At 54.1% G+C, this 56,603-nt stretch carries 55 protein-coding genes (2 of these 55 running past the window's edge); 20 read left to right on the top strand and 35 right to left on the bottom strand.

Features of this window, described 5'->3' with window-relative positions; all coding sequences use genetic code 11:
- The 3 genes in view from fdnI to fdnG are tightly spaced (at most 10 nt apart) and all read right to left on the bottom strand, a layout consistent with a single transcriptional unit that may run on beyond the window.
- Window positions 1-44: the start of a formate dehydrogenase-N subunit gamma gene (gene fdnI, locus G163CM_RS05905; protein ID WP_231827224.1), read on the bottom strand. Its footprint begins 610 nt before the window's first position; the window shows 44 of its 654 coding nt (coding positions 1-44); the start codon lies at window positions 42-44; the stop codon falls past the left edge of the window.
- On the bottom strand, window positions 37-924 hold the full coding sequence (fdxH, locus tag G163CM_RS05900) for a formate dehydrogenase subunit beta (protein ID WP_015964366.1): 888 nt from the start codon (window positions 922-924) through the stop codon (window positions 37-39). The genes fdnI and fdxH overlap by 8 nt, the downstream gene beginning before the upstream one ends.
- A gap of 10 nt (window positions 925-934) precedes the next feature.
- Window positions 935-3,982: a formate dehydrogenase-N subunit alpha gene (gene fdnG / locus G163CM_RS05895; protein ID WP_231827223.1), complete on the bottom strand. Its 3,048-nt coding sequence runs from the start codon at window positions 3,980-3,982 to the stop codon at window positions 935-937.
- A gap of 221 nt (window positions 3,983-4,203) precedes the next feature.
- Here fdnG and yddG point away from each other — a divergent pair, with 221 nt between their 5' ends.
- Window positions 4,204-5,082 (top strand): aromatic amino acid DMT transporter YddG, encoded by an 879-nt coding sequence (gene yddG, locus G163CM_RS05890; RefSeq protein WP_231827222.1) that lies wholly within the window; start codon window positions 4,204-4,206, stop codon window positions 5,080-5,082.
- Here the strand turns inward: yddG and benD are convergent.
- The 7 genes from benD to G163CM_RS05855 all read right to left on the bottom strand — a co-directional run bounded on the left by benD (window position 5,079) and on the right by G163CM_RS05855 (window position 11,237).
- Window positions 5,079-5,852, bottom strand: a complete 774-nt coding sequence (benD, locus tag G163CM_RS05885) for a benzoate diol dehydrogenase BenD (protein ID WP_231827221.1) — start codon at window positions 5,850-5,852, stop codon at window positions 5,079-5,081. The genes yddG and benD overlap by 4 nt on opposite strands.
- A 9-nt stretch (window positions 5,853-5,861) precedes the next feature.
- Window positions 5,862-6,878: a benzoate 1,2-dioxygenase electron transfer component BenC gene (benC, locus tag G163CM_RS05880; RefSeq protein WP_231827220.1), complete on the bottom strand. Its 1,017-nt coding sequence runs from the start codon at window positions 6,876-6,878 to the stop codon at window positions 5,862-5,864.
- A gap of 9 nt (window positions 6,879-6,887) precedes the next feature.
- Window positions 6,888-7,373 (bottom strand): benzoate 1,2-dioxygenase small subunit, encoded by a 486-nt coding sequence (benB, locus tag G163CM_RS05875; protein WP_231827219.1) that lies wholly within the window; start codon window positions 7,371-7,373, stop codon window positions 6,888-6,890.
- Window positions 7,360-8,754 (bottom strand): Rieske 2Fe-2S domain-containing protein, encoded by a 1,395-nt coding sequence (locus tag G163CM_RS05870; RefSeq protein WP_231827218.1) that lies wholly within the window; start codon window positions 8,752-8,754, stop codon window positions 7,360-7,362. Before G163CM_RS05870 ends, benB begins: the two co-directional genes overlap by 14 nt.
- Window positions 8,755-8,815: 61 nt before the next feature.
- On the bottom strand, window positions 8,816-9,745 hold the full coding sequence (gene catA, locus G163CM_RS05865; RefSeq protein ID WP_231827217.1) for a catechol 1,2-dioxygenase: 930 nt from the start codon (window positions 9,743-9,745) through the stop codon (window positions 8,816-8,818).
- A gap of 74 nt (window positions 9,746-9,819) precedes the next feature.
- The gene (gene catC / locus G163CM_RS05860) at window positions 9,820-10,110 is read right to left on the bottom strand and encodes a muconolactone Delta-isomerase (protein ID WP_015964357.1); all 291 of its coding nucleotides are present in this window, start codon (window positions 10,108-10,110) and stop codon (window positions 9,820-9,822) included.
- Window positions 10,111-10,118: 8 nt separating this feature from the next.
- Complete coding sequence (locus tag G163CM_RS05855; protein ID WP_231827216.1) at window positions 10,119-11,237, bottom strand: muconate cycloisomerase family protein; 1,119 nt, start codon at window positions 11,235-11,237, stop codon at window positions 10,119-10,121.
- 255 nt (window positions 11,238-11,492) lie between these two features.
- On the opposite strand from G163CM_RS05855, the gene G163CM_RS05850 reads away from it, so the two are divergent.
- From G163CM_RS05850 to narI, 6 genes are all read left to right on the top strand, one after another.
- On the top strand, window positions 11,493-12,290 hold the full coding sequence (locus G163CM_RS05850; RefSeq protein ID WP_231827215.1) for an IclR family transcriptional regulator domain-containing protein: 798 nt from the start codon (window positions 11,493-11,495) through the stop codon (window positions 12,288-12,290).
- 308 nt (window positions 12,291-12,598) lie between these two features.
- Window positions 12,599-13,987 (top strand): NarK family nitrate/nitrite MFS transporter, encoded by a 1,389-nt coding sequence (locus G163CM_RS05845; RefSeq protein ID WP_231827214.1) that lies wholly within the window; start codon window positions 12,599-12,601, stop codon window positions 13,985-13,987.
- Window positions 13,988-14,047: 60 nt separating this feature from the next.
- Complete coding sequence (locus G163CM_RS05840) at window positions 14,048-17,788, top strand: nitrate reductase subunit alpha (protein WP_231827213.1); 3,741 nt, start codon at window positions 14,048-14,050, stop codon at window positions 17,786-17,788.
- Window positions 17,785-19,329: a nitrate reductase subunit beta gene (narH, locus tag G163CM_RS05835; RefSeq protein WP_231827212.1), complete on the top strand. Its 1,545-nt coding sequence runs from the start codon at window positions 17,785-17,787 to the stop codon at window positions 19,327-19,329. The genes G163CM_RS05840 and narH overlap by 4 nt, the downstream gene beginning before the upstream one ends.
- Window positions 19,329-20,024, top strand: a complete 696-nt coding sequence (narW, locus tag G163CM_RS05830; protein ID WP_231827211.1) for a nitrate reductase molybdenum cofactor assembly chaperone — start codon at window positions 19,329-19,331, stop codon at window positions 20,022-20,024. The genes narH and narW overlap by 1 nt, the downstream gene beginning before the upstream one ends.
- The gene (narI, locus tag G163CM_RS05825; protein WP_231827210.1) at window positions 20,021-20,701 is read left to right on the top strand and encodes a respiratory nitrate reductase subunit gamma; all 681 of its coding nucleotides are present in this window, start codon (window positions 20,021-20,023) and stop codon (window positions 20,699-20,701) included. Before narW ends, narI begins: the two co-directional genes overlap by 4 nt.
- A gap of 59 nt (window positions 20,702-20,760) precedes the next feature.
- Here narI and G163CM_RS05820 read toward each other — a convergent pair whose 3' ends face one another.
- Window positions 20,761-21,954, bottom strand: coding sequence for an MFS transporter (locus tag G163CM_RS05820; RefSeq protein ID WP_231827209.1), 1,194 nt, complete (start codon window positions 21,952-21,954; stop codon window positions 20,761-20,763).
- A 111-nt stretch (window positions 21,955-22,065) separates the two neighbouring features.
- On the opposite strand from G163CM_RS05820, the gene G163CM_RS05815 reads away from it, so the two are divergent.
- A complete protein-coding gene (locus tag G163CM_RS05815) occupies window positions 22,066-23,022 on the top strand; it encodes an AraC family transcriptional regulator (protein ID WP_231827208.1) in 957 nt (318 codons plus the stop codon).
- A 3-nt stretch (window positions 23,023-23,025) separates the two neighbouring features.
- Here the strand turns inward: G163CM_RS05815 and nhoA are convergent, their stop codons facing one another.
- Both nhoA and G163CM_RS05805 read right to left on the bottom strand, forming a co-directional pair.
- The gene (nhoA, locus tag G163CM_RS05810; protein WP_015964347.1) at window positions 23,026-23,871 is read right to left on the bottom strand and encodes an N-hydroxyarylamine O-acetyltransferase; all 846 of its coding nucleotides are present in this window, start codon (window positions 23,869-23,871) and stop codon (window positions 23,026-23,028) included.
- A gap of 84 nt (window positions 23,872-23,955) precedes the next feature.
- Window positions 23,956-24,732, bottom strand: coding sequence for an MBL fold metallo-hydrolase (locus G163CM_RS05805; RefSeq protein WP_231827207.1), 777 nt, complete (start codon window positions 24,730-24,732; stop codon window positions 23,956-23,958).
- A gap of 193 nt (window positions 24,733-24,925) precedes the next feature.
- Here G163CM_RS05805 and G163CM_RS05800 point away from each other — a divergent pair, with 193 nt between their 5' ends.
- Window positions 24,926-25,498: a flavin reductase family protein gene (locus tag G163CM_RS05800; protein WP_231827206.1), complete on the top strand. Its 573-nt coding sequence runs from the start codon at window positions 24,926-24,928 to the stop codon at window positions 25,496-25,498.
- A gap of 45 nt (window positions 25,499-25,543) precedes the next feature.
- Here G163CM_RS05800 and pptA read toward each other — a convergent pair whose 3' ends face one another.
- The 6 genes from pptA to G163CM_RS05770 all read right to left on the bottom strand — a co-directional run bounded on the left by pptA (window position 25,544) and on the right by G163CM_RS05770 (window position 28,745).
- On the bottom strand, window positions 25,544-25,771 hold the full coding sequence (gene pptA, locus G163CM_RS05795; RefSeq protein ID WP_015964345.1) for a tautomerase PptA: 228 nt from the start codon (window positions 25,769-25,771) through the stop codon (window positions 25,544-25,546).
- A gap of 68 nt (window positions 25,772-25,839) precedes the next feature.
- A complete protein-coding gene (locus tag G163CM_RS05790; protein ID WP_231827205.1) occupies window positions 25,840-26,319 on the bottom strand; it encodes a GNAT family N-acetyltransferase in 480 nt (159 codons plus the stop codon).
- A complete protein-coding gene (locus G163CM_RS05785; RefSeq protein ID WP_015964343.1) occupies window positions 26,313-26,582 on the bottom strand; it encodes a type II toxin-antitoxin system TacA family antitoxin in 270 nt (89 codons plus the stop codon). Before G163CM_RS05785 ends, G163CM_RS05790 begins: the two co-directional genes overlap by 7 nt.
- Before the next feature lie 92 nt (window positions 26,583-26,674).
- The gene (locus G163CM_RS05780) at window positions 26,675-26,962 is read right to left on the bottom strand and encodes a hypothetical protein (protein WP_231827204.1); all 288 of its coding nucleotides are present in this window, start codon (window positions 26,960-26,962) and stop codon (window positions 26,675-26,677) included.
- A 94-nt stretch (window positions 26,963-27,056) separates the two neighbouring features.
- Window positions 27,057-27,674, bottom strand: a complete 618-nt coding sequence (locus tag G163CM_RS05775) for a glutathione S-transferase family protein (RefSeq protein ID WP_231827203.1) — start codon at window positions 27,672-27,674, stop codon at window positions 27,057-27,059.
- Window positions 27,675-27,740: 66 nt separating this feature from the next.
- Window positions 27,741-28,745, bottom strand: a complete 1,005-nt coding sequence (locus G163CM_RS05770) for a LacI family DNA-binding transcriptional regulator (RefSeq protein WP_231827202.1) — start codon at window positions 28,743-28,745, stop codon at window positions 27,741-27,743.
- 315 nt (window positions 28,746-29,060) lie between these two features.
- Between G163CM_RS05770 and G163CM_RS05765 the strand changes: the two genes are divergently transcribed.
- Window positions 29,061-30,257 (top strand): L-talarate/galactarate dehydratase, encoded by a 1,197-nt coding sequence (locus G163CM_RS05765; RefSeq protein ID WP_231827201.1) that lies wholly within the window; start codon window positions 29,061-29,063, stop codon window positions 30,255-30,257.
- Between the two features lie 69 nt (window positions 30,258-30,326).
- Entirely contained in the window at window positions 30,327-31,637 is a 1,311-nt protein-coding gene (locus G163CM_RS05760) for an MFS transporter (protein ID WP_231827200.1), read from the top strand.
- Window positions 31,638-31,892: 255 nt separating this feature from the next.
- Here the strand turns inward: G163CM_RS05760 and G163CM_RS05755 are convergent, their stop codons facing one another.
- The 3 genes from G163CM_RS05755 to G163CM_RS05745 all read right to left on the bottom strand — a co-directional run bounded on the left by G163CM_RS05755 (window position 31,893) and on the right by G163CM_RS05745 (window position 33,415).
- On the bottom strand, window positions 31,893-32,357 hold the full coding sequence (locus G163CM_RS05755; protein WP_231827199.1) for an adhesin: 465 nt from the start codon (window positions 32,355-32,357) through the stop codon (window positions 31,893-31,895).
- Between the two features lie 11 nt (window positions 32,358-32,368).
- Entirely contained in the window at window positions 32,369-32,782 is a 414-nt protein-coding gene (locus tag G163CM_RS05750; protein ID WP_231827198.1) for a hypothetical protein, read from the bottom strand.
- Window positions 32,783-33,016: 234 nt separating this feature from the next.
- Complete coding sequence (locus G163CM_RS05745) at window positions 33,017-33,415, bottom strand: (R)-mandelonitrile lyase (protein ID WP_231827197.1); 399 nt, start codon at window positions 33,413-33,415, stop codon at window positions 33,017-33,019.
- Between the two features lie 329 nt (window positions 33,416-33,744).
- On the opposite strand from G163CM_RS05745, the gene ansP reads away from it, so the two are divergent.
- The gene (gene ansP, locus G163CM_RS05740; protein WP_231827196.1) at window positions 33,745-35,187 is read left to right on the top strand and encodes an L-asparagine permease; all 1,443 of its coding nucleotides are present in this window, start codon (window positions 33,745-33,747) and stop codon (window positions 35,185-35,187) included.
- Between the two features lie 47 nt (window positions 35,188-35,234).
- Here the strand turns inward: ansP and yncE are convergent, their stop codons facing one another.
- Window positions 35,235-36,296 (bottom strand): 7-bladed beta-propeller protein YncE, encoded by a 1,062-nt coding sequence (yncE, locus tag G163CM_RS05735; RefSeq protein ID WP_231827195.1) that lies wholly within the window; start codon window positions 36,294-36,296, stop codon window positions 35,235-35,237.
- A gap of 259 nt (window positions 36,297-36,555) precedes the next feature.
- Here yncE and pqqU point away from each other — a divergent pair, with 259 nt between their 5' ends.
- Window positions 36,556-38,667, top strand: coding sequence for a TonB-dependent receptor PqqU (gene pqqU, locus G163CM_RS05730; protein ID WP_231827194.1), 2,112 nt, complete (start codon window positions 36,556-36,558; stop codon window positions 38,665-38,667).
- Between the two features lie 106 nt (window positions 38,668-38,773).
- Here the strand turns inward: pqqU and G163CM_RS05725 are convergent, their stop codons facing one another.
- From G163CM_RS05725 to G163CM_RS05715, 3 genes are all read right to left on the bottom strand, one after another.
- Complete coding sequence (locus G163CM_RS05725) at window positions 38,774-39,433, bottom strand: GntR family transcriptional regulator (RefSeq protein WP_231827193.1); 660 nt, start codon at window positions 39,431-39,433, stop codon at window positions 38,774-38,776.
- A gap of 229 nt (window positions 39,434-39,662) precedes the next feature.
- Entirely contained in the window at window positions 39,663-40,700 is a 1,038-nt protein-coding gene (locus tag G163CM_RS05720; protein ID WP_231827192.1) for an NADP-dependent oxidoreductase, read from the bottom strand.
- 76 nt (window positions 40,701-40,776) lie between these two features.
- A complete protein-coding gene (locus tag G163CM_RS05715) occupies window positions 40,777-41,352 on the bottom strand; it encodes a helix-turn-helix domain-containing protein (RefSeq protein WP_015964332.1) in 576 nt (191 codons plus the stop codon).
- Window positions 41,353-41,391: 39 nt separating this feature from the next.
- Between G163CM_RS05715 and G163CM_RS05710 the strand changes: the two genes are divergently transcribed.
- Window positions 41,392-41,910 (top strand): GNAT family N-acetyltransferase, encoded by a 519-nt coding sequence (locus G163CM_RS05710; RefSeq protein WP_231827191.1) that lies wholly within the window; start codon window positions 41,392-41,394, stop codon window positions 41,908-41,910.
- Entirely contained in the window at window positions 41,907-42,356 is a 450-nt protein-coding gene (locus G163CM_RS05705) for a DMT family transporter (protein WP_231827190.1), read from the top strand. Before G163CM_RS05710 ends, G163CM_RS05705 begins: the two co-directional genes overlap by 4 nt.
- Window positions 42,357-42,359: 3 nt before the next feature.
- On the opposite strand, the gene G163CM_RS05700 is transcribed toward G163CM_RS05705, so the two are convergent.
- Together G163CM_RS05700 and G163CM_RS05695 are read right to left on the bottom strand one after the other, a co-directional pair.
- Entirely contained in the window at window positions 42,360-42,593 is a 234-nt protein-coding gene (locus tag G163CM_RS05700) for a YdcY family protein (RefSeq protein WP_015964329.1), read from the bottom strand.
- Window positions 42,594-42,602: 9 nt separating this feature from the next.
- Complete coding sequence (locus tag G163CM_RS05695) at window positions 42,603-44,201, bottom strand: ABC transporter substrate-binding protein (protein WP_231827189.1); 1,599 nt, start codon at window positions 44,199-44,201, stop codon at window positions 42,603-42,605.
- 241 nt (window positions 44,202-44,442) lie between these two features.
- On the opposite strand from G163CM_RS05695, the gene G163CM_RS05690 reads away from it, so the two are divergent.
- The 4 genes from G163CM_RS05690 (at window position 44,443) to G163CM_RS05675 (ending at window position 52,280) form a co-directional block, all read left to right on the top strand.
- Window positions 44,443-45,660, top strand: a complete 1,218-nt coding sequence (locus tag G163CM_RS05690) for an SrfA family protein (protein WP_231827188.1) — start codon at window positions 44,443-44,445, stop codon at window positions 45,658-45,660.
- A gap of 2 nt (window positions 45,661-45,662) precedes the next feature.
- Complete coding sequence (locus tag G163CM_RS05685) at window positions 45,663-48,632, top strand: virulence factor SrfB (RefSeq protein ID WP_231827187.1); 2,970 nt, start codon at window positions 45,663-45,665, stop codon at window positions 48,630-48,632.
- Window positions 48,629-50,740 (top strand): virulence factor SrfC family protein, encoded by a 2,112-nt coding sequence (locus G163CM_RS05680; RefSeq protein WP_231827186.1) that lies wholly within the window; start codon window positions 48,629-48,631, stop codon window positions 50,738-50,740. The genes G163CM_RS05685 and G163CM_RS05680 overlap by 4 nt, the downstream gene beginning before the upstream one ends.
- Before the next feature lie 106 nt (window positions 50,741-50,846).
- Window positions 50,847-52,280 (top strand): aldehyde dehydrogenase, encoded by a 1,434-nt coding sequence (locus tag G163CM_RS05675; protein WP_231827185.1) that lies wholly within the window; start codon window positions 50,847-50,849, stop codon window positions 52,278-52,280.
- A gap of 6 nt (window positions 52,281-52,286) precedes the next feature.
- Here the strand turns inward: G163CM_RS05675 and G163CM_RS05670 are convergent, their stop codons facing one another.
- Complete coding sequence (locus G163CM_RS05670) at window positions 52,287-53,078, bottom strand: alpha/beta fold hydrolase (protein ID WP_231827184.1); 792 nt, start codon at window positions 53,076-53,078, stop codon at window positions 52,287-52,289.
- Between the two features lie 72 nt (window positions 53,079-53,150).
- The gene (locus G163CM_RS05665) at window positions 53,151-53,324 is read right to left on the bottom strand and encodes a GhoT/OrtT family toxin (protein WP_071843511.1); all 174 of its coding nucleotides are present in this window, start codon (window positions 53,322-53,324) and stop codon (window positions 53,151-53,153) included.
- 201 nt (window positions 53,325-53,525) lie between these two features.
- Between G163CM_RS05665 and yncL the strand changes: the two genes are divergently transcribed.
- Window positions 53,526-53,621, top strand: coding sequence for a stress response membrane protein YncL (yncL, locus tag G163CM_RS05660; protein ID WP_015964321.1), 96 nt, complete (start codon window positions 53,526-53,528; stop codon window positions 53,619-53,621).
- 56 nt (window positions 53,622-53,677) lie between these two features.
- Here the strand turns inward: yncL and G163CM_RS05655 are convergent, their stop codons facing one another.
- The 5 genes from G163CM_RS05655 to G163CM_RS05635 all read right to left on the bottom strand — a co-directional run.
- Window positions 53,678-53,911, bottom strand: coding sequence for a hypothetical protein (locus G163CM_RS05655; protein ID WP_231827183.1), 234 nt, complete (start codon window positions 53,909-53,911; stop codon window positions 53,678-53,680).
- A 79-nt stretch (window positions 53,912-53,990) separates the two neighbouring features.
- Window positions 53,991-54,164, bottom strand: a complete 174-nt coding sequence (locus G163CM_RS05650) for a GhoT/OrtT family toxin (protein ID WP_231827182.1) — start codon at window positions 54,162-54,164, stop codon at window positions 53,991-53,993.
- Between the two features lie 560 nt (window positions 54,165-54,724).
- Window positions 54,725-55,114, bottom strand: a complete 390-nt coding sequence (pcaC, locus tag G163CM_RS05645; protein WP_231827181.1) for a 4-carboxymuconolactone decarboxylase — start codon at window positions 55,112-55,114, stop codon at window positions 54,725-54,727.
- A complete protein-coding gene (gene pcaD / locus G163CM_RS05640) occupies window positions 55,104-55,868 on the bottom strand; it encodes a 3-oxoadipate enol-lactonase (protein ID WP_231827180.1) in 765 nt (254 codons plus the stop codon). The genes pcaC and pcaD overlap by 11 nt, the downstream gene beginning before the upstream one ends.
- Window positions 55,846-56,603, bottom strand: partial view of a 3-carboxy-cis,cis-muconate cycloisomerase gene (locus tag G163CM_RS05635; RefSeq protein ID WP_231827179.1) — the 3' portion only. It continues 607 nt past the right edge of the window; only the last 758 of its 1,365 coding nucleotides appear in the window; the start codon falls outside the window, past its right edge — the gene reads right to left on this strand; its stop codon occupies window positions 55,846-55,848. The genes pcaD and G163CM_RS05635 overlap by 23 nt, the downstream gene beginning before the upstream one ends.

Raw genomic sequence — 56,603 nt, 5'->3', positions numbered from 1 at the left:
CGGTCAATAAATTTGGTGCGCACAATCATTTTCGACTTACTCATGGCTGTCATCCTCTTCGTCGTCATCCACTTCTTTATTCGGGCCAATACCGATGTAGTGATAAATCAGCCCGGCGAAGGTGGCGATGAACCCGGCGGCGGAGAGCGGCTTCAGCGCCCCTTTCCACAGGTTGATGCTGGTATCGATGCTCGGATCTTTTGGCAGCTTATGATACAGCTCCGGCTGATCCGCATGATGCAGAACATACATCACGTGCGTACCGCCCACGCCCTGCGGGTTATAAATGCCCGCATTGGCGTAGCCGCGTGCTTTTAGCTTATCGACACGTTCCTGCGCCACATCCAGCATCTCTTTCTTGGTGCCGAAGTGAATCGCCCCGGTTGGGCAGGTTTTCACACAGGCTGGCTCCTGGCCCACGCTGACGCGGTCCACACAGAGAGTGCATTTGTATACCCGGTTATCCTCTTTATTGAGGCGCGGAATATTAAACGGACACCCGGCGATGCAGTAGCCGCAGCCAATGCAGTTATCCTGCTGGAAGTCGACGATCCCGTTGGCGTACTGGATGATTGCCCCGGCAGACGGGCACGCCTTCAGGCAGCCCGGATCTTCACAGTGCATGCAGCCATCTTTACGAATCAGCCACTCCAGTTTGCCGTTCTGTTCAGTCTCGCTAAAACGCATCACCGTCCAGGACTTGGCGCTTAAATCCGCAGGGTTATCATAGACACCCACACAGTGGCCCACCTCATCGCGGATATCATTCCACTCTGAGCAGGCCACCTGGCAGGCTTTACAGCCCACGCAGGAGGAGACATCAATCAGCTTTGCCACTTCCTCTTTATAATCCCGCGCACGCGGCGCGGGAGTAATCGGGTTCGTCGCAGAGCGTTTGATAATATCCTGAGATTGCATATCCATCGTTCGCTCCTTAAGCCTTCTCGATGTTCACCAGAAACGCCTTATATTCCGGCGTTTGCGAGTTCGAATCGCCGACATTAGGCGTCAGGGTATTAGCGATATAGCCTTTACGGGCCACGCCTTCATAACCCCAGTGCAGCGGGATGCCTACCGTTTCCACCTGTTGCCCATGAACGTTCAGGGTCTGCAGACGACGCGTCACCACCGCCACGGCGCGGATAAAGCCACGCTTGCTGCTGACGGTCACCCGATCGCCATTAGCAATCCCTTTGGCTTTGGCCAGGTTTTCACTAATTTCGACGAACTGTTCCGGCTGCGCAATGGCGTTCAGGCGCGCATGCTTGGTCCAGGTGTGGAAATGCTCGGTCAGGCGATAGGTCGTTCCCACATACGGGAATTTATCTTTTTTACCCATCCGCAGCGCATCGTCTTCGTACAGTCGAACCACCGGGCTCGAAATAACGTTCGGGTGCAGCGGGTTGGTGCCCAGCGGCGTTTCCATCGGCTCGTAGTGTTCCGGGAACGGACCTTCAGCCAGCTTATCGATAGCAAACAGACGGCCCAGCCCTTCCGGCTGCATGATAAACGGCCCGGTATCGCTACCCGGTGCGGCGGTGTTGAAGTCCGGAATATCGTTCCCGACCCATTTCGCGCCATTCCATTTAATCAGCATCCGTTTCGGATCCCACGGTTTACCCTGCGGATCGGCAGAGGCGCGGTTGTACAGCACACGGCGGTTCAGCGGCCACGCCCATGCCCAGCCGAGGGTATTCCCCAGGCCAGACGGATCGGCGTTATCGCGGTTCGCCATCTGGTTACCCTGCTCTGTCCAGCTACCGGTGTAAATCCAGCAGGAAGAGGCTGTCGAACCGTCGTCGCGCAGCAGCGCGAAGCTGTTGAGCAACTGGCCTTTTTTCGCCACCAGCTGACCGTTAGCATCATAGAGATCTTCCAGCGCGTAGCCGTTGTTCTCTTTCGCCACTTCTTCCGATTCCGGGCGATCCGGCTGCTTGTAGTTCCAGCTCATTTTCAGCAGCGGTTCAGCGCCTTTTCCGCCTTCGGTGCTGTACATCTCACGCAGGCGATGATAAATACCGGCCAGAATTTCGCCGTCGTTCAGCGCTTCTCCCGGCGGCTCTGCGCCTTTCCAGTGCCATTGCAACCAGCGGCCAGAGTTGGCGATAGAGCCATCCTCTTCCGCAAAGCAGGTTGACGGCAGACGGAAGACTTCGGTCTGAATCGTTGACGGATCAACATCGTTCGATTCGCCGTGGTTCTGCCAGAACGTCGAAGTTTCGGTAACTAATGGATCGATAACCACCATGTATTTCAACTTGCTCAGTGCGCGGACGGTTTTGTTTTTGTCCGGGAAGCTGGCGACCGGGTTAAAGCCCTGGCAGATATAGCCATTCACTTTGCCGTGGTCCATCATGTTGAAATACTTAATCACGTCATAGGCCTGGTCCCACTTCGGCAACCAGTCGAAGCCCCAGCCGTTCTCTTTCTGCGCCGCATCACCGTAGAACGCTTTCATCAGGCTGACGTAGAACTTCGGATAGTTACCCCAGTAGTTCACCTGGTCTGCGCGCGTGGCTTTCGGCGTGTTGGCCGTCAGATACGTTTGCAGGTCAGTCTGTTTATCCGACGGCAGCGTCAGATAACCCGGCAGGCTGGTAGAAAGCAGCCCAAGGTCCGTTAAGCCCTGAATGTTGGAGTGACCGCGCAGGGCGTTCACGCCGCCGCCTGCCATCCCCATGTTGCCGAGCAGCAACTGAATCATCGCCATGGTACGAATGTTCTGCGCACCGACGGTGTGCTGCGTCCAGCCGAGCGCGTACAGGAACGTGGTCGTCCGGTCAGCCGCGCTGGTTGATGCCAGCACTTCACAGACCTTCAGGAAGTCCGCTTTCGGCGTACCGCAGATGTTTTCCACCACGTCCGGCGTATAGCGAGAAACGTGATGCTTCAGCAGATTCCATACACAACGAGGATGCGTCAGCGTGTCGTCGCGTTTGGCATAGCCGTTTTCATCGAACTGATAGTTCCAGGACGTTTTATCATACTGACGTTTGCTTTCGTCGTAGCCGCTGAACAGGCCGTCTTCGAAGCCAAAATCATCCCGCACCAGCAGGCTGGCGTTGGTGTAGCTCTTAACGTATTCGGCGTTAATTTTGTTGTTTTCGATCAGATACAGCAGTACGCCAGACAGGAACGTGATGTCCGTACCGGAACGAATTGGCGCGTAGATATCCGCCACCGAGGCGGTACGCGTAAAGCGTGGATCGACGACGATAAGCGTCGCATCGTTATTGTTTTTGGCTTCCATCGCCCAGCGGAAACCCACCGGATGCGCTTCAGCGGCGTTGCCGCCCATTACCATTACAACGTTGGCGTTTTTGATATCAACCCAGTGGTTGGTCATCGCACCGCGACCAAATGTTGGAGCAAGACTTGCTACCGTTGGTCCGTGTCAGACGCGCGCCTGGTTGTCTACCGCCAGCATGCCGAGAGAGCGCACAAACTTCTGCGTCAGCATACCGGTCTCATTACTTGCCGCCGATGCACAGAGCATCCCGGTCGACAACCAACGGTTTACGGCCACGCCCTGATCGTTTTTCTCGATAAAGTTGGCGTCGCGGTCCGCTTTCATCAGCTTCGCGATGCGTTCAAACGCTTCGTTCCAGCTGATGCGCTGCCATTTGTTGGAGCCTGGCGCACGGTATTCCGGGTAACGCAGGCGGTTTTCACTGTGGATGTAATCCAGCAGGCCCGCCCCTTTTGGGCATAACGCCCCACGGCTGACCGGATGATCCGGGTCACCTTCAATATGATAGATGGCTTCGCGGGTATTTTTTGCCCCATCGCCCAGGCTATACATTAATAGCCCACAACCCACAGAGCAGTAAGTACAGGTATTACGGACTTCTTTGGCTTTCAGCAGTTTGAAATTACGTGCCTGAGCCAGCGCCATTTTAGGCATAAAGCCCAGCGCCGCTGCCGTTGTACCCGCCATACCGCCCGCGCAGATTTTAAAAAATTTCCTGCGGCTGACGTCCATTGCTTTCCTCGTTATTGGAATGTAACGTAGGCAGGCAAATTAACAGCTATACCCCTGCGTTTTTTGCGTCAAATCAAACTCAAATAGATCTGCCCCCTTAATAGTCAGGGTCATTGATTTTCATTAACTCTTTAGTAGTACATTCCCCGGAAATTATTCTCCGTCAACCTGTAAAAAGTGCTATAAACGAGGTTTGCTCAATTTAAGCACCTCAATTTGTGATGAATAAAAAGAAAGCAACGCTGATTGGCCTGCTAGCCATTCTGTTATGGAGTACGATGGTCGGGCTGATTCGCGGCGTCAGCGAAGGTCTTGGCCCGGTTGGCGGCGCGGCCATGATCTATACTCTGAGCGGTCTACTGTTGATGTTTACCGTCGGCTTTCCTGACCTTCGCCAGTTTTCACGCCGTTATCTGCTGGCGGGCTGCGTGCTGTTTGTGAGCTATGAAATATGTCTGGCGCTGTCGCTCGGATTTGCCGGTACGCGCCAGCAGGCCATTGAAGTGGGGATGGTCAATTATTTATGGCCGAGCCTGACGATTCTGTTCGCCATTATTTTCAACGGGCAGAAAAGTAACTTTTTGATTATTCCCGGCCTGGGATTATCACTGCTAGGCGTCAGTTGGGTACTGGGCGGCGATCGCGGGCTAAATATTGATGAAATTATCAGCAACGTTATTTCCAGCCCGCTAAGCTATATTCTCGCCTTTACCGGGGCTTTCATCTGGGCGGCCTACTGTACGGTGACGGCGAAATATGCCAATGGCAAAAATGGCATTACGCTGTTTATTCTGCTGACTGCCGTTACGCTATGGATAAAGGTTTTCTTCAGCACGCAGCCCGATATGGCCTTCAGCCTGCCGGTGGTGATTAAGCTTGGCATGTGCGCGATCGCACTGGGCTTTGGCTATGCGGCCTGGAACGTGGGGATCCTGCACGGTAACGTCAGCCTGCTGGCGACGGCCTCGTATCTGACGCCGGTGCTTTCCGCTGCGCTGGCGGCAATGTTACTGAGCGAATCCCTCTCATGGGCATTCTGGCAAGGGGCCTGCATGGTTTGCGCAGGCTCCCTGCTCTGCTGGTACGCTACCCGGCGTTAACCGAGGTCGCCACCTGCCACCGGCAATACCACGCCGGTGATGTAGCTGGCTTCATCGCTGGCGAGGAACAGAATGGCATGCGCCTGTTCATCCAGCGTGCCGTAACGGTGCAGTAAACTACTCTGCACCGTTTGATCCACCACCTGCTGATACCACGCTTTTTCCTGCTCGCTCGGCTGCTCCGTGTTACGCGGGGTTAACCGCGCCGGGGCCTCTGTTCCACCGGGCGCAACGGCATTAATACGAATGCCAGCCTCGCTATACTCCATCGCAATGGAGCGCGTCAGGGCATTAACACCGCCTTTCGCCGCCGAATACGGCACGCGATTCACGCCGCCAGTCGCCACCGAAGAGATATTGACGATACTGCCTTTGCCCTGCGCCAGCATATACGGCAGCACGGCACGGCACCCCCATAGCGTCGGGAAAAGCGAGCGTCGTACTTCCGCTTCAATCTGCGCGGGCTGATACTCGGCAAACGGGCGCGCCCAGATGGTGCCACCGACGTTGTTCACCAGCGCATCAATTCGGCCAAAGTGCGCGACGCCTGCGGCAAATACCTGTTCCGTGCTTTCCCACTGCTCAAGATCGGCTTCCAGCGCCAGCACGTGGTGCCCGGCAGCAGACAATTCCGCCGCCAGTTCATGAACGTATTGCGAGCGGTCGATAAGCAGCAGCGCCGCGCCCTGTTCCGCCGCCAGCTCCGCCGTGCGGCGGCCAATACCCTGCGCCGCGCCGGTAATTGCCATCACTTTATTGCTAAATCGCATGATTACTCCTTATGCCGCCGCACTCTGGCTGGCGATAAATTTCTCATACCAGAATCCAGCCGGGTTAACGCCCAGCGCCTGCAACGTAGAGGTGACGGCGTTCACCATCGGCGGCGGCCCGCAGAGGTAAATATCAACATCGCCTTCATTGAGCATCTTGCTGGTAAAGTGTTCCGTCACGTAGCCTTTTTGCGGGCAGGCGCTTTCGCTGGCAGCCACCACCGGCAGCCAGCTAAACCCCGGCAACTGCGTGGCAAAACTCTCGAGCAACTCACCCAGCACCAGGTCGTCGTCGCTATTCACACCGTAAAGCAAGGTAATGTCGCGCGTGCTTTGCTGCTGTACCAGGGTATGCAGCATCGCCAGCATCGGCGCCAGCCCGGTGCCACCTGCCAGCATCAGTAGCGGGCGTTCGCCGTCACGCAGATAAAAACTGCCCATCGGCCCGGTCAGGCTCAGAGGTGCACCCGCCACCGCTTTATGGCTTAACCACTGGCTCATCAGGCCGCCCGGTACGTTACGAATCAGGAAACTGCCTTCGTTACTGCCCGGTAATGAGCTAAAGGAGTAAGCACGCACCTGCGGCGTACCCGGTACCTGAATATTGATGTACTGACCAGGCAGGAAATTGAGGCTTCCGTCGGTTTCCACCACCAGTTCAATGGCGCTCTCAGACAACGCCGTGACGCGTTTCACCGTGGCATTAAACGAGGAGATCCCCGTTTTGCACGCCGCTGCGGCGACGGGCACATCAAGCACGCAATCGCTGTCCGGGATCATCTGGCAGGTCAGCACCTGACGCGCCTGCGCTTCGTCTTCATCCAGCGCCTCTTCCAGATAATCCTCGCCCAGCGAGTAGTTGCCGCTTGGACAATGACACTTACAGGTGCCGCACACACCGTCGGAGCAATCCATCGGCAGGTTAACTTTCTGGCGATACGCGGCGTCGAGCACCTTCTCCCCGGCGTTACATTGAATAAACCGGGTGACGCCGTCTTCAAAATTGAGCGCTATGGTATAGCTCATAAGCACCTCTTAAACATGGTAAACATCAATAACCTGACGAATGTAGTCGTTGTTCAGACGGATCGTTTTGCGCACAATTTGCGGCAGGCCTTCCCCCGCAATCAGCGTGCAGAACGTGGTGCCAAAGTAGCAATCCGTTTGTTGATAACGGTGGCTGTAGGTCACCCAGTTGTAGCGCACGTCCACGCCCTGTTCACTCTGCCCGGTGATTTCGATATTACTGATCATATGGGTGGTGCGCGGCTCCGGCGTGCTGGCGCCAGAACGCTCAGTTTTGATGCGGTAAACCCTGTCCTCCAGCCCCTCGCGGTTCGGATAGTAAATCAGTGAAATTTCGCGCTGCGGGTCGGTGGTCAGCTTGTCATCATCCCCCCAGGCGGGCATCCAGTAGACCACTTTTGGGCTGTAGCATGCGATCCACTCATCCCATTGACGGTCGTCCAGCAGCCTGGCCTCGTGATACAAAAATTCTTTAACCTGATCACACGTCAGCATCGGCCACCTCCACACGCTGGGTAATTGACGCATCGTAGCGCTGCTGTTCTTTCTCCAGCGCGGCCAGCATCACCGTCTGCCAGTGATGGTGATGGGCGATGTACAGCGCTTCATCTTCCGATTTCACGCCGCTCAAAATGGGTTTAAAACCGGACTCATTGGCATGCTCATCGGGGCCATCGACCCAGTGCAGCGCACCGCGACTGAGGTCGCTCCATGCCAGATTTTCCCCGAGGTACCCGCGCTGGCAGGCGCTGAACTCTTCGAGATCGTCTGGCGTGCCCATACCGCTGACGTTGAAGAAATCTTCGTACTGCCGAATACGCAGCGCGCGCGCCTTGTCCGGCTCGCCCTTCGGGCCAAAGCACCAGATGGTGACTTCCGTTTTATCGACGGAAATGGGGCGAATCACGCGGATCTGCGTGGAGAACTGATCCATCAGATAGACGTTCGGATAAATGCACAGATTGCGCGTCTCATTGACCATCTGCCCGGCGCGGTTGTCACCGAATTCCGCTTTAAGACGATCGTAGTGGGCGAAAACCGGACGCACTTCCGGGTTCAGAGCACGCGTCCACAGCAGCATATGGCCGTTTTCAAAGCCGTAGCCGCCGCCCACGCTTTTCGACCAGCCGTTCGCATCCACCGCGTGCGTGCCTTCCGCTTCATAGTTTCGGCGTGACATGGTAGAGGCGTAGTTCCAGTGCACGACGCTCACGTGATAACCATCAGCGCCGTTTTCTGCGCCCAGTTTCCAGTTACCTTCGTACACGTAGCTGGAAGAGCCTTTCAGCACTTCCAGACCTTCCGGCGCCTGGTCAACAATCAGGTCGATAATTTTCAGCGTTTCACCCAGGTAATCGGACAGCGGCTGAACATCATCACTCAAGCTGCCGAACAGGAAGCCGCGATACGACTCAAAACGCGGCAGTTTTTTCAGGTCGTGCGAACCTTCATGCTTGAACGTTTCTGGATACCCGCCGGTACTCTCATCTTTCGCTTTCAGCAGCTTGCCGTTGTTGCTGAAGGTCCAGCCGTGGAACGGGCAGGTAAAAGAACTCTTGTTGCCTGTTTTACGCCGGCACAGCATCGCGCCACGGTGAGCGCAGCTGTTAATCATCGCGTGCAGCTCGTTTTTCTTATCACGGGTAATAATCACCGGCTGACGGCCCAGGGTTAAGGTGTAATAATCACCCGGCTCCGGGATCTGGCTTTCATGCGCCAGAAAAACCCAGTTACCTTCAAAGATATGTTTCATTTCAAAATCGAACATCGCCTGGTCGGTAAATATTGACCGGTGGCAACGATAAATATGATTTTCACGATCGACAATCAGTGCATTGCTGATTTTACTTTTTAGCGATGTCAGTGTTTTTTGCATAACGGTTTCTCCCGTAATTGCAAGGATAAAAATAGTGCAGGTGAACAGCGAGTGTTAAATATTATTCTTTTGCACGCGAGCGTGTAATTCGACCTTCTTCATCGACAGATAACGCTTTGCAGAGAGTAAAATCAAAGCGAATTTCCGTATGCGGACCTTCGAGGTCACGCTCACGAATTTTCTGTTCATCATTAACTTTAATCGGGTCCGCAATTAAGCCATCGCGCGTGGCGAAAGCAAAGTCATCCCACAAATATTCATCACCATTAAAGTTAATCTGGCTGGTTAAATGTTTATGACCCGGTGCGGATACAAAGAAGTGAATGTGTGCAGGACGGTTGCCGTGGCGACCTAACAGATCCAGCAGTTTTTGGGTAGGGCCATCTGGTGGGCAGCCATAGCCGGAAGGCATAATGGTACGCACGCTGTAGCGCCCGTCCGCGCCGGTTTGAATACGACGACGCAGGTTGTATTCGCTCTGACTCTGATCGAAGAAGGAGTAGTTGCCCAGCGTATTGGCGTGCCAGATATCCACAATGGCATTGGCGACTGGCTGGCCTTTGGTGTCGGTGACCACGCCGTGCAGCCACAGCGTTTCACCGGGATCTTTACCATCGTCCATTCGAGCGTGCCCCTGCGCCAGCGGCGCGTTAGCCACATACAGCGGCCCTTCAATGGTGCGTGGCGTGCCGCCAGTTTCACGCTGCTGTGCAGCATCAATGGCGTCCTGGCGTAAATCGAGGAAATGCTCCAGCCCAAGGCCCGCCGCTAATAACGCAGCTTCCTGACGACCGCCCAGTTCATGCAGATAATTAATGGCGTGCCAGAATTCTTCCTGGGTCACATTATAATCATCAATTAAACCACAAATATTTTCCAGCAGACGGTGGGTTATCGCTTTAAAACGTTCATTGCCCTCAGGGGAATTTAAACCGGCGCTTTCACGTAATAAAGCCTGTACTTCGTCTTGTTGTACGAATGAGTTAGTCATATTGTTATCTCACTTGTTATTGCTTGCAGGGAACAGAGAATGTCGGGGAGCACCCCCGACATGAGGTTATTATTTTATTTATCGTCGTCGCGAATGGATGAAGGATGACGGCACAGCGCATCGACCTGAATATCCATAAACGGATACAGCGGTAAACCCATTAAAATTTGATGCAGTTCATCCGCATCCTGAACATCGAAAATGCTGACGTTGGAATATAAACCGGCTACGCGCCAGATATGACGCCATTTTCCATCACGCTGTAATTGCTGCGAATAGGCTTTTTCTTTTTTCTTAATTTCATCCGCCTGCTCTACCGGAAAATCCAGCGGAATATTAACGGTCATTTCAACTTTAAATAACATGTTCTACCTCATCCTTTACGCGTATAAAAACGCAACTTATCTTCATCCAGTTCAATGCCCAACCCAGGCGTCTGCGGCAGCGTAACGTGCCCATCGGCAAAGGTCAGCGGTACGCTGATGACATCGTCTTTCAGCAGCAGTGGGCCAAACATTTCGCTACCCCAGGCCAGCGGAAGCGTTGACCAGGCATGCAGCGAGGCTACCGTCCCGACGCTGCCTTCCAGCATCGTTCCGCCATACAGGCCAATGCCCGCCGCCTGCGCCACGTGCGCCAGTTTTAGAACACTTTGCGGCCCGCCCGCTTTGGCAATTTTCAGCGCATAGGCGCCGGTAAAACCCTGCTGCGCCAGCTGATAACCATCGAAATGCGTGGAGACCGCTTCATCGGCCAGAATCGCCGTCTCGATAGTCTGGCTCAAACGCACCAGCGCGGCGTTATCGCGCGCCGAAACGGGCTGTTCAATCAGGTCAACGCCCATCGCCGCCAGTTCACGGCAGCCTTTCGCTCCGGTTGTCGCATCCCAGGCCTGGTTTACATCGACGCGGATACTGGCGCGATCGCCCAGTGCTTCGACGATCGCCGCCGTATGTTTGAGATCGGTTGCCAGCTCACGCGCGCCGATTTTCAACTTGAACGCCTGATGACGGCGAGACGCCAGCAGATTTTCCCCTTCGGCAATGTCTTTTGCCGTATCACCGCTCGCCAGCGTCCACAGCACCGGAATAGGCGTTTGCAATGCGCCGCCCAACAAGGCCGACACCGGCACGCCCAGTGATTTGCCCTGCGCATCCAGCAGCGCGGTTTCAATCGCTGATTTGGCAAAGGTATTGCCCTTCACGCTCTTTTCAATGCGATACAACAGCGCCTGTAAATTGTCCGCTGGCTGCCCCTGTAATAAGGGTGCCAGGTAACCGTCGATGGTAAGTTTGATAGCCTCAGGGCTTTCTACCCCGTAGCTCAGCCCACCAATGGTGGTCGCTTCACCAATCCCGGTGATGCCGTCTGAGCGGGTAATGCGAATGATCACCAGCGTCTGGCAGCCCATAGTAGTCATCGATAATTTGTGCGGGCGGATGGTCGGAACATCCACCAGCCAGCTTTCAATATGTTCTATCGTGGCGCTCATCTCTCTTCCTTTTACTTCTTATTGTTTTGGTCTTATCTCCACAGGGTGGCGATAACCTTGCTTTTGACAATAGATTTTCACAACAGGGGTGGTCAACGACGATAATCGAAATGTTGTGCGATTATCGACACGTTTGTTATAAGACAGTTAATAATGTGATCTTCGTGGGATATTGGGGAGATTCCTGCCTGCCGTTGCACCCGCGAGGTATAGTGACGCAGTGGGCATCGTTACCCCTGAATGGAGCGGGTTAAAATGAGCAATGAAATCAACGACTCCCTGGCGGCCAGGCAGGCTGAGCGGGACCCCAACTTTATGTTGTCTCTGGCCCGTGGCCTGGAGGTGCTGAGTGCCTTCACCCCACAACGTCAGCGATTAACAATCTCACAACTTAGTCAGAAAACCCAGATCTCCCGTGCGGCCGTTCGTCGCTGTTTGTACACCCTTGCGGCGCTGGGCATGGTGCATACGCCAGATGGCCGAACCTACGAGCTTTTGCCCCGCGTGCTGGCGGTGGGTCATGCCTATCTCGCCGGAACACCGCTGGCGAAAGCGGCGCAGCACTCCCTCGATATTCTTGGTCAGCAGTTGAATGAATCCTGTTCAGCCGCAACGCTTGATGGCGATAATGTACTGTACATCGCACGTACCGCCGTGAATAACTTGCTGAGTATTGATTTAGGACGCGGCAGTCGTTTGCCCGCCTGGGCGACCTCCATGGGCCGCGTGCTACTCAGTGCGCTGCCGGAAGAGCAACTAGAAGTGACACTGTCACGCGCCACGTTAATTCGCTACACGCCGCATACGCTGTGCGACAAAGAGTCCCTGCGTACGGAGATTGCCAAAGTGCGTATTCAGGGTTACGCCCTTGCTGACCGGCAGATAGAGGTAGGTCTTTGCTCGCTGGCAGTTCCGCTATTGTCTCGCAACGGTCAAATCGTGGCGGCGATGAATGTTGGTGTCCCGGCCTCCAGCATGGACGCCCAGGCGCTGAAGGAGAAAGCACTGGCTCCGCTAAGGCGAGCGGCGATGGAATTGTCGTTGCAGTTGTGAGAAGAACTGCCCCTCACCCCGGCCCTCTCCCGCAGGGAGAGGGAGTCCTACCCCATACTTCAGCTTCCCTGATATTTCCAGCATCTCCATTAAAACCGCACGCAAGCAACCAAACACTAACCTTTGAGTTACAATTAGTAACAATTGTTATCCCCCATAATACCCATGTCCTTCTCGTGGCGAGCTTTTCTTATCTATCCTTCATTCGAGACTCCAATAATACCGATTATTTGACGGCAAGCTGATTTGTACATATCAGCCGCCGTTATTGCTTGTTTTTCATTAATTACTGGCGCGTCGAGGGTGATATGTCACAACAAAATGAGAAAAATAATCATTATCTTTTAACCACGTGGAAACCGGAAAATGCGGCATTTTGGGAGAATAAAGGGCATAAAATCGCGCGAAAAAACCTTATTATTTCAGTAAGTTGTTTATTGCTTGCCTTCTGTGTCTGGATGCTCTTCAGTGCCGTTGCGGTCAATCTCAATAAAGTCGGCTTTAATTTCACCACCGATCAGCTCTTTTTATTAACTGCGTTACCTTCTCTCTCCGGCGCTATTTTACGCGTGCCCTACTCCTTTATGGTACCTATATTTGGCGGGCGATACTGGACGGTATTAAGCACCGTTATTCTGATTATTCCCTGCATCTGGCTGGGCATTGCCATTCAAAATACCCATACTCCTTTCGAAGTATTCATCGTCATTTCATTGCTGTGCGGTTTTGCCGGGGCGAACTTCGCTTCCAGCATGGGAAACATTAGCTTCTTTTATCCAAAAGCGAAGCAAGGCAGTGCGCTGGGCATCAATGGCGGGCTGGGTAACCTTGGCGTTAGCGTCATGCAGTTGGCCGCGCCGCTGGTGATTTTCCTGCCGATTTTTACCTTCCTGGGTGTTCATGGCGTCACCCAGGAAGACGGTTCTTCAATGTGGCTTACCAACGCCGCGTGGATCTGGGCCCCCCTGTTATTCATCGCGACCGTTGCCGCCTGGTTTGGCATGAATGACATTGCAAGCTCGAAGGCCTCGATAGCCGAGCAACTGCCCGTGCTGAAAAGCGGGCATATGTGGCTGTTAAGTCTGCTGTACCTCGCCACCTTCGGTTCGTTCATCGGCTTCTCGGCAGGCTTTGCGATGCTGGCGAAAACTCAGTTCCCGGATGTGAACATCCTGAAGCTCGCCTTCTTCGGGCCATTTATCGGCGCGCTGGCGCGTTCCTTTGGTGGCGTTATCTCCGACCGTCTCGGCGGCGTGCGCGTCACGCTGGTGAATTTTATCCTCATGGCCCTGTTCAGCGCCCTGTTGTTCCTTACCCTTCCCGGCTCCGGGCAGGGTAGCTTCCTGGCGTTTTATGTGGTCTTTATGGGACTGTTCCTGACCGCCGGATTAGGCAGCGGATCAACTTTCCAGATGATCGCCGTTCTCTTCCGTCAACTGACGATCGAAAAAATCAAAAAACGCGGCGGCAGCGATGAAGAAGCACAACATGCTGCGGTTACCGACACCGCCGCTGCGCTGGGCTTTATCTCTGCCATTGGTGCTGTAGGTGGTTTCTTCATACCGAAAGCCTTCGGCACCTCGCTGGCCCTCACCGGTTCCCCGGTCGGCGCGATGAAAATATTCCTCATCTTTTACATCGTTTGTGTGCTGGTGACCTGGCTGGTTTATGGTCGCCGTAAAGCGTCATCTCAATAATCAAAAATACCTGAGCAGTGTAACCACGGGGAAGCGGCTTTCCCCGTCAGGAGAAATGTCATGAGTAAGTTGCTGGATCGCTTTCGTTATTTCAAACAAAAAGGCGAAACCTTCGCCAATGGCCACGGCCAGGAGTTCCATACCAACCGTGACTGGGAAGACAGCTATCGCCAGCGTTGGCAATTCGACAAAATTGTGCGGTCTACCCACGGCGTCAACTGTACCGGCTCCTGTAGCTGGAAAATCTATGTGAAGAATGGCCTGGTCACCTGGGAGACCCAACAGACAGACTATCCGCGTACCCGCCCTGACCTGCCGAATCATGAGCCGCGCGGCTGCCCGCGTGGCGCGAGTTACTCCTGGTATCTCTACAGCGCTAACCGCCTGAAATATCCGCTGGCACGCAAAAAGCTGATTGAACTATGGCGCGAGTCGTTAAACCAGCACGGTGACCCGGTCGTGGCCTGGGATGCCATCATGTCTGATAAGCAAAAATGCCTGAGCTACAAGCAGGCGCGCGGCAAAGGCGGTTTTGTTCGCTCGTCGTGGAAAGAGTTAAACCAGCTTATCGCCGCCGCCAACGTGTGGACCATCAAAAACTACGGCCCGGATCGCGTGGCGGGCTTCTCGCCGATCCCGGCGATGTCGATGGTCTCTTACGCTGCGGGGACGCGTTATCTCTCGCTGATTGGCGGCACCTGCCTGAGTTTCTATGACTGGTACTGCGACCTTCCCCCGGCATCGCCAATGACCTGGGGTGAACAAACGGATGTGCCGGAATCCGCTGACTGGTACAACTCCAGCTATATCATCGCCTGGGGCTCTAACGTGCCGCAGACGCGTACACCTGACGCCCACTTCTTCACTGAGGTGCGCTATAAGGGTACCAAAACCATCGCTATTACCCCGGACTATTCGGAAGTTGCCAAACTCTGCGACCACTGGCTGGCACCAAAACAGGGCACCGATAGCGCCCTGGCGATGGCGATGGGCCATGTGATCCTCAAAGAGTTCCACCTCGATAACCCAAGCCAATATTTCCTCAACTACTGCCGTCGCTACAGTGATATGCCGATGCTGGTAATGCTCGACGCGCGTGAAGATGGTTCGTACAGCGCAGGCCGCATGCTGCGCGCCTCCGACCTCGTGGATGGTCTGGGTGAAAGCAATAATCCGGAATGGAAAACCGTGGCCTACAACACCACAGGCGAACTGGTGGTGCCGAACGGCTCGATTGGCTTTCGCTGGGGCGAGAAAGGCAAATGGAATCTGGAATCACTGGCAGCCGGTCAGGAGACCGAACTGACGCTGTCGCTGATGGACACCCGTGATACGGTGGCAGGCGTGGCATTCCCCTACTTTGGCGGCAATGAAAACCCGCATTTCCGCAGCGTCAAACAGGAACCGATTCTGGTGCGCCAGCTTCCGGCGAAACAGTTGACCTTCGCCGATGGTCACAGTGGCCTGGTGGTGAGCGTCTATGACCTGATCCTGGCAAACTATGGCCTCGATCGCGGTCTGAACGACGAGCACGCCGCCACCGACTATGATGATGTCAAAGCCTACAGCCCGGCCTGGGCCGAGCAGATCACCGGTGTACCGCGCAGAAACATTGAGCTGATTGCTCGCGAGTTTGCCGACACCGCCAACAAAACGCACGGTCGTTCAATGATTATTCTCGGTGCCGGGGTCAACCACTGGTACCACATGGATATGAACTACCGCGGGATGATCAACATGCTGGTGTTCTGCGGCTGTGTCGGTCAAAGCGGCGGCGGCTGGGCCCACTATGTCGGCCAGGAGAAACTGCGTCCGCAAACCGGTTGGCTGCCGCTGGCCTTCGCGCTGGACTGGAACCGTCCGCCGCGCCACATGAACAGCACCTCGTACTTCTACAACCACGCCAGCCAGTGGCGCTACGAGAAACTCACCGCCCAGGAGTTACTCTCACCGCTGGCCGATCCGGGCAAATACACGGGTCATCTGGTTGACTTTAACGTCCGCGCTGAACGAATGGGCTGGCTGCCGTCTGCCCCGCAGCTCAATCTGAATCCACTGCACATCAAAGGGATGGCGGAAGCCGCAGGCGTATCGCCAACGGACTTCACCGCGCAGTCGCTGAAATCCGGTGATATTCGCATGGCCTGCGAACAGCCGGACAGCGGTAAAAACCACCCGCGTAACCTGTTTATCTGGCGTTCTAACCTGTTGGGATCTTCCGGTAAGGGGCATGAGTATATGCTTAAGTATTTACTGGGCACGGATAGCGGTATTCAGGGTGAAGAACTGGGTTCCACCGATGATGTGAAACCTGAAGAAGTGGAGTGGCAAACCACCGCTATTGAGGGCAAGCTGGATCTGCTGGTCACGCTCGATTTCCGTATGTCCAGCACCTGTCTGTTCTCCGATATCGTTCTGCCGACCGCCACCTGGTATGAAAAAGACGATATGAACACCTCGGATATGCACCCGTTTATCCACCCGCTCTCCGCCGCCGTCGACCCGGCCTGGGAGTCGAAAAGCGACTGGGAGATCTACAAAGGCATTGCCAAATCCTTCTCTGAAGTATGCCAGGGGCATCTGGGCCAGGAAACGGATATCGTGCTGCTGCCGCTTCAGCATGATTCACCGGCGGAGTTGTCTCAGCCGTTTGACATTAAAGACTGGCGCAAAGGCGAATGTGACCTGATTCCAGGGAAAACCGCGCCAAACATTATTGCCGTTGAGCGTGACTACCCGGCCACCTATGAACGTTTCACGTCCCTCGGCCCGTTGATGGATAAACTGGGCAACGGCGGGAAAGGCATTAGCTGGAAAACGCAGCAGGAAGTCGATTTCCTCGGCAAGCTGAACTACGTCAAGCTGGATGGCCCGGCCAAAGGCCGCCCGAAAATCGAAACCGCGCTGGACGCCTCAGAAGTGATTCTTTCGCTGGCCCCGGAAACCAACGGCCAGGTGGCGGTAAAAGCCTGGGAAGCGCTGGGCGAATTTACCGGGCGCGATCACACCCACCTGGCGCTGAACAAAGAAGATGAAAAGATCCGCTTTCGCGATATTCAGGCCCAGCCGCGCAAAATCATCTCCAGCCCGACCTGGTCAGGTCTTGAGAGCGAACATGTTTCCTATAACGCCGGTTACACCAACGTGCATGAGCTGATCCCATGGCGCACGGTGTCCGGGCGACAACAGCTGTACCAGGACCACGCCTGGATGCGCGATTTTGGCGAGGCGTTAGTCGCCTATCGGCCGCCGATCGATACCCGCAGCGTCACGCACATGAAGGAAATACCGCCCAACGGCTTCCCGGAGAAAGCGCTTAACTTCCTGACGCCGCACCAGAAATGGGGCATCCACTCCACCTACAGTGAGAACCTGCTGATGCTGACTATGTCACGCGGCGGGCCGATTGTGTGGATAAGCGAAACCGATGCCAAAGAGCTCGGCATCGCCGATAACGACTGGATTGAAGCCTTCAACGCCAACGGTGCGCTTACCGCTCGCGCAGTGGTCAGCCAGCGAATTCCACCGGGCATGACCATGATGTATCACGCCCAAGAACGCATCATGAATATTCCGGGCTCAGAAGTTACCGGACGGCGCGGCGGGATCCATAACTCGGTCACACGCGTCTGCCCGAAACCGACGCACATGATTGGCGGCTATGCGCAGCTGGCTTACGGCTTTAACTACTACGGAACGGTCGGTTCAAACCGCGATGAGTTCATCATGATCCGCAAAATGAAAAACATTAACTGGCTGGATGGCGAAGGTCAGGATCAGGTACAGGAGGCGAAAAAATGAAAATACGTTCGCAAGTTGGAATGGTACTGAATCTTGATAAATGCATCGGCTGCCACACCTGCTCGGTGACCTGTAAAAACGTCTGGAGCAGCCGCGAAGGCATGGAGTACGCGTGGTTTAACAACGTGGAAACCAAGCCCGGTATTGGCTATCCGAAAAACTGGGAAGATCAGGATAAATGGCAAGGCGGCTGGGTGCGCGGTATCAGCGGTAAGCTCACGCCGCGCCTGGGCGGTAAGCTCGGCCTGTTATCGAAAATCTTCGCCAACCCGGTGCTGCCGGCTATTGATGAGTATTACGAGCCCTTCACCTATGATTATCAGACGCTGCACAATGCGCCGGAAGGGAAAGATTTGCCAACCGCGCGTCCGCGTTCGCTGATCAGCGGCAAGCGCATGAATAAGATCGAATGGGGCCCGAACTGGGAAGAGCTGCTGGGCGGTGAATTCGATAAGCGCGCCCACGACCGCAACTTCGAGTCGATGCAGAAAGAGATGTACGGCGCGTTTGAAAATACCTTCATGATGTATCTGCCGCGCCTGTGTGAACACTGCCTGAACCCCAGCTGCGTGGCGACCTGCCCGAGCGGCGCGATTTACAAGCGTGAAGAAGATGGCATCGTGCTTATCGACCAGGATAAATGTCGCGGCTGGAGGATGTGCATCAGCGGCTGCCCGTACAAAAAAATCTACTTCAACTGGAAGAGCGGCAAATCAGAAAAATGCATTTTCTGTTACCCGCGCATTGAGTCCGGCCAGCCGACCGTCTGTTCGGAAACCTGCGTCGGGCGCATCCGCTACCTGGGCGTGCTGCTCTATGATGCGGACCGTATCGAAGAAGCGGCGAGCACCGAACATGAAACGGATCTCTATGAGCGTCAGTGCGAGGTGTTTCTGAACCCGAACGACCCGGCGGTCATTGAAGAAGCGCTGAAACAGGGTATTCCGCAAAACGTTATCGACGCCGCCCAGCGCTCGCCGGTCTATAAAATGGCGATGGACTGGAAGCTGGCCCTGCCGCTGCATCCGGAATATCGCACCCTGCCGATGGTCTGGTACGTGCCGCCGCTGTCACCGATTCAGTCCGTTGCCGACGCTGGTGGCCTGCCGCGTAATGGCGGCGTGTTGCCTGCCGTGGAAACCCTGCGTATTCCGGTGCAATACCTCGCCAATATGCTGAGCGCGGGCGATACCGGCCCGGTGCTGCGCGCCCTGAAACGCATGATGGCGATGCGCCACTATAAACGCTCACAAACCGTCGAAGGCGTTACCGATACCCGCGCGATTGAAGAAGTGGGGCTCAGCGTGGAACAGGTTGAAGAGATGTACCGTTATCTGGCGATCGCTAACTACGAGGATCGCTTTGTGATCCCGACCAGCCACCGCGAACTGGCGGAAGATGCCTTCCCGGAACGCAACGGCTGCGGCTTTACCTTTGGCGACGGCTGTCACGGTTCAGACACTAAATTCAACCTCTTCAACAGCCAGCGAATCGATGCCATCAACATCACGGAAGTGCGCGAAAAAGCGGAGGGAGAGTGATGCAAATATTGAAGGTGATCGGCCTGCTGCTGGAGTATCCGGATGAGGTGTGCTGGGAGAATCGCGACGAGCTGATTAACCTGGTAGAACGCGATGCGCCGATGCTGCTGCCCTTTGTGGTGAAGCATCTCAGCGTACCGCTGCTCGATAAACAGGCGGAATGGTGCGAGTTTTTTGAACGCGGTCGCGCCACCTCGCTGCTGCTGTTTGAGCACGTGCATGCGGAATCGCGCGATCGCGGTCAGGCGATGGTCGATTTAATGGCTCAGTATGAAAAAGCCGGGCTGCAGATCGATTGTCGCGAACTACCCGATTATCTGCCGCTGTATCTGGAATATCTCAGCGTTCTTCCGCCTCACGAGGCGCAGGATGGATTACAGAACGTCGCGCCGATTCTGGCGCTGCTGGGCGGGCGACTAAAACAGCGCGAGGCACCGTGGTATCAGATTTTTGATGCCCTGCTGATTATCGCCAATACCTCACTTTCAAGTGACAGTGTCACAAAACAGGTGGCGGGTGAAACGCGTGACGACACCCGACAGGCGCTTGATGCAGTCTGGGAAGAGGAGCAGGTGAAATTTATCGAAGATAATGCCACCAGCTGTGACAGTTCCCCGCTGCAAAGCTATCAACGACGCTTTAGCCAGGACGTTGCCCCGCAGTACGTCGACGTCCGTGCCGGAGGCCCGAAATGATCCAGTTTCTCAACGTCTTCTTTTATGACATCTACCCCTATATTTGCGGCACAGTATTTTTACTCGGCAGTTGGGTGCGTTATGACTACGGTCAGTATACGTGGCGCGCCTCGTCCAGCCAGATGCTCGACAAACGCGGGATGGTGTTGTGGTCGAATCTCTTCCACGTCGGCATTCTGGGGATCTTCTTCGGTCACCTGTTCGGCATGCTAACGCCCCACTGGATGTACGCCTGGTTTCTGCCGATTGCGGTAAAACAGCAAATGGCCATGATCCTCGGCGGCGTGTGCGGTGTGCTCACGCTGGTGGGCGGCGCAGGCCTTCTGGTGCGTCGTCTGACCAACCCACGCGTGCGCGCCACCTCGAGCACCGCCGATATCCTGATCCTCAGCATTTTGCTGATTCAGTGTATTCTCGGGCTGACCACCATTCCGTTCTCGGCGCAGCATCCGGACGGCAGCGAAATGCTGAAGCTGGTCGGCTGGGCGCAGAGCGTGGTGACCTTCCAGGGCGGTGCGTCCACGTATCTGGACGGAGTAGCGATCATCTACCGCGTTCATCTGGTGCTGGGGATGACTATCTTCCTGCTCTTCCCGTTCACCCGTCTGGTACACGTATGGAGTGCGCCAATTGAGTATGTAACGCGGCGCTATCAGGTAGTGCGGTCACGTCGCTAAACGTTAAAAATGCCCGGTGGCGCTTGCGCTTACCGGGCATGGTATCGTTCATCACATGCTTATTGCGCCACTGGCTTCACTCTTACCCGCGCGAAGACAATCACCATCGCACTCAACAGTAGAATCCCACTCCCCATGAATACGCCGCTGGCACCGTTGAGATCAAACACCAGGCCACCGCCCGCAGCGCCCGCGCTAATCGCCAGTTGGATGGATGCCACCAGTAATCCCCCTGCGCTCTCCGCTTCATCCGGTACGGTAGTGGCAAGCCACGTCGACCAGCCTACCGGCACCAGGCCAAAGGCAAAGCCCCACATCGCTACCAGCAGTGCATCAAGTAACACCATATGACCAAATATCACCATCAGCAGCGCCAGGAAGCTCATCACAAACGGCACCAGCGCCAGCGTTAAATGTAAGTTGCGGCTCAACAGATAACCCGCAACGGACGTACCGATAAAATTCGCCACGCCGAAGCCAAGTAATATCAACGAAACGCCCTCCACGCTGGTTTGCGCTACGGTTTCCAGAAATGGTCGTAAATAAGTGAAAAAGGCAAAATGACCGCTAAAAATTAAAATGGTGGCGAACATCCCCCCTAACATGCCGGGGCGAGCCAGCACCTTAAACAGCGTGGCAAAGCTGCCCACGCTTTGCGGACGCATGGATGGCAACACCCAAAGTTGCCAGAACAGCGCCACAACGCTCGGGGCCGCACAGAGGATAAAGACATTACGCCAGCCAATCAGTCCGCCAAGGTAGCTGCCGAGCGGTGCTGCCACGACGGTGGCGATAGAGACCGCGCTGAAAATGATCGCCAGTGCCTTCGGCACCATCGCAGCGGGTACCAGCCGCATCGCGGTCGCCGTCGACATTGACCAGAAGCCGCCAATCGCAATACCCAGCAGTAAACGGCCTACTAACAAAACATTCAGCGATGGCGCAAAGGCCACCAGCAGGCTGGAGAGTATCTGTAAAACAGAGAAGAACATTAACACCCAGCGGCGATCGATATTTTTGGTCGCAGGCGTAATCAATAAGCCCGTTACCAGCGCAATTAAGGCCGTCGCCGTCACCGCTTGCCCGGCCATCCCCTCGCTCACGTTCAGGCTTGCCGCCATGGGCGTCAACAGACTGGCAGGTAGAAATTCCGCCACGATCAAGCCAAAGACCCCCAGCGCCAGTGCATAGACCGCCCGCCAGGCCGGTTTGGTTTTATCCAGACTGGCTTCCGCTGCAATGCATGTGCTCATAAACATCTCTCCAGAATAATTAACAAATTTTCGACAAGATTAGGAAATCCTCATCAGACGATCTATGATGGAAACCCCTTTACTCTTGATAATTCGTCCGGGAGTGGTGTTATGGCGCTTCAGCATCTCGATCTCACCAGCGAACTGTTGGCAGGCATGCGTCTCTCTGGCGTCAGCTACCGCCGTATTGAGAGCGGCCGACCGTTTGGCGTAGAGTTCAGCGCCGTCGCGGGTAAAGCCCAATTTCATTTCATTAGTCGTGGGCCAGTGCTGCTACGCACTGCAAGCGGGCAACAGTTCAATCTCGAAAGCGGCGATGCGCTGTTTATTCCGAATGGCTCCGGTCATTTCCTGCTCTCAGATGAGCGCGCCACATCAATGAATGTTCTGGACCTACCGACAACGCCCGTCTGCCCCACCGTATGCTGTGTCAAAAATGGCTGCGAAACGGCGGCGGATGAAAGCGCGATTATCTTCAGCGGATGCATGGATTTTGAACTTGGCGGCATGCAACCGCTGGTAAAAGCCATGCCGGAAGTAATGCTGGTAAGCCGCCTGCTGACGACATGGCCGGAAATTCACCCCTTGCTTACCGCTATGGAGCGCGAATCCCTCACGCGTCAGGCGGGATACGCCGGCATCCTTGCACGCCTTGCGGACGTCGTGGCCGCGCTTATCGTACGCGGTTGGGTGGAAAGCGGCTGCGGAAGTGCAACGGGATGGGTGCAGGTGCTTCGCGATCCAAAGCTGGGGCGCGCGATCCATGCGATGCATACGCAGCCGGGTAACAACTGGAAAGTAGAAGATTTGGCGCGGGAAGCGGGCATTTCACGCTCAATTTTTGCCGAACGCTTTCTGGCCGCAACCGGGACAACGCCCGCCCGCTATCTGACAGAACTGCGAATGCGCCTGGCGATGCAGTATATCGCTGATGAGGGATCCGCCCTGGAACAGGTTGCTTTTCGGCTTGGCTACAGTTCACTCGCCGCGTTCAGCCGCGCATTCAAACGTATTACCGGTAAAGCGCCGGGCGCAGTACGCCAGACGCCGCGAGGTGAAGTCGCATAGCGCTTACTTCCCCGCCTCCGGATGCGTATCAAACGCCGCCATCACCGCCGCCAGCTCGGCTTCGCTGAATCCATGACGCGGGTCATCCACACCTAATCCAAAACGCGTTTGCAGTGTTTCATAAAGCGCGGAGACGTCGGCAAGCCGCGTCTTCTCGACCGCATGGCCCTTCTCCCAATGGGTAAAGCTAAAGTTGGTTAAGGTGAGCTTTCCACCCTCGGGCAGGTGGCGACACATCAGCAGATGGTGACGGAAATGCGACTGCGGCCAGTGCGCGGACCAGAAATTGCCCATCACATGATCGGCGAAATACTGCTTATCGAGCGTGAAAATATACATCGACTGCCAGTGTTCATGATGGCGGAACTGGAGTGTCCAGTTCACACCTTCGCGCAACAAACGGTAATCGCCGTGCGGCGTGACTTGCTCAATGTCGGCCTGCAGACGAATCGGCGCGGTTAGGGTCTGGCCACCGAAACCGACGTCGGCTATCCAGCGCTCACCTTCCACATCCACCAGCAATAAGCGATGCGTTCTCGGGGGAAGTTGCGGCGGGTTTGCCAGTACGACTCGTCCAAGCAGGCTGCGAACAGTAAAGCCGAGTTCATGCAGCGCACGCTCCAGCAGGCCATTCTGCTCAAAGCAATACCCGCCACGGCGGGCGGTGATCAATTTGTCCTGCAAGGATTGATCGTCCAGCTGCATTTCACGCGGCAGTAAAACATCAATGTTTTCAAAAGGAATGGCACAGTTGTGCAGCAGATGCAGTTTACGCAGCGTCTCGACGGTGGTTTCAGGGGTTCCTTCCCAGCCAAGTCGGGAAAAATAAGCGTGCAAAAATGGCGTCATAAGTCATTCCTTATCATTCAGTGCAGTACTTATAACCCATTTTTGCCCTTCTATTGGCGTTTTTGTGCGGTGCTATGCGTCATATCAGAATGCAATCGTTTCACCGTCATCCGGTGCGCTGACAAATGCATCGATTTCATTGATACGCGCATATTCCAGTAGTTCTTTACGGGTTAACAGGCAGTGATTAATCGCTTCCATATGGGTAGCAACAATCTGTGCTTCCGGCACAATAAGATGCGCGCGAATAAGATCTTCAGCACCAAAAATAATCGGGCCGTATTTTAAAATATGCGCCCAGCCGGTATTCATAATGACGACGCCGGGCTGGTAGCGATGCAGGTTATCCGCAACGGGTTGAACCCAAATAGTATCGCCAATGAGATAGAGCGTTTTCTCTGACGGATGGCGGAAGACTACCCCGCAGGCGTCGCCCATTCGCTCACCCACCGCCGCATCCGCATAAGCGGCGTCCGAACCGTGTTGCCCCTCGGTTTTAATCAGCTCAATTTCACCGAACATTGAATGTTCAGATAATAGCGACAAATGTGTAAAACCCTGCGAGGTTAGTAATGCGCGGTCGCGTTCATTCTGCACATAAATAAGCTTATCTTTGGGAATCAGCTTAACCGCCGCGTCGTCCCAGTGATCCGGATGCGTATGGGTCACAATAATGGCATCCACCGCTAACAGCGTGTCGATATCAAAAGGTAATTCGACCATCGGCACGTGAATATGCGATCGGACGCAGCCTGCGTAGCCGGGATAAGCGTCTTTCTTTGCCAGCAGCGGGTCGATAAGGAACGATTTACCGGCAAAATGGATAATCTGGGTTGCGTTGCGCACCTGGGTAATTTTCATCTCAGTACTCCTGACGTGTTCAGATGGCGCCAGTATGGCGGCTGTTGCCATCCTGAAAAATAGGCCTGATTGACAAACATCGATGGAATTGAGCCACTTTTTATCGACAGTGGCGATTCACCCGGTACGCACTTGCTTTATGCGAGAGATACGACATTACTAGTATGATGTATAAACTTTTATTGGACACCCTATGAGCCATTTCCGCCCTGTTGAGTTAAGACATGCCAGCCGTTTACTGAATCATGGCCCGACGATCCTTATCACCAGTAAGGACGAAAAAAGTGGCCGCCGCAATGTGATGGCAGCAGCGTGGTCGATGCCCGTGGAGTTTGATCCGCCGCGCATTGCGATCGTGGTGGATAAAAGCGCCTGGTCGCGCGAACTTATCGAGCGTAACGGCACCTTCGGCATCGTGGTGCCGGGGGTGGCGGCCATCAACTGGACGTATGCCGTTGGCAGCACCTCCGGTCGCGATGAGGATAAATTTAACAGCTACGGCATCCCAACCGTTAACGGCCCGGTCCTGGGGTTGCCGATGATTGAGGAAAAGTGTCTGGCGTGGATGGAGTGTCGCCTGCTGCCCGAAATCAATGCCGCCGAAAGATACGACACCTTATTTGGCGAAGTGGTCTCTGCTGCCGCTGATGGCAACGCGTTTATTGAGGGGCGCTGGCTGTTTGATGATGATAAGCGTAATACGCTGCATCACCTTGGGGCGGGGGCGTTCGTCACCAGCGGGAAGCTGGTGCGCGCGCTGGATTAACAAGCCGAACATTGCGCCGGGTAGCCGCTGCCACCCGGCGAAGCATTACATGCTGTAACCCGGCTTTTTAATAAGCTCATTCATGTGCGGACCAATCTGGCTATCCCAGACTTCTTTCCATGCTTCCGGCTGAACCTGCGTCCAGGCGACACTCACGGAACTATTTTTGCTGTGCAGATGACGGATGATCACCTCGGTAATATCCGCAGCCAGCGCTTCGGTCTCTTCGGCGTTCAGTTCATGAGGAAAACTTTTGATATCAACGTGTGGCATAGCAAGCTCCTTGTTATAAGAGGTTTAAAGCTACCACAGGTACGGCGGGCAGGTTGTTAAATTGTGCGTTAACGAAGGGCAAGAACCAGCGTGTGGGGTTGGATCGGGGATACAACAAAACCGAAGCGCAGATAAAACGCCTTGGCGGCATCATTAAGCGCATGCACGACGAGGCCACGCACGCCTACCGTTTCCGCGATTAACATCGCACGCATTACCGCTTCGCGCAGAAGTTTCCCTCCCCAGCGCTGCTTTTGAAACGCGCTATCTACGGCGAACCGTGCAATTAAAACAACGGGAATAGGTTCTGGCATGTTTCGACGAAAAGCACCGGGTACCGCTTCACGCTGGATAGCGCCTGTAGACAAAGAGTAATATCCGATTACCTGCTGGCTGCCTTTTGGACATAAAACAAATGTTCTTGTCGCGCCACTCTCTTCATTACTTAATGCCCGACTGCGAAGCCAGTTATCCAGCACTGGCTCACCGCAGCTAAACTCATCCACATTGTGGGAATAAGTTAATCTCTCCGTGAGATCTTTTACCATGAATATTTATCACTCATCAGTTCCTGAAAGCCTTTGTTCTCAGACAAGGGTGTATCCAGGATGCGTTGGAATTCGGCAAATTGCTGGTCATCTACGATAAAAAGCCGTTGATCTAACAGCACTTCTTGTGCCTTTTCACAGGCAGCATTAAGCATAAAATCAGTGCGAGAAAGCGAGATGAGCTGTGCCGCCAGATCAATCAGATCACGCTGTCGTTGATTCGCTCTAAGGTTGATGGGCGCTTCTTTATTTCTGCTTGTCATAATGGAATCCGTATATACAATGGATATACAAATTATAGTATCTTTTTTCAGCAGTCCGCAACCGGTAATACAGCTCCTTACGCCAGACTCACTTACAACGAATACCCCGAAATCATCGCCAGAATATCCTGTTCTTCACTGTATTTACCGCGTAATGCCGGAAGTTGTTTCTCCGCCTTTGCGCAGTGTTCATCGACACCGGCTTTTATCTCTTGCTGCTGTTGTTCCGGGAGTGACGGATCCCATTCTCCGGCCAGATGCTGGCAAATTTCGGCCTCATCGATAAAACGCTGAACATCCTGAGGAACAGTCGTTTCACTTTGCGCACTGAAGGCGGCAAAAAGCAAGGCGGCAAGATTAAGAGAACGATATGATTTCATTGTTGTGACATCCTGTCCTGAATGAATGGGATACGCTGCGACGCGTTCCTGCGAGCACTTACCTTAACCGCACTTCCCCTTACGCGTTTATGATTTAGATTAATTTATTATCACGCAGCACCTGCTGGAGATCGCCTCGCTGGGAGACGGCGTCGGCCACCGACACTAACCCAGGCGTATTCACCTCAAACCACGGGCGTCGCGGGCCCCAGGTCACCATCACCGCGATATAGCAATCGAGCAATGTGATCTCGCGACCCAGCGCGTACGGTTGAGCACTTAGCTGTGTTTCCAGCCAGAGATAAAGCGACTTACGGTATTCAATGCAGTTTTCTTTTAGCTGTTCCGGAGCTTCTGCTGCCCAACGTTCGGGATAATCAGCATAGGTGAAAGTGGGATAGACATTGGCAACCAGCCAGATAAGCAGACGTTGAAACTGTTGCCTTTCCGCTCGCCCTATCGGCGGCGCAAGGTCGGGGCAACGGTCGAGCACCATCAGGGCGATGGCCGCCGTCTCGGTCATGATTTCGCCATTTTCCAGTTCCAGCGTCGGCACCTGGCAAAGCGGATTGCGCGCTTTCAGTAATTCGCGCTTTGGCCCCGGCTGGTCAAAACCATCAACATCAATAAACGTATAAGGTATTTTCGCGAGCGTTAACATCAGTTCGCTGATGGCGGAACCCCAGCCCGGTACACCGTAGAGCGTTATCATGCTGCCTCCACTTTTGGGGAAAGGGATAAGTGTAGTGCAACAGGTGAAAATGAGGATGAACGGAGTCTACGCCGACTCCCGCTCAATGAGTTCAAACCCTAAATCCAGAATCGTTTCATTGCACGTAACATGCTCGATACGATCGGCCAGCAGTACCGCTGCACGTTCACCGATCCCGCGTCGGTCGACGCTTACCGTGGTGATTGCCGGGCGATTAAACGCAGCAAAATCAAGATTCCCGAACCCGATCACCGCGAGATCCTGAGGAACACGTAACCCGCGAGATTCCGCTTCCATGATAGCTCCCTGCGCCAGAGTGTCAGAACTGCAAACGATAATATCGAACTGACTTTCAGCCAAAAGCTGACTCAAGCCGGTGCGGCCAAGCGCCAATGAGGCAGGAAGCGGCACATCAATTTGTGGCGGTTCGCCGATGTCATAACGTTTCAGAACATCACATAAACCGTGCTTACGTTGGGCTGCACGACGATCGGCGGTCCACAGCAATCCTGGGCGTCGATAGCCTTTACTTACCAGGTACTCTCCGGTCGCCTGACCGACTTTTTCATGGGAAAAACCCACCAGCATATCCAGCGGTGTTGGTGTGAGATCCCAGATCTCCACCACCGGAATTGCGGCATTAAGAATGACTTTTTTGAGTTCTGTGGTGTGATGGATACCGGTGAGCACCACCCCATCCGGGCGACGAGAAAGGAGCGTTGCCACCAGTTCTGCTTCCGTTTGCTGTGTATAACCCGCCACGCACAGCAGAATGTGATAGCCGCGCTGGGCCAGGGTGTCGCTTAACGATTGAATGGTATCAACAAACATATTGTTGTTAATTTGCGGCACCACAACGGCAATGAGTTTGCTACGCCTGGATGCAAGCCCGCCAGCAAGTGCATTCGGGATATACCCCGTGGCACGCACTGCCTGCATCACTTTTTCGACCGTTTTTGGCCTCACCAGCTGAGGCGTATTGAGCGCCCGACTGACCGTCATGGAGGATAATCCGGCAGCACGCGCCACGTCTTCGAGCGTTGGCGCACGGGGTGTTTCGGGACGCTTCACTGTCGTTAGCCCTGCCTCAGATGATGATGTTGAATATGCATTATTCATGATGTTCCTCGCTATTACCAGACGAGCTCTACGCTATCTCAGTAAAAACAACTGCTTAAGTTACTGTGCCAGCAATCAAATGTTAGCGATATCATTATTCATTGTGCAGATTGCCAAATTTACCTGGAACGAGACCAGGGTTACGTAATTTTCCCTTTTTCACTGCGCTATTGTGATCGTTTGTTCAAATTTAATCCATCCCGCTGGCCTGTTAAATAAGACCAGGATACAAATGTTAGCGCAAACATTTTATATCTGGAGCTTATTATGACCTTTAGCGCAAATTCCGACGCCGTGACCTACGCCAAAGCGGCCAACAGTAAAACCGCTGCAGAAACCGGCGACCGTATTGAATGGGTGAAGCTTTCACTCGCCTTCCTGCCACTTGCCACCCCAGTAAGTGACGCAAAAGTACTCACCGGACGCCAGAAACCACTGACCGAGGTGGCGATAATCATCGCCGAAATTCGCAGCCGCGATGGTTTCGAAGGTGTTGGTTTTAGCTATTCCAAACGCGCAGGCGGCCAGGGTATCTACGCGCATGCCAAAGAAATAGCCGACAACCTGCTGGGTGAAGATCCCAACGATATCGACAAGATTTACACCAAACTATTGTGGGCCGGGGCATCCGTTGGCCGAAGTGGCATGGCCGTGCAGGCCATCTCCCCTATCGATATCGCGCTGTGGGATATGAAAGCAAAACGAGCAGGCTTACCGCTGGCAAAACTTTTGGGTGCTCATCGCGATTCCGTGCAGTGCTACAACACTTCAGGTGGTTTCCTGCATACGCCGCTGGATCAGGTACTTAAAAACGTGGTGATATCGCGTGAAAACGGCATTGGCGGCATTAAGCTGAAAGTCGGCCAGCCAAACTGCGCAGAGGACATCCGCCGCCTGACCGCCGTACGTGAAGCGCTGGGCGATGATTTCCCGCTAATGGTCGATGCCAATCAGCAGTGGGATCGCGAAACCGCCATTCGTATGGGACGAAAAATGGAGCAGTTCAATTTAATCTGGATTGAAGAGCCGCTCGACGCCTATGACGTTGAAGGCCACGCACAGCTTGCCGCCGCACTGGATACGCCAATCGCTACCGGTGAAATGTTGACCAGCTTCCGCGAGCATGAACAGCTGATTCTGGGCAATGCCAGTGATTTTGTTCAGCCGGATGCGCCGCGCGTTGGGGGCATCTCTCCCTTCCTGAAGATTATGGATCTCGCCGCGAAACATGGCCGTAAGCTGGCTCCGCACTTCGCGATGGAGGTTCACTTACATCTCTCCGCAGCCTATCCGCTGGAGCCGTGGCTGGAGCATTTCGAGTGGTTGAACCCGCTATTTAATGAACAACTGGAACTGCGCGATGGCCGTATGTGGATTTCCGATCGCCACGGCCTGGGTTTCAGCCTCAGCGAGCAGGCCCGCCGCTGGACGCAGCTTTCTTGTGAGTTTGGCAAACGTCCATAATCTTCGGGCGGGTTAACCCGCCCTCTTACCCTACAACATTCTCTCGCAACCCTGAAAAAGGAGTGGGTGATGAATACAATAATAAAACGTACTAACGTCCGTTACAGCATTTTGATATTTCTGTTTTTAGCCACCGTATTTAACTACGCCGACCGCGCGACACTTTCCGTTGTTGCGCCGATTATGAGTAAAGAGCTGGGATTCGACCCGGAAGCTATGGGCCTCGCATTTTCCGTATTTGGTATTTCCTACGTCATTATGCAACTGCCCGGCGGCTGGCTGTTAGATCGGTACGGATCCCGTCTGGTTTACGGCTGCGCCTTAATCGGCTGGTCTTTGGTGACAATGTTTCAGGGCACTATTTATCTCTATGCCAGCCCGCTTATTGTACTGGTGATGCTGCGTTTACTAATGGGCGCAATTGAAGCACCGGCCTTTCCGGCAAACAGTCGTCTAAGCGTGCAGTGGTTCCCAAACAATGAACGCGGGTTCGTCACTTCGGTATATCAGGCAGCTCAGTATATTTCACTGGGTATTATCACGCCGTTAATGACAATTATTCTGCATAACCTGAGCTGGCATTATGTCTTCTATTACATAGGGGCGATCGGCGTTTTGCTGGGCATATTCTGGCTGGTAAAAGTGAAAGATCCGCTGCAACACCCAAAGGTAAATCAGCAGGAGTTGGATTATATTCGTGAGGGAGGCGGTGAGCCAACGCTTGGAAGTAAGAAAGAACAGCACAAACTAACGCTGGCGCAAATCAAAAGCGTGTGCGTAAACCGAATGATGATTGGCGTTTATATCGGCCAGTTCTGCGTGACATCCATTACCTGGTTTTTCCTGACCTGGTTTCCGACCTATTTGTATCAGGCAAAGGGCATGTCGATTCTTAAAGTTGGGTTTGTTGCCAGTATTCCCGCTATCGCAGGATTCATCGGCGGATTAATGGGCGGCGTCTTCTCTGACTGGCTACTTAAACGCGGTTACAGCCTGACGACCGCGCGGAAATTCCCGGTCATCTGCGGCATGCTGCTTTCGTGCGTCATTATCGTCGCCAACTACACCTCTTCGGAATTTGTGGTGATTGCGGCCATGAGCCTGGCCTTCTTTGCCAAAGGATTTGGTAATCTGGGCTGGTGCGTGTTGAGCGATACCTCACCTAAAGAGGTGTTAGGTATTGCAGGTGGCGTTTTCAATATGTGCGGTAATCTCGCGAGCATTGTGACGCCACTGGTGATTGGCGTGATCCTCGCGAATACCCAATCTTTTGACTATGCAATTCTGTATGTCGGCTCGATGGGGCTTATTGGCCTGGCTTCGTATTTGTTTATTGTCGGGCCGCTGGATCGTATTACTCTCACGCCGTCTGTGGCGTAACCGAAACTGGCGATATATCGCTACCGCTGCTCCGGTATGACTGTACTCCGCCGGAGTGGCGTTTTTTAATCGAAGTTGCAAAGCTCAGCCTATTATCACCACCTTACGCTATAATGGTTTTTTGATAATGATGTTTTTATCGGGATACATTTCGCAGCTATCTATGCTATTAAGAGTTGCATTAATTTAGTGAGTTAATTTCATCCTTTTTTTTTAATAATCACGCTAGAGTCATTTTAACATTAGTAAACACACTCACTCCCCACAATACCCCTCCATCTCAACCCGCTTCTCAACACCTTTCGTTTTAATCATCATCACAAACTTATAATCACTTCCCTCATCGTCCGCGGTTTCAGGGTGAATTCGCGTTTGTTGCGCATTCAGCGTGATATCGCCGTTGGAATACGCCGCCGAATGTTCACTTGATATGACTTGCTTTAACCTCGTTTCTACACCATTTAACTTCATCACGGCGTAGTAGTCACATTCTTTTGCCCCCAACGGGCAGTACGCACCCTCGATATATTCTACGTTGCTGGCATCGGTTTTTCCTGAACGGCTCAGCATACACGCCGTATGCGCAAGGTCATTTCCCGCATCCGGGCTCAGGGTACCAATGATGATATTTTCGTTTGGTTTGGTCTCAGTACGCGTCGCGGTGCAAGGTATTACCACCGTCGTCATCAATACAAATGCGATCGTGATTTGTTTAAACATCTCTATATCCTTCATACATCCATCAATTCTGCAAATTCTATAATAATGTTATCGATATAAGACTGGTCCAGCATTGTCTCCCCTTGAACACAAATTTCTGAACGCAATACGGCAGGCAATCTGAATTTCAGATAATAAGTTTCATAAGGTTGCATGATTTTTCCGATAACAATGATGCCAGTTTCATTCATCGGGGCGAAAGAAATCTCATCACAAATATCATTGTCTTTTAAAAGGATTAGGTCTTTTAGAAATTTATCCAGTTCGCCTGTATAGCATTGCCATACTTGCGAATAGCGTATGCCTTGCGATTCAAATGTGAATAGCAGGTCATAACATTCACGATAAAAATCGAACTGCGGCGCATTTTCAATTTTCCCTATCGTTGTAATAGATAAATGTATTTCGCTGTTGGTAATTTGCATATTTCCCTTCAGAATTCATGCATATCATGAATCATTATTCATAAATCATTGCTATTAATCATTCATCCGCGCGCTACCGCCCTGCCCTGATCACCATTATCTGCACATCTAAAGTGTATACTTCTCCTTTCACGCTTTGAACTCATAGGAAAATTTTAAGATTGCATTAATTCTGGAGAATAAAAAAGCGAGCCCCCGTAGGATAGCTCGCTCTTATGTATATTCAGGCTAACATTAACAGCCTTTATATTGTTCCTCTGTCACATGCTCAAGCCAGGTGACCGGGCTGCCGTTCTCGGCTTCGGCAATGGCGATATGGGTCATTGCCGTTTCGGCACACGCACCATGCCAGTGTTTGACCTCTGGTGGGATCCACGCGATATCCCCCTGATTTAACACTTCCGGCGCTTTCCCCCACTCCTGTAACCAACCGCGCCCCTGGGTCACAATTAACGTCTGGCCCAATGGATGCGTATGCCAGGCGGTGCGCGCGCCGGGTTCAAACGTCACCGTTGCCCCACCCACTTTGGCGGGGTCTTCAGCCTGGAAAGGCGCATCGATTCTGACCGTGCCGGTAAACCAGTTTTCCGGGCCTTTAACTGACGGCAGCGATCCACTACGAATAATTTTCATCGGTTTCTCCTTACGTTGTGCTTTATACCGTAGCGCATCCAGGCGACAAGTATTAGCCCGGCAAATGTGAAAGGAGCCATGAGCAGAATTCATAAATCGTTAAGTTTGCTGAATCGACAGCAACCAGGCTGTGAGCGGCCCTGAGAACCTGCATCTATATTTTGCGTCAATATGGCGTTTTGTGTAGGATGCAGCGCCATGTTTGTCTTATCTCTGCATCAGAAACGTGAGAAAGACAGCATTATTTGCTATCCACGCAATCGTTTGTTATTGCGCGGGGTAACAGGACATCCGTGAAGGATTTAGACAGGTAAGCAGGTATAAATTTAATGAATACAAAGCACAACACCACCGAGGAGCAGCGTGCGGCGAAACGCCGTTGGCTGAACTCCCATGAAGAGGGTTATCACAAAGCGATGGGCAATCGTCAGATCCAGATGATTGCTATCGGCGGCGCGATTGGTACCGGCCTGTTTCTCGGCGCGGGCGCACGTTTACAGATGGCGGGGCCGTCGCTGGCTATCGTCTATCTGGTGTGCGGGATCTTCTCTTTCTTTATACTGCGCGCATTGGGTGAACTGGTATTACACCGCCCTTCCAGCGGCAGTTTCGTTTCATATGCCCGCGAATTTTTGGGTGAAAAAGCCGCGTACGTCGCAGGCTGGATGTATTTCGTCAACTGGGCGATGACCGGGATCGTCGACATCACCGCCGTCGCCCTCTATATGCATTACTGGGGCGCGTTTGGCGATGTACCACAGTGGGTGTTTGCGCTGGGCGCGCTGGCGATCGTCGGCACCATGAACATGATCGGCGTAAAATGGTTTGCCGAAATGGAGTTCTGGTTCGCACTGGTGAAAGTGCTGGCCATCGTCGCCTTCCTGATTGTCGGCACGATTTTCCTCGGCAGCGGTAAACCGCTTGACGGGAACGCCACCGGCTTCCACCTCATCACCGATAATGGCGGATTCTTCCCGCACGGCCTGCTGCCTGCGCTGGTACTGGTTCAGGGCGTAGTCTTCGCTTTTGCCTCTATTGAACTGGTTGGCACCGCTGCCGGCGAAGCGAAAGATCCAGAGAACACCGTGCCGCGCGCCATCAACAGCGTTATCTGGCGTATCGGCCTGTTCTATGTCGGTTCTGTCGTGCTGCTGGTTCTGCTGCTGCCGTGGAACGCCTATCAGGCAGGCCAGAGCCCGTTTGTCACCTTCTTCTCAAAACTCGGCGTGCCGTATATGGGCGATGTGATGAACGTAGTGGTCCTGACTGCGGCGCTCTCCAGCCTGAACTCGGGCCTCTATTCAACCGGGCGTATTCTGCGTTCGATGTCGATGGGCGGTTCCGCACCGAAGTTCATGTCCAAAATGAGCCGCCAGCACGTGCCTTACGCGGGTATCCTGGCGACGTTGGGCGTCTATGTGGTCGGCGTATTCCTGAACTATCTGGTGCCGTCCCAGGTGTTTGAAATTGTCCTGAACGTGGCATCGCTGGGGATTATTGCTTCCTGGGCCTTTATCGTGGTCTGCCAGATGCGTCTGCGCAAAGCGATTAAAGAAGGTAAAGCGGCGGATATCAGCTTTAAGTTACCGGGCGCACCGTTCACCTCATGGCTCACGCTGCTGTTCCTGTTCAGCGTGCTGGTGCTGATGGCGTTTGACTATCCAAATGGTACCTACACCATTGGCTCAATTCCGGTGATTGCAGTACTGCTGGTTGCGGGTTGGTTTGGCGTACGTAAGCGCGTGCATGAGATTCATCGCTCTGCGCCATAATTGATATAAGAGAATAAAAAAGCGGCTGATTAGCCGCTTTTTTTATATTACAGCGCGATACGAATCACATCGTCCGGCTGAGTCGCTTCTTTCTCGCGAGTCGATTCCTGTTTCACGCTCACGTACAGGGTTTTGCCATCGCCAGAAAGCGCCAGGCTGTTCGGGAAGGTTGGCGTTTTGATGGTTTTGGTTACCTTGTAGGTTTTCGCATCAATCACCGTCACGGTACCCGCTTTACGCTGCGTCACGTAAACTTCATCACGAGTTGGGTTGTAGAGTACGCCCAGGGATTCCGGCGTATCGATAGTCGCCAGTACCTTGCCAGACTTCAGATCAACCGCCAGCACCTGCGGTGCTTTAGAGTCGGTGATAAACGCACGCTGACCTGCGGTGTCCAGGCTGATGTTAATATAGAAGTGCTCTTTGCCATCGTCCTGAAGTTTCTTACGCTCCAGCACTTTATTGCTCGCGGTGTCGATAGTCACCAGCTCGCCGTCACCGTTGGTCACATACAGACGCTGCTTGTCTGCATCCACAGCCAGGCCGGTGCCCATTTTACCGGTATTTTCGATGGTCGCTTTCAGCGCCAGTTTCTCGCCGTCAATCGCCCAAACTACGCTCTCTTTACCTAACCCGGTCACGTAAACGGTGTTGGTTTTCTCATCTACAGCCAGTTCACGCGTTGCCAGCGGGCGCACGGTTTCGCTGCGTTTGCGGTTATCCAGAACCAGACGCCCCTTCACATCACCGGTTTTCGCGTCAATCGCCGTCACGGTGCTGTTAGTGGTATTGCCAAACCAGAGGGTCTGGGTCTGGTTATTAATCGTGGCGCCGAACGGTTTTAAATCGTTATGAATAATCTGGGTAACTTCCAGCGTCACCGGGTCAAGACGGTAAACAATGCCGCCTTTATCGAGTTTACGGCTCTGTGATGTAGCCAGCCAGAGCGCATTTTCCTGCTGGCTATAGGCCATTTCATAAGCCCCTTTGCCGACCGCTTTGCGCAGCATCTCGTCGGCGGCATGAGCGCTGAAGCTACCTGCCAGTAACAGAGTGCTCAGTAATAACGAACGACGCAGACGCGGTGCAGACAATTGACGTAATGACATGACGACTCCCTTTGATGGACCAATATGTTACTGCTTCACAAGGCTTCTTTACTTCATCGCGTCATTGCACGACGTTTTATAGATGCGAATAGTAATCATTAATCAGCAGAAAGTGGAGCCTTAATTCCCTGTTGCAGGTAAAAATTTTCATCTTTTGACATCATGTTTAACGCAAAGTGCCACTAAGATTTTCAATATGTTTACATAAGTATTAACATAACCAGGAAATGTTCCATTTGGTTCGTCTTGCGGGTTTCTAATGAAAATCATAAATGTACATTCAGCATCGCTTCCGGCGCTTCTCTTACCGCTCATTTTCTCGCCTGCTCTTTTTGCAGCCGATGAGCAAACGATCATCGTTACAGCGGCACCACAGACTTTGTCAGAACTGGATACCCCGGCGGCCGTAAGCGTGGTCGATGGCGAGGAGATGCGTCACGCTGCGCCGCGCGTGAATCTCTCTGAGTCCCTTGGCGCAGTACCCGGTTTGCAGGTGCAAAACCGCCAGAACTATGCGCAGGATCTCCAGCTGTCGATTCGTGGCTTTGGTGCGCGTTCAACCTTCGGCGTGCGCGGGCTGCGTCTCTACGTTGACGGCATTCCCGCCACCATGCCGGATGGTCAGGGGCAGACCTCTAATATTGACATCAACAGCGTCGAAAGTATCGATGTCCTGCGTGGGCCCTTCTCGGCGCTGTACGGGAACTCCTCCGGCGGTGTGATCAACGTCAACACGCAAACCGGGCAGCAGCCGGGTACCATCGAAGCCAGCAGCTATTACGGCAGTTTTGGTAGCTGGCGATATGGCCTGAAAGCCTCCGGCGCAGTGGGCGACGGCACGCAGGCAGGTGACGTCGATTACACCGTCTCCACCAGCCGTTTTTCGACGCACGGCTACCGCGATCGTAGCGGTGCGCAGAAAAATCTCGCTAACGCCAAACTGGGTGTACGCATTGATGACGCCAGCAAACTGACGCTGCTGTTTAACAGCGTCGATATTAAAGCCGATGATGCTGGTGGGCTTACTGAGAGCGAATGGCGCGATAACCCGCAACAGTCGCCTCGCGCCGAGCAGTACCACACCCGTAAAACCATCAAGCAAACGCAGGCAGGCTTACGCTACGATCGTCAGTTAACGGAAAACGATGATCTGAGCATGATGCTCTACGCCGGCGAGCGCGAAACCACGCAGTACCAGTCTATTCCACGCGCGCCACAGCTTAACCCTACTCATGCAGGTGGCGTGATTGAACTCACCCGTCATTATCAGGGCATTGATACCCGCTGGACGCACCGGGGCGAACTGCTGGTGCCGGTGACCTTCACCACCGGGCTCGATTATGAAAATATGAGCGAACAGCGCAAGGGTTATGAAAACTTTGTGATGAACGGCAGCACGCCGGAGTACGGTCAGAAAGGCGACTTGCGCCGCAACGAACGTAACCTGATGTGGAACCTCGACCCCTACCTGCAAACCCAGTGGCAATTGACGGATAAACTGAGCCTGGATGCCGGGGTACGCTATAGTTCTGTTTGGTTTGATTCCAACGATCGCTACATCACCCCTGAGAATGGCAACGACAGCGGCGACGCCAACTATCACAAATGGTTGCCCGCCGGTTCACTGAAGTACGCCATCACCGATGCGTGGAATGTCTATCTTTCTGCCGGGCGCGGTTTCGAAACGCCGACCATCAACGAGCTTTCTTATCGCTCCGATGGGAAAAGTGGTTTGAATTTCGATCTTAAACCGTCGACCAATGACACCGTCGAAATTGGCAGTAAAACCCGTATCGGCAACGGGTTGCTCTCAGTTGCCCTCTTCCAGACCAACACCGATAACGAGATTGTCACCGATGCCAGCAGCGGCGGGCGCACCAGCTATAAAAACGCTGGGAAAACACGCCGACAGGGCGCAGAACTGTCGCTTGATCAACGCTTTGCTGAGAACTGGCGTGCGAAAGCCGCATGGACCTATCTGGATGCAACCTATCGCACCAACGTATGTGACGATAGCAACTGTAACGGCAATCGTATGCCGGGGATCGCGCGCAATATGGGATTTGCCTCACTGGGATATGAACCAGAAAGCGGCTGGTACGCCGGGGGCGATATTCGTTATCTGAGCGATATCATGGCGAATGATGAAAACACCGCTAAAGCGCCATCGTGGACGGTCGTCGGTCTGAATACCGGATATAAATTCAACATTAGCAAGGTGAACATAGACGTCTTCGGTCGCGTGGATAACCTGTTTGATCGCGAGTATGTCGGTTCCGTCATCGTTAACGAATCAAATGGCCGCTACTACGAACCCGCTCCGGGACGTAATTACGGCGTGGGCTTAAACGTGGGCTGGACGTTCGAGTAAATCAAACCCAACCCTCGTCCCTGTGGGATGAGGGTTTTCTCTAACAATATTTGATGTTTACTAAATTTGACGCATTGAGTTTATCTGTACTAATTAATTTCTGAAATTAATTAGTATATTGTTTCTGTATAATCGCCCCACTTTCATCAATAACCTCGCAGATAGCTTCATAACTTTCCACCTGCGCGCCTTTCGATAACGCTAAAAGTAATGCGCGATAAAACTCACGCTGAAAGAATTGTTCATCCGCATGCGGGTATAAATAATTGAAGCTGGGGCCAATGCGAACCCACAGTTGCTCAATTAGCGCAGTTAATGTTGGCATTTCAGCAAATTCATAGAGACAAAAACGAAACTGATAATTTGACTGTAACGTTTTAGCTATGTCGCCGCTGCTTTTAATTGAGTGAAACTCTTCGACTAATCGATGTAATCGGCTTACTTTTTCTACGGTCATTTTTTCAGACGCCGCCGCTGCCGCCATTCCTTCCAGCTTTTTGCGGATTATCTGAATTTCATTATAACGCGCCAGATTAAGCTCCGGGACTAAAAACGCCTGAGCTGGGGCCGCGTACAGCGCACCGGACGAGACCAGACGCAGCAAAGCTTCACGCACAGGGGTAATACTAATCCCCTGGCTTTCCGCGATATCTTTCGTCACCAGTCGCGCGCCGGGTTTTAGCGCGCCGATAATTAATGCATTTTTTAAATTTTGTTCTACCTGTTGAGTCAGACTCAATCTTTGCGCTTTGGCAAAATCAAACATAATAATGGTCGCTCTCATCGTCATGACCCAATACAGGGCCATATCTCAAATACGGTTATTGACTACCTGACGGTGTTGCATTTCCTGATGATGGCGAGAGAATCAATTACGTAAAAATCATGCTTTTTGCTGAGCGTTTTATATAAACGCTTCTGTTACACTATATTAAAGCGGTTTATGATATTTTTGCACGAAAAAAAACGGCGTATCACCTACGCCGTTTCAATCTTTACTTATCGTTAGCGAGGCGAATAACGACTTTGCCGAAATTTTCCCCTTTTAACAGCCCGATTAACGCCGCAGGCGCATTCTCCAGGCCATCAATAATTTGTTCACGGTATTTTATTTTTCCTTCCTGCACCCAGCGGCCCATCTCCTCCTGAAACTCACCGATCCGATGTCCATAGTCCTGGCCAATGATAAAGCCCTGCATGCGGATCCGTTTTTTCAACAAAGTGCCCATCAGCAGCGGCAGCCTGTCGGGGCCATCAGGAAGGTCGGTAGCGTTATAACCGCTCACCAGGCCACATACCGGCACGCGTGCCGAAGTATTAAGCAGTGGCAATACGGCATCAAAAACCTTACCGCCTACGTTTTCGTAGTACACATCAATCCCTGCCGGACAGGCGCTGGCAAGCTGTTCGGCAAAATCCTTCGCCCGGTGGTCGATACAGAGATCAAACCCCAATACCTCCACCGCATGACGGCATTTCTCTGGCCCGCCCGCAATGCCCACCACGCGGCAGCCTTTCAGTTTACCGATTTGCCCCACCGTCGCCCCAACCGGGCCCGTGGCAGCAGCCACTACCAGCGTTTCGCCCACCTTAGGCTGGCCGATATCGAGCAGGCCCATATAGGCGGTAAAGCCCGGCATGCCCAGAATACCGAGTGACCAGGAAGGATGTTCCGGCGCATCGCCAAGTTTCACCAGCCCGTCACCGTTGGATACATCATAAGTTTGCCAACCGCTGTAACCCAGCACCCATTCACCCGTTTTAAAATTCGGATGACGCGATTGCTCTACCCGGCTAACGGTGCCGCCCACCATCACCGCGCCCAGTTCGACCGGCGGTGAGTAAGATGGCGCATCGCTCATTCGCCCACGCATATAGGGATCGAGTGAAAGATAGATTGTGCGTAGCAGCACTTCGCCCTCTGCGGGTTCAGGAACATTTGCCTCTTCAAGGCGGAAATCATCAGCAACCGGCTCACCGTGTGGGCGTGATGCCAGAACCCAGCGACGCTGGCGTAATGTCTCTTTGGTCATAACCTGTGCCTTTGTTTGAAAACCTGTACAGAGCGTAGCGTTGATTCGCACTTTACGTTTAACAATATGCGGCGCATCAGGCAGGAGGCGTGTTGAGCCTTACCACCAGATACGTACAGGCTTCTTTCGTCTCATTAATAAACCGGCAGTCGTTCGGCGGGCCAAGTTCAAGGCAATCCCCCGTTTTCATCTCATGGCGCGTATCGCCCTCGACAAAAACCAGCTCGCCTTTCGTCAGCCAGATCAATTGTCGCGCCAGGGCATAAGCCGAGGCAGGCATCGGAATATCGCTGCCCGCAGGCAGTTCGATTTGCACAAGATCAATCGGCATATCGCTACGCGGTGAAACATGACGGCGCAAATAATCCGTTTGCGGATCGTGCCAGACGGGCTGATCGGCAAAGCGCAGCAGTTTGCCCTCCTGCATTTCAGCTCGCGCAATCAGCGTCGACATGCTAATCCCAAAAGCACCGGACAAACGAGCCAACAGCGCCGCCGTCGGGCTGCTCTCGCCGCGTTCGATTTTATGGATCATGCCGCGAGAGACGCCCGCACGCTCGGTGAGATCGCTCAATGACCAGCCGCGTGATTCACGTTCGATACGAATTCTTGCACCGATCCGTTGATTTAAATTGTCTTCAATAGTATTCATATCGTTATACTATAGTGAACATTCTCTGAGGTTCAAGTCATGAGCATTCGTTTTGCGACGAAAGAAGATTGCGCGGCGATCGCCGAAATCTATAACCATGCCGTCGTGCATACCGCGGCTATCTGGAACGATAAAACCGTTGATACCGACAACCGTATCGCCTGGTTCGAAGCCCGCCAGTTCGCCCATTTCCCGGTGCTGGTGAGCGAAGAAAACGGCGTGGTGACCGGCTACTCATCCTATGGCGACTGGCGGGCCTTCGATGGTTTCCGCCATACGGTGGAACACTCGGTGTATGTTCACCCGGATCACCAGGGAAAAGGTCTTGGCCGCGCGCTGCTGGCTGCGTTGATAGAAGAAGCGCGTCGTCGTGGGAAGCACGTAATGGTGGCGGGTATCGAGGCGCAGAATGCCGCGTCTTTGCATCTGCATGAAACCTTAGGTTTCATCACGACCGGGCAGATGCCGCAAGTCGGTACCAAATTTGGCCGCTGGCTGGACCTCACCTTCATGCAACTACAGCTGGATAACCGCACCGATCCGGATGGAAAAGCATGAACAGCAGCCTCACCTTAGCGTTTCTGGTTGCCGCTGGCATTGGCCTGGTGATTCAGAATACGCTCATGGTGCGCATCACTCAGAGCTCCTCAACCATTCTGATTGCTATGCTGCTGAACTCGCTGGTCGGCATCGTGCTGTTTGTCAGTATTCTGCTGGTGAAGTACGGGCTGGCGGGCGCAAGTGAGCTGGTTTCTGCGGTAAAGTGGTGGACATTAATTCCGGGCCTGTTGGGGTCGTTTTTTGTTTTCGCCAGTATCAGTGGCTATCAATATGTGGGCGCGGCGACGACTATTGCGGTGCTGGTCGCCAGCCAGTTGATTGGCGGGCTGGTGATGGATATTGTGAAAAGTCAGGGAATTCCGTGGCGAGCGCTGGTAGGCCCGGTCTGCGGTGCGATACTGCTGGTGGTCGGCGCCTGGTTGGTGGCCAGACGCCAGTTTTGAGCATTACAGAATGGTGCCGCTACGGGTGAGTTGGTCGCGACGCGCCTCCTCATCCTCTTTATGCTGACGGCCATGATGCGCAATCGCTGTACGCAAGCGCTGCTGCTGCGTATAGCGATCGTCCCGGCTAAGCTCCGCGTCATCGCTGAGCACCACCAGCAGTTCATTCATATGAGCGATCACACTCTCATCAATCGCGGCGTCAACCCGCGCAATGACCTCATCCAGATGTGACATACACACTCCTTAATTGATTTTCGTTTTCGAAAAATCACTGCCCATCAGGCTGACGCTGTACCCCGTCACGTTACTGCGCGTCGCGTAGAACGTTTTTCCGTTCGCCAGCGCGATCCACGGCGCTTGCTGGTAGTAAATTTCCTGCGCCTGACCATAGAGCGCGGCGCGTTTTGCCGGATCGCTTGCGAGCAGTGCTTTTTTCACCAGCCCATCATACTCTTTATTACACCAGCGCGCGGCATTGGAGCCGGATTTAATACTGCCGCAACCCAGCAGCGTGCCGGCAAAGTTATCAGGATCGCCGTTATCCGACATCCAGCCAAACAGTGCGGTATCGTGCTCACCTTTACGCATCCCCGAGAGATATTCACCCCACTCATAGGATACAATTTTGGCTTTGACGCCCACTTTCGCCCAGTCGCTTTGAATCATCTCCGCAATACGCCGCGAATTTGGGTTATACGGGCGCTGCACCGGCATCGACCATAACGTCGCTTCAAAGCCTTTCTCCAGCCCCGCCTGTTTCAATAGCGCTTTTGCTTTTTTCGGGTCGTAAGTGTAGTCCTTAAGATTTTTGTCAAAGCCCAGCATATTCGGCGGGATCGGTGACTTCGCGACCGTACCGGAATCCAAAAATACGGCTTTGATAATGGCCTGTTTATCGGTGGCGTAGTTCAGGGCCTGGCGCACCAGCACATTATCAAACGGTTTTTTCTCGGTATTAAACGCCAGATAACCGACGTTCAGCGCATCGACTTTATGCAGGGTCAGATCTTTATTCTTGTTAATTTCCTCAAACTGGACCGGCGACGGTGCCGGGATAATCTGGCACTCGTTGGTTTGCAGTTTTGCCAGACGGGTTTGGACATTTGGCGTGATAGAGAAAATAAGGTGTTTCGTCGGCACTTCGCCATCCCAATAGTTCGGGTTGGCGATGTAACGAATGAGCGAGTCCACTTTGTACTGTTGCAACGCATACGGCCCGGTGCCAATCGGCCAGTTATCGACGTTTTCCGGGGTGCCCTTCTTCAACATTGCATCGGCATATTCAGCGGAAAGTATCGACGCGAAATCCATCCCCCAGTCAGCCAGAAACGCGGCGTTCGGTTCATTAAGGACAAACTGAACGTGATAATCATCGATCTTTTTCACCTCTTTAATCAGCGAATCCAGACCAACATCGTGGAAATATTCATAGCTGCCCTGCGAAACGTTATGGTATGGGTGACTGGCGTCCTTCTGGCGCAGCACAGAGAACACCACATCATCAGCGTTAAAGTCGCGGGTGGGTTTGAAGAATTTATTACTGTTGAATTTCACCCCCTGACGCAGGGTAAACGTATAGGTCAGCCCGTCCGGTGAAATTTTCCACTCGGTTGCCAGCGACGGTATCGGCGTATTTTTCACCGGGTCGAAATTGATCAAGCGGTTATATAACACCTGCGAACTGGCGACGAATGACGGGCCGGAACTGGCAATTTGCGGGTTAAAAGATTCAGGTGACGCTTCTGAACAGTAAATCAGCGTGTCGTTGTTCGCGGACCACGCCGCGCTTGCCGGTAATAATGCACTCAGCGCCAGCGCGAGAAGTGTTTTCCCTGTAGACATGGTTATAAGCCTTTCGATTTTATTATATGGGGTTTAATAACAGCACAGGGTGTCAGGACTGGCAAATAACGAATTTATCTCAGGATATGCAAAAGCGGTGGTGAATGCTGCTTTCTTCATCAGACTCGTTAAATTTCACTTAATACGCCGAGAAATAGCCATTTTGCCCCTCTCATTCACCGTTTGTTGTTATGCCCCATTGCGTAAAGTAATGACGTGAAGAAGTCTAAAGGGCAATAACGTGGCAAAAATTCTCTTACGCAGCGGAAATCTTGATGATTTTCAGGCGGTGGGCGGCGGCGGGCAGGCCGTGTTTGACTCGGCAAATCAGGTGCGCGAAACCCTTCGCCTGCGTAAACAATTCGTCGTATGTGACAGCCTGGCGATTCCGCAGCTAAATGATGAAGGCGACCGCGTTGACTGGTATTCGCCTGTTGAAGGCAGCGTAGTCAGCTGGAACGGTGCCAGTGAGGCTCAGCGCGAAGCTGCCCTGCGCTATCTTGATGCTCTCCAGCAAACGGTGTGGACGCTCTCTGGCAATTGTCAGCAATCGGGTAAACCCGCACAACAGCTCTTCGGCGCGCTGCTGGAAAACACATTGCAGTTTCCAGGCGCGAATCACCTTTTTCTGGTGAATGACAAACCGGTTATTTGTTTCTGGGGATTTGTGAACCTCAACCAAAGCGCGCGTGACGATGCTTTCGCCTGCCTGCGTATCGCTGAGGCAGAGCCGGGCATTGAACATCTTCCTGCCGACGACTCGCCCACTGAACCGATGCCAGCCTTTGCTCAGGCCGATATTCCGCTGCTTTACGAACAGGAATCGGCTTCAAATGTAGCCCCCATAATTCACCGCGCCGCCACGGCGCGAGGACGCTTACGTTGGGCGCTACCCTTCGCGGCGGCAATTTTTATGGCAGCGGTTGCAACGTTCTATTGGCCATCCGCGCCGTCGCCCGTACAGGCGGCGCAATCCCCGGTGGTTGGCACCCCAACGATGCCAATGCTCACCCGCACACTGCCCTTACAGTTAGCCAGCCACACCGAACAACCGGCCCTCGCGAAAGAAATTGTACTGGCCCCCATTGCTAAAGATGCGCTGGTGATGGAACCCAACCAGCTCCGCGCCGGAACGACACGTTTCCTGAACGGCAACTGGCGACTTTTGCTCGACATGAAAAATGCCCCGTCGCTGCGCTATCAGATTGAAAACAACAAAGGCACGGCCCGTCTGGTACACGGCGACAATGTCATCTGCCGGGTTGCTCTGTTCGCCGGGCTGCATCAGAACGGCGAACTGCTGATTAAAACACGCGGCACGGCGCGCTGTAGCGATGGGACCCGCTTCCCAATGCCTGAAATTAGCTGTAAAGCGAACACCTTTGATGTTGCCGCCTGTACCGCGCGCTATAGCGCAGACAAGAGCGTGCCTGTCACCTTTAAGAAAATCGGAGCCTGACGATGCTTGTCACTCTTTGCGATTATAAACAAAGCGTTACGCTGATTGCCGACAGCGGCGTGCAGTTTCTTGATTTTGGCTTAACGCCGCAAAGTTCCGCGGGCGTTGGCCGCTTTGTGCGTAAAACCGCCAATGGCCCGCTGCTACGGTTGAGCTGGGATGCCGCGCATCTGCGCTATACGCTGGCAGGCGATGCCCTGCATCAACCTGAAGTGGTCAAACCGGAAAGCACGCTGGATCTGCACCACTCGCTCAGTTTGCTGGATGGCGTATGGCTTCCGCTGCCTTTTTTCCGTTTCAATCCGCCACGCACCTTTGTTGAGGGGCCAGACAACTGGGCGCGCGTGCAAATCCGTAAACTTGAAACACCCGACAGTGCCGGTAATAGTCATCGCGTGACGTTAGCTTTCGATAGCCAGACGTGCAGTAATGACTCTGCAACACTGGCGCCAGTCGAGAATGACGTTCTCAACGGCACGCGTTTTGTGCTGGCGTGGCAGGATGCCGAACTGGCCGATTTTCTCGATCAAACGTGGATCGATGGCTGGCTGCGTGAGGCATTTATCCAGGCCCTGCATCAACATGAATCGCGCAGCGAACACGATCTCGCGCAAGCGATGCGGATGTTTGAATATCAGGGTCACTGGTTAAATATCATCGCGATGCTCGGCGAACAGTTGGTCGTTCCGGAAGTAAAGCTAGTAACCACGACGCTTAGCACCCCTGCTATTCCAGTTGATCTGATTCTGGATGTCGGCAATACGCACACCTGCGGCGTACTGATTGAAGATCATGGCGACGCAAATGATGGGCTGCGGCAGACAGCTGAACTTCAGGTTCGCTCGCTGAGTCAGCCGCAATTTTTGAATGCGCCGATGTTTACCAGCCGGGTGGAGTTTGCGCAGACGCGGTTTGGCAAGCAGCACTTTTCCGTTGAAAGCGGGCGTGAAAACGCGTTTATCTGGCCGTCGTTAGTCCGCGTGGGCGATGAAGCACGTAAGCTGGCAATGCAGCGTACCGGCACTGAAGGCCATAGCGGGCTTTCCAGCCCACGACGCTATCTGTGGGATGAAACGCCAACCGTGCAAAGCTGGCGCTTCAGCCAGTTAAACGGTAAATCACAGCGTGAACCGCTGGCGACAGCCTCGCCGTTAATGAATCTGATGAATGACGACGGTGAACCGCTGTTTAACCTCCCTCAGGATGAGCGGATGCCGGTATTTACGCCGCATTACAGCCGCAGCACGCTGATGACGCATATGCTGTGTGAATTACTGGCGCAGGCGCTGGGGCAAATCAACAGCGTCGCCACCCGCTTACGCCTCGGCTTTCCGGCGTCGCCGCGCCAGCTTAGAACCCTGATCCTCACACTCCCCTCGGCGATGCCAAAACAGGAGCGTGAAATCTTCCGCCGCCGGATGTCTGACGCGCTGGTGCTGGTGTGGAAAGCGTTGGGCTGGCATCCGCAGAGTGATGAGTTTGATGCTCGCCAGTGCCGGGTGCCGCTGCCGCAGATTCAAATGGCATGGGATGAAGCCAGCTGCGGCCAGCTGGTCTGGCTGTATAACGAAGCGATTGCCCATTATTCCGGCCAAACGGAAACGCTGTTTGCGGCGCTCGCCCGTCCGGATCGGCCTGAAGATCCTGACATTGCCCGCGAGCGCACGCTCCGCGTAGCATCTATTGATTTGGGCGGTGGAACCACCGACATGGCCATTACCCAATACCAACTTGATGATGGCGCGGGCGGCAACGTCAAAATTACGCCCCAGTTGCTGTTTCGCGAAGGCTTCAAAGTGGCAGGAGACGACGTCCTGCTGGATATCATCCAGCGCTGCGTCCTTCCCGCGTTGCAAACACATCTGCAACATGCCGGGGTGACCGACGCGCCCGCGTTGATGGCGACACTTTTTGGTGATTCAGGGCGACTGGATGCGCTGGCCGTGCTGCGCCAGCAAACCACGCTGCAGTTGTTTATCCCAATGGGTCATGCCATTCTCGCCGCCTGGGAGCGGAGCGATAGCGCCGATCCATTAGCCGGGCTGCACGCCACCTTCGGCGAGCTGCTCGAACAACCGCTCACCCGCAACGTATTGAATTACATTAATCAGGCCGTAGAGCACGCGTTACCCGCTGAAAGCAAAACTTTTGATGTGATGTCCGTACCGCTGGCGGTGACGTTCCGCGACCTGCACGACGCCATGCTGGCGGGCGAATTTACCCTCGCCGCGCCGCTGCACGCCTTGTGTGAAGCCATCACCCATTATACCTGCGATGTACTGCTGATTACCGGCCGTCCCGGTTGTCTGCCCGGTGTGCAGGCGCTGATTCGCTATTTGCAGCCCGTGCCGGTGAGTCGCATGGTCTGGCTCGACCGCTACCCGGTACATGAGTGGTATCCCTTTAGCAAGCAAGGGCGCATTGGCAACCCCAAATCTACCGCTGCGGTTGGCGCGATGCTATGCAGCCTGGCGCTCGATTTACGCCTGCCGCACTTTAACTTTAAAGCAGCGGATATCGGGGCCTATTCCACCGTCCGTTATCTTGGCGTACTGGATAAAACCGTGAATATTCTGCGCGATGAGAATGTCTGGTATCAGGATCTTGATCTCGATAAACCCGGCGTAAAACTGGATGCGCGGCTTCACTTCCCGCTGCGCGGAAGCGTGACGTTGGGCTTCCGCCAGCTCGCCAACGCGCGTTGGCCTGCCACGCCGCTGTATACCCTGAGCATCAACTCACCTGAACTTGCAAAAACCATCGCCGGAGATGGCGTTTTACAGGTGCGGCTGGCACTTCAGGAAAGCACGAATACGGAAGGCGCACTCTCGTTTAGCCTGAGCGATGCGTGGCTTGCCGACGGTACGCCAGTATCTACCCAGGCCCTGACGTTGAAACTTAATACGCTGGCCGACCGCCGACATCGCGGGAGCCATTACTGGATCGATAGCGGGAGCGTTTACTTAGCATGACAACAGAACAGGCTGTAATGGCATGGATTTCCACCACCCGTAAAAATGCCCCAGGGCTGGACATTGACGCGGATGCACTGCTTTTTCATCTGCTGGGCCTGAGCGCACAGCACCAGGCGCTGGAGGTTTCCCAACAGCAACGCGGTACACTGGCACTCTTCGGCCATTCTCAGCGTTCAAAAGCCTGGCTGTTGAACGCGCTGTGCGGCGACAGTCATGATCGCCTGCCGATCGCTGTTGGCGAAAAACGCCTCGACTACGCCACCCACATTAATCCGGGCCATCGACGCTGCCAAATGGCGCTGCGCTTTACGTGTGAAAATCCATCGTCTGACAATGACTTCCCGTTGCGTTTACGCCTGCTGCGGGAGGCACAGCTGGCGCAGGTCTTTATCGGCCACGCTGTAAACCGCACCTTGCGGGCCCAGACGTTTCGCGAGCGTCTGGCATTACTGCAAAACCTGCGTCAACCACAGGTGACCGCGGCACTGACCGCTGAAGATGCCGCAAACGTGGTGCTTTTCTGGCAATCGGTAGTGCCCACGGCGCAGCAGGAGATTAGCGAGAGTGAGTGGTATGCGTTTGCCGAACTGCTGCCGTCACTGGATCTCGATGCCCGTACCCGCGCGTGGTCACTGCTATGGGGCGATCGCCCCGATCTTACGCAGCAGTGGCAAACCCTGTCGCATACCTTGCATTTACTGGGTAACGCGACCGATATCTGCGCACCGCTAAGTCTGCTGGTCGACACCTTTATGCTGCCGACAGAAGGGTTTTTATCCGCCGGATGCGAGGACGATCCGTCCGTACTGGTGCAATTGCCAGGCCAACAAACCGTCAGCCTATCGCGTTCCACGCTGGCCCTCCTGACGGCCGAACTGGTTTTATGCAGCCCATGCAATGTGCTGAAGGATGTCGATATTATCGACATCCCTGCGCCACCGTTCGACGGGTCAGGCGCATTGTGGGCCAGCAAGTGCCACTGGCTGTTGGAGGCATTCCGTCAGCAGCGGCAACCGGATGTACTGGTTATTTGCAACGCTACTCACCAGCGAAGCGCTATCCCGTATATCGCCAGATCCCTGAGCCAGTGGGCCGACACGACGCAGCCACAGCAGGACGGTGGCTTGCCGGGGCTGGTATGGACCATTACCCCACAAGACGATCGCGCCGCTAACAATGTACAGCTTGATGAAGCAATTCAGCGCTTAGTGGGCAAACCGGGCCAGCGTTGGGGGACGCTACACGCCTTTGACAGCAGTAGCCTGGCGCGGCTGATTGAATGGCTCGCACGCGCCACATTACCTGCAACGCGAAAGCAACGCTTCGATACGTTAGCCGTGCTACACAAGCAAGCCGTCCAAACGCTGCTCAGACCGATACTTAATGGGCAGGAATCTCATTCCGTGCAAAGCGAATCGTTGATCCGCGCGCTTCAGGGCCAGGCGGCGCATCACGGCGAATTACTGGAGGGGCTACTCCCTTCTCTCGAACGCTTTAACGCCATTGGCGAAATACAACACGCGCGTGAAGCACGGGTGACAACCCAGATTCACGCTGATTTTGATCTCTTTGCCAAACCCGACTCGCTGGCATTGCCACAAAAGCGTGCCCACGACGCTGGGACGCAGGCATTCCGGTTGTGGTGCCAACATCTTCGCCATTGGGGTCGCCAGCAAGCCAGCGCTGAGCGGTTGGGGTTATCCCCTGATACCCTGCAACAGCTTTGCGATACGCTGATCGCCATCAGCCATCAACGCAAACTGGCAGAGCAATTGTGCCTCGCGGCCACTCAGCATCAGGCGAGCCCAGCGCAACTTCGCGCCATAATAGGCAATTTTATATCCTGGCTCGGTTATGCCGGGATCAACGCCGCTGAAAGGCCCGCCAGCCGAGTGGCTATGGGTCTCGCTATTTTCGCCGCCCCACCTGCCCGAACAATGCATCGCCTGACGCAACTTGATGAGCAGCCTGTACACGCCGCCAGCCGCTATGTATACGACTGGCTGGTGGCGCTTTACACCCGAGCGGGCGAATGTCGGGACGATATCTATGACGTATCATCACCCGACCGCCAGGCGCTTCGGCAGATGCTTAAGGTGATGTGAGCCATGTGGTAAGACCGAAAAAAAGTGTGCGAAATCCGTGTACTACGTGGGCAGCCTCACAAGCGGGCTCTACACTCAACGCGTCTTCCGTGCATATGAGGTCAACATGACAATAACCAGCCCCCTTTTTATTAACGGCGAAGCTTGCGCCGCTGCGGATAATGCGACTTACACACGACTAAACCCGGTTACCGGCGACACGGCAAGCGTGGCATCGGTAGCCACACAGCAGGATACCGATCGTACAGCACAATCTGCCGCCGCAGCCTTCCCAGGCTGGCGCGATACGTCGCCCGGCGAGCGCCGTCGTTTATTGCTTGCCGCAGCCGAGGCGCTTGAGCAACGGCGCGAACAATTTATCGCCACCATGCACGCTGAGACCGGAGCTACCGAACAGTGGGCCGGTTTTAACGTCCATCTTGGCGCGGAGATCCTGCGGGAGGCGGCAGCGCTCACTACCCAGATTGAGGGTCAGGTTATTCCCTCTAACACGCCTGGTAACATTGCGTTGGCTACGCGTCAGGGCGCGGGTGTGGTGCTCGGCATGGCGCCATGGAATGCACCGGTTATTCTGGCCGTACGCGCCATCGCCACACCGCTGGCCTGCGGGAACACGGTGATCCTTAAAGGGTCTGAACTCTCACCTGCCACGCAAGGGTTGATCATTACCGCCCTCGCTGCCGCTGGATTCCCACCCGGAGTGGTGAACTACCTCACTTTTACGCCACAATCGGCTCCTGCCCGCGTCGAACAACTTATCGCTCATCCGGCAATACGCCGCGTCAACTTCACCGGCTCTACCGCCGTTGGCCGGATTATCGCGCAAACCTGTGCCCGCAATCTGAAGCCCGTCGTGCTCGAACTGGGCGGCAAAGCGCCGCTGCTGGTCCTGGATGACGCCGATATTGAACAGGCCGCCGCCGGAGCGACATTTGGCGCGTTCGCCAACGCCGGGCAAATCTGCATGTCAACCGAGCGCATTATTGTCGACAACGCCATTGCCGCCCCGTTTATTGATGCGCTGGTCAATCGGGTTAACGGGTTACCCAAAGGGCTACTCGGTTCCGTGGTCGACATGAAAACGGTCGAACGCTGCAATGCATTAATAGACGATGCGCTGGCAAAAGGCGCTCGTCTGCTTACCGGCGGCAAAGCGGAGTCAACGTTGATGCAAGCAACACTTATCGATGACGTTACCCCCGACATGCGTTTATGGCATGAGGAATCCTTTGGCCCGGTGAAAGCCATTATTCGCGCGCGTGATACCGATGAGGCTGTCAGTATTGCTAACGATAGCCCTTACGGCCTCTCTTCTGCTGTTTATAGCCGCGATACCGCCCGCGCGTGGAATGTTGCACAAAACCTGCAAACCGGCATTTGCCACATCAACGGGCCGACCGTTCATGATGAGGCGCAGATGCCCTTTGGCGGTTGCAAAGACTCGGGCTACGGGCGCTTTGGCGGTCGGGCGGGTATGGCTGAATTTACGGAGCTACGCTGGATAACAATGCAAACCCAGCCACGGCAGTTACCCTTCTGATTCTGCTCACACTTCGGCCTGCGGGCCGGAGTATTTGTTCTGCGTCGCTGTGAAAATGGCATCCAGTGATGTCACCAACTGAGCGGGATTTTCCCAGGACATACAGTGACCGGCATCAGGAATTATGTGCAACGGTATACCTGCTGCGGCCACTTCATCCGCGTCTGATGCAGGGAGTGAATGCGCGCCATAAATTAGCGCTTTTGCGCACTTCAGCGCCAAAAAACGTGACATCCAGTCAGGCGATACACCGTCGACCAGGCTCTTCGCCGCACGCCATAGCGCCCAGGGTGCCGTGTTCTGCACACAGCCTGCCCATGGAGTGGTTTCTGTTGCAACTAGCCGGGTAAAACCGCTGGCAATAAATTCAGCTTCCGTCTGTGCCGCTATCTTGCGGCTGAACATACCGCCACCGGAATAAAAATTGGGCTCGGAAACCGCAAGGGCGCGAACGCGGTGCCCCAGCAGATGCGCCGCTTCAATCGCGATGCTGCCGCCCATGCTATGACCATAGAGATAACAGTCATCAATGTGCAAACCGGTAAGAAGTTCAGCAACAACCTGAGCCTGCGCGCTGACGGTGAACGGGTAATCAGCAGGTTTATCACTGTAACCACTACCGGGTAGATCAATCAGCAACGCGCGACGGTTGCAAAAAGCGTCATCGGCAACAATTCGAGGGTATTCGTAGGAAGAGGCGCAGCCGAGGCCGTGAACAAAAACGACAGGCATGCCCTGACCCGGTAAGTCATGAAAGCGGACGGCGGCACCGGCAATGTTCGAATGAAAAGAGTTCATAGGTAACCTCCTGATGAATGACTGTGTTTTTATACAGTATCACGCATCAGGTTACCAGCAGGTTGTCCGGAATCAGAACAATGAGAGCATCAGGGCAACGGGGAAGCTGAACGGCCAGGTCGCACCGATCAAAACGGTCGCCATCAGGCGAACGGTAGGGGTTTCTTTGGTCAGGAACCAGGTGATAAAAGCACAGAGAGTCGCCATCACGGCGTAGAAAATCAGCATATTCTGGTACAGCGTCATCCAAATTGCCCGCATAATAAATTAACAACCGGGCGCAATATGCTATTTTTTTTGATGTAGATCAAGTTCGACTAACGGAGTACAGACGGAGTATTTGCCGTTTCGTTCACCGCTTTATATTCATAACCACCATTTAATAGTATTGCGAAACTGATTAATGCGGACTATAAATCCTCTGGTTAACTCACAAAGGGCATCATAATGGACGTCTCAAGCAAAACCGTTGTCTTGATTAATGTCGTCGCAGCAGTGGGTCTGGCTTCGTTGCTGCTCGCACGCTTTAGCTGGCTGTCTTAAGGGTTTAGCTGCAAAAAATCAAAAGCAGTGTGCTGTCTGCTTTTGATTTTTGCTACTTAACGCCCTGAAAAAGCTGCGGTATATACCGTTCTTGACGTAGGTTCCAGCGCGCCGTTATCCGGGTTGTATTGCGGGAGCGGATTCACTTTTTCCATATCCCACACTGACGCTACGCATGCCGCTTCAGCGCCCCCCTGTTGTGTACATTCCATTGCGCGATGAGCGGAAACATGGGTTCCGACGCCAATAACTGCCATCAATGCGATGGCGCAAAATACCGTCTTATTCATAATTAATTCGAATACCAGGATTAATAACGGCGCGGATCCTCGCACGTTGTTCCTGATATGTCAAAACAGCGGTTCAGGCTTAAAAGAGTGAAAACAGTAACGCCACGGGGAAGCTCAGCGGCCAGGTTGCACCGATGAGCAGCGCGCAAAGCAGGCGTATGCTTGGCTTATCGCGGGCCAGATACCACGTTATCAGGCCGCTGACGACACCAATTGCCAGATAGACCACCATCATTTTTTCAAACACCGTCATTTTTTGCTCGTGCCTCCTTGCTGACTGTCGCGCGTACTATGCGTTATTCCTTATCAAGGCAATTCCTGGACGATCACAAAACCACGTAGCGCGTAATAACCAGGAAAAGTGCCTGATTGATGCGCAATTAAATGATGGGCGGGAATGATACTTAAGCTAAATATGGACATCGCGGCAGCTTTCGTGGAACATTCACAGAATTAATGAATTGCCGAAGAGCAAACCTGCACCATCGCGTTACGAACTGGGTTTAAATAAGTAATGATTAGCATGAGCACTCGGTTATCTGCCAACCTGTGGAGCATCGCTTCACGTGCGCCTGGCGGGACCGGTTATTAACGCGACAAATCAACGCCGAATCAGGGAAAGGAGGCGGTTAAAAGCAGCAGCAATAGTACTCTTACTATTGACTGTGGTCGCGGGCGTCGCGGACCATTATCTGACCATTGCCACTGATAGCGAAAACGCCACGGCGCATCATCAGTTGCACGACGATAACAGGGAATAACCCCCACGCCCTGATAATGCCAGCCCCTGTGGGCTGGCTTTTTTATGCCCGCTTAAAGCGCCTGTGCGTCGAGTTCATCGAACACCTGCTGCGCCAAATGCATCGTGGCATTAGCCGCCGGCAGACCGCAGTAGAGGGCCGAATGCATAATCAGCTCTTTGAGTTCGTCACGCGTCACGCCGTTGTTGAACGCGGCGCGAAGATGCATTTTGAGCTCGACTTCCCGGTTAAGCGCAATCAGCATAGCGATGGTTATCATACTGCGCGTGTGGTGATCCAGCCCAGGGCGCGTCCAGGTTTCGCCCCACGCATAGCGGGTGATAAAGTCCTGGAACTCGCTATTTAGCGGTTTGAGGTTATCCAGCGTGCGATTCACGTGGGCATCGCCCAGCACCTTGCGGCGCACGTTCATCCCCTGCTCATAACGTGATTTATCGTCCATTCTGCCCCCGAACAAATGCCGCTAAGGCCTCAGTAAACGCCGCAGCCGCTTCGACGTTAGAGAGATGTGATGCCGGAAGCGTAATCGCCTGCGAATCGGGAACATGCTGATGCAGGAAATCCGCATCCGCCACGGTAGTCACCGGATCGTGCTCCCCGGCGATAATCAGCATCGGCACGCGAATTTCAGCCACTTCACCGCGCAAATCGGCAGCGGCCAGCGCTTCACAGCATTCGGCGTAGCCTTCGGCTTCCGAGCGGGCGAGTTGATGCACCAGTTGCTCGACCGTTTCCGGTTCATGTTGACGGAAGGCGCGGGTAAACCAGCGGTCTGCTGAACCCGCGGCCACCACATCCATGCCCTCTTCCCGCACCGTACGCGCGCGCGAAAGCCAGGCAGACTGTTCGCCGATTTTCGCTGCGGTATTCGCAACAGTAACGGATAAAAAACGCTCCGGCGCAAAACGCGCCAGCCAGATGCCCGTCAGGCCGCCCATTGAGATGCCGCAAAAATGGGCTTTCGCAATATTGAGATGATCGAGCAGCGATATCACGTCCTCGCCCAGCTGCGCGAGGGTCACTTTCCCGCGTTTTGTCGTCTGACCGTGACCGTGTGTATCGTAACGCAGCACACGAAACTGTTGTGTTAATACGGCGAGCTGCGGCTCCCACATAGAGAACGAGGTACCAAGGGAGTTGGAAAGGACAATCACAGGCGCATTTTCTGGCCCGTCAATTTGATAGTGAATGTTCATGACACTGCTCCTTGTAACGCGCCAGTACCTGGCGCACAAAATGGTCACTGCTGCCCAGCGCAGTGGCCGGGTCAAGCAGTTGCGCCAGCGTTGACGCAGAGAGGTGTTGGCTTACCAGGGGGTCATTTTGTAATAGCTTAATCAGCGATTGATGCCGATCGATAGCCTGATGACAGTGCTTTTCGACAAGATGATGCGCATCGGCTTTACCGATAAATTCAGCCAGCGCCAGCGTGACGGCTTCCGCCATAATCAGGCCATGGGTTATCTCCAGGTCGGCACGCATTTTGGCTGTATTGACCTGCATCCCGCGAATCAGGTAATCGCTTTGCGCCATCACCCCACCCGCTAATGAAATGAGTTCAGGAAGCACTTCCCACTCCGCCTGCCAGCCGCCGAGCGCACGTTCATGCTGCTGAATCTGGCTGGCGTAGAGCGTCGCCATCAGCCCCGGCGTGCGCTGCGCCGCCGTCAGAATCGCCGCACAGCTTACCGGGTTGCGTTTATGCGGCATCGCCGATGAGCCGCCGCGCCCTTCGGCAATGGGTTCGCTCACTTCCGCCACTTCAGTCTGCATTAATAAAGAGAAATCGTTAGCGAATTTTGCCAGCGTGCCACAAAGCCCGGCGTACCATGCGCCGACTTCCAGCAGCCTGTCGCGCTGGCTGTGCCACGGCGTGTCGGCAAGCGCCAGATCCAGGGTTTGCGCCAGCGCGTCGCCCACCTGTGGCCCCG

This window comes from Pseudocitrobacter corydidari, assembly GCF_021172065.1.
In the GTDB taxonomy this organism is placed as follows: Bacteria; Pseudomonadota; Gammaproteobacteria; order Enterobacterales; family Enterobacteriaceae; genus Pseudocitrobacter; species Pseudocitrobacter corydidari.
The sequence above is the reverse complement of the archived record's forward strand: the minus strand, read 5'-3'. Positions and strand labels throughout refer to the sequence as shown.

What these genes read in the sequence shown, in the direction of transcription:
- fdxH (WP_015964366.1), bottom strand. Translation starts at nt 924, where the DNA reads ATGGATATGCAATCTCAGGATATTATCAAACGCTCTGCGACGAACCCG.
- yddG (WP_231827222.1), top strand. Translation starts at nt 4,204, where the DNA reads ATGAATAAAAAGAAAGCAACGCTGATTGGCCTGCTAGCCATTCTGTTA.
- benD (WP_231827221.1), bottom strand. Translation starts at nt 5,852, where the DNA reads ATGCGATTTAGCAATAAAGTGATGGCAATTACCGGCGCGGCGCAGGGT.
- benC (WP_231827220.1), bottom strand. Translation starts at nt 6,878, where the DNA reads ATGAGCTATACCATAGCGCTCAATTTTGAAGACGGCGTCACCCGGTTT.
- benB (WP_231827219.1), bottom strand. Translation starts at nt 7,373, where the DNA reads ATGCTGACGTGTGATCAGGTTAAAGAATTTTTGTATCACGAGGCCAGG.
- G163CM_RS05870 (WP_231827218.1), bottom strand. Translation starts at nt 8,754, where the DNA reads ATGCAAAAAACACTGACATCGCTAAAAAGTAAAATCAGCAATGCACTG.
- catA (WP_231827217.1), bottom strand. Translation starts at nt 9,745, where the DNA reads ATGACTAACTCATTCGTACAACAAGACGAAGTACAGGCTTTATTACGT.
- catC (WP_015964357.1), bottom strand. Translation starts at nt 10,110, where the DNA reads ATGTTATTTAAAGTTGAAATGACCGTTAATATTCCGCTGGATTTTCCG.
- G163CM_RS05855 (WP_231827216.1), bottom strand. Translation starts at nt 11,237, where the DNA reads ATGAGCGCCACGATAGAACATATTGAAAGCTGGCTGGTGGATGTTCCG.
- G163CM_RS05850 (WP_231827215.1), top strand. Translation starts at nt 11,493, where the DNA reads ATGAGCAATGAAATCAACGACTCCCTGGCGGCCAGGCAGGCTGAGCGG.
- G163CM_RS05845 (WP_231827214.1), top strand. Translation starts at nt 12,599, where the DNA reads ATGTCACAACAAAATGAGAAAAATAATCATTATCTTTTAACCACGTGG.
- G163CM_RS05840 (WP_231827213.1), top strand. Translation starts at nt 14,048, where the DNA reads ATGAGTAAGTTGCTGGATCGCTTTCGTTATTTCAAACAAAAAGGCGAA.
- narH (WP_231827212.1), top strand. Translation starts at nt 17,785, where the DNA reads ATGAAAATACGTTCGCAAGTTGGAATGGTACTGAATCTTGATAAATGC.
- narW (WP_231827211.1), top strand. Translation starts at nt 19,329, where the DNA reads ATGCAAATATTGAAGGTGATCGGCCTGCTGCTGGAGTATCCGGATGAG.
- narI (WP_231827210.1), top strand. Translation starts at nt 20,021, where the DNA reads ATGATCCAGTTTCTCAACGTCTTCTTTTATGACATCTACCCCTATATT.
- G163CM_RS05820 (WP_231827209.1), bottom strand. Translation starts at nt 21,954, where the DNA reads ATGAGCACATGCATTGCAGCGGAAGCCAGTCTGGATAAAACCAAACCG.
- G163CM_RS05815 (WP_231827208.1), top strand. Translation starts at nt 22,066, where the DNA reads ATGGCGCTTCAGCATCTCGATCTCACCAGCGAACTGTTGGCAGGCATG.
- nhoA (WP_015964347.1), bottom strand. Translation starts at nt 23,871, where the DNA reads ATGACGCCATTTTTGCACGCTTATTTTTCCCGACTTGGCTGGGAAGGA.
- G163CM_RS05805 (WP_231827207.1), bottom strand. Translation starts at nt 24,732, where the DNA reads ATGAAAATTACCCAGGTGCGCAACGCAACCCAGATTATCCATTTTGCC.
- G163CM_RS05800 (WP_231827206.1), top strand. Translation starts at nt 24,926, where the DNA reads ATGAGCCATTTCCGCCCTGTTGAGTTAAGACATGCCAGCCGTTTACTG.
- pptA (WP_015964345.1), bottom strand. Translation starts at nt 25,771, where the DNA reads ATGCCACACGTTGATATCAAAAGTTTTCCTCATGAACTGAACGCCGAA.
- G163CM_RS05790 (WP_231827205.1), bottom strand. Translation starts at nt 26,319, where the DNA reads ATGGTAAAAGATCTCACGGAGAGATTAACTTATTCCCACAATGTGGAT.
- G163CM_RS05785 (WP_015964343.1), bottom strand. Translation starts at nt 26,582, where the DNA reads ATGACAAGCAGAAATAAAGAAGCGCCCATCAACCTTAGAGCGAATCAA.
- G163CM_RS05780 (WP_231827204.1), bottom strand. Translation starts at nt 26,962, where the DNA reads ATGAAATCATATCGTTCTCTTAATCTTGCCGCCTTGCTTTTTGCCGCC.
- G163CM_RS05775 (WP_231827203.1), bottom strand. Translation starts at nt 27,674, where the DNA reads ATGATAACGCTCTACGGTGTACCGGGCTGGGGTTCCGCCATCAGCGAA.
- G163CM_RS05765 (WP_231827201.1), top strand. Translation starts at nt 29,061, where the DNA reads ATGACCTTTAGCGCAAATTCCGACGCCGTGACCTACGCCAAAGCGGCC.
- G163CM_RS05760 (WP_231827200.1), top strand. Translation starts at nt 30,327, where the DNA reads ATGAATACAATAATAAAACGTACTAACGTCCGTTACAGCATTTTGATA.
- G163CM_RS05755 (WP_231827199.1), bottom strand. Translation starts at nt 32,357, where the DNA reads ATGTTTAAACAAATCACGATCGCATTTGTATTGATGACGACGGTGGTA.
- G163CM_RS05750 (WP_231827198.1), bottom strand. Translation starts at nt 32,782, where the DNA reads ATGCAAATTACCAACAGCGAAATACATTTATCTATTACAACGATAGGG.
- G163CM_RS05745 (WP_231827197.1), bottom strand. Translation starts at nt 33,415, where the DNA reads ATGAAAATTATTCGTAGTGGATCGCTGCCGTCAGTTAAAGGCCCGGAA.
- ansP (WP_231827196.1), top strand. Translation starts at nt 33,745, where the DNA reads ATGAATACAAAGCACAACACCACCGAGGAGCAGCGTGCGGCGAAACGC.
- yncE (WP_231827195.1), bottom strand. Translation starts at nt 36,296, where the DNA reads ATGTCATTACGTCAATTGTCTGCACCGCGTCTGCGTCGTTCGTTATTA.
- pqqU (WP_231827194.1), top strand. Translation starts at nt 36,556, where the DNA reads ATGAAAATCATAAATGTACATTCAGCATCGCTTCCGGCGCTTCTCTTA.
- G163CM_RS05725 (WP_231827193.1), bottom strand. Translation starts at nt 39,433, where the DNA reads ATGTTTGATTTTGCCAAAGCGCAAAGATTGAGTCTGACTCAACAGGTA.
- G163CM_RS05720 (WP_231827192.1), bottom strand. Translation starts at nt 40,700, where the DNA reads ATGACCAAAGAGACATTACGCCAGCGTCGCTGGGTTCTGGCATCACGC.
- G163CM_RS05715 (WP_015964332.1), bottom strand. Translation starts at nt 41,352, where the DNA reads ATGAATACTATTGAAGACAATTTAAATCAACGGATCGGTGCAAGAATT.
- G163CM_RS05710 (WP_231827191.1), top strand. Translation starts at nt 41,392, where the DNA reads ATGAGCATTCGTTTTGCGACGAAAGAAGATTGCGCGGCGATCGCCGAA.
- G163CM_RS05705 (WP_231827190.1), top strand. Translation starts at nt 41,907, where the DNA reads ATGAACAGCAGCCTCACCTTAGCGTTTCTGGTTGCCGCTGGCATTGGC.
- G163CM_RS05700 (WP_015964329.1), bottom strand. Translation starts at nt 42,593, where the DNA reads ATGTCACATCTGGATGAGGTCATTGCGCGGGTTGACGCCGCGATTGAT.
- G163CM_RS05695 (WP_231827189.1), bottom strand. Translation starts at nt 44,201, where the DNA reads ATGTCTACAGGGAAAACACTTCTCGCGCTGGCGCTGAGTGCATTATTA.
- G163CM_RS05685 (WP_231827187.1), top strand. Translation starts at nt 45,663, where the DNA reads ATGCTTGTCACTCTTTGCGATTATAAACAAAGCGTTACGCTGATTGCC.
- G163CM_RS05680 (WP_231827186.1), top strand. Translation starts at nt 48,629, where the DNA reads ATGACAACAGAACAGGCTGTAATGGCATGGATTTCCACCACCCGTAAA.
- G163CM_RS05675 (WP_231827185.1), top strand. Translation starts at nt 50,847, where the DNA reads ATGACAATAACCAGCCCCCTTTTTATTAACGGCGAAGCTTGCGCCGCT.
- G163CM_RS05670 (WP_231827184.1), bottom strand. Translation starts at nt 53,078, where the DNA reads ATGAACTCTTTTCATTCGAACATTGCCGGTGCCGCCGTCCGCTTTCAT.
- G163CM_RS05665 (WP_071843511.1), bottom strand. Translation starts at nt 53,324, where the DNA reads ATGACGCTGTACCAGAATATGCTGATTTTCTACGCCGTGATGGCGACT.
- yncL (WP_015964321.1), top strand. Translation starts at nt 53,526, where the DNA reads ATGGACGTCTCAAGCAAAACCGTTGTCTTGATTAATGTCGTCGCAGCA.
- G163CM_RS05655 (WP_231827183.1), bottom strand. Translation starts at nt 53,911, where the DNA reads ATGAATAAGACGGTATTTTGCGCCATCGCATTGATGGCAGTTATTGGC.
- G163CM_RS05650 (WP_231827182.1), bottom strand. Translation starts at nt 54,164, where the DNA reads ATGACGGTGTTTGAAAAAATGATGGTGGTCTATCTGGCAATTGGTGTC.
- pcaC (WP_231827181.1), bottom strand. Translation starts at nt 55,114, where the DNA reads ATGGACGATAAATCACGTTATGAGCAGGGGATGAACGTGCGCCGCAAG.
- pcaD (WP_231827180.1), bottom strand. Translation starts at nt 55,868, where the DNA reads ATGAACATTCACTATCAAATTGACGGGCCAGAAAATGCGCCTGTGATT.